Raw genomic sequence first — 57,671 nt, forward strand, 5'->3', positions numbered from 1 at the left:
GGGTCCGCGATTGCCAGCGGGACTCTGTCGTTCTGGTACGTGTTGCCCGCGGCCGTGCTCGGCGCATTGATCGGCGACGGCATCTGGTTCACGGCGGGACGCCTGTACGGCCAGCGCCTGATCAACGCGCTCTCGCGGCTGTCGATGTCGGCCGGCGCACACGTGCGGACCGCCCGCTCGTTGTTCGAGCGTTTCGGGGCGCCGATCGTATCGGTGTCCAAATTCATTCCAGGGCTTGGTATCGCCACCCCACCGCTGATGGGTACGACCCGGGTCGACCCGAGAATCTTTCTAGCATGGGACCTGCTGGGCGCTTCGGTATGGGCGACGTTCTGGCTGCTAGGCGGCGCTGTGTTCGAAAAGCAGCTCGGCCAGTTTGTACTTGCAGTCCGGGCGCATGGCGCAACGGTGATCGACCTGGTGCTGGCCGCGTCGCTTCTTTATTTCGTGTACCGCTGCATCCAGCGTTGGCGCTTTAGACGTTGGCTAAAGCAGGTTCGGATTACGCAGGAACAGCTCGAGGCGACCCTGCGCACCGAATCCCCTCCCATCATTCTGGATGCACGGCCCGAGTCGGCGCTGCCGGACGATACGCATCGGATCCCCGGCGCGCGGCGGCTCGACGCCACCTCGCCGGCGGACATCGAAGAGGCTTTGCCGGAGAAGACTCGCGTGGTGTATTGCGTATGTCAGGACGAGGCGACGGCGATGCGGATCACGCAGCACATGCGCCGCAAAGGGTTTACGCGTATTCGCGCGCTAAAGGGCGGACTCGATGCCTGGGCGCGCCGCGGCTATGCCTTCGATCCGTTTCCCTCACAGGCGAGTGCAGCCGCCCTGGCGGCACGCGTGAAAAGCCTGCGCACACAGACCGAGGCCGTTACGCTACGCGGGGTAGCGCCAAAGCGGAGGGTGTTTACCGACAGCCGGTAACGACCCTGGTTGTGGATTGTCATTTTCCTGTGGTACAAAGAAGCGTCGCGTGTTGCCGAATTCGGCAAACCGGCACCAACACAACGTCTTTTTTGGAAAAATCAGGAAAATGGCAACAGGTACAGTGAAGTGGTTTAACGATGCAAAGGGCTTTGGTTTCATTACGCCGGACGGCGGCGGTGAAGACCTGTTCGCGCATTTTTCTGAAGTCCAGGGAAGTGGCTTCAAATCGCTGCAAGAAAACCAGAAGGTCAGCTTCGAAGTGAAGCAAGGCCCGAAGGGTAAGCAAGCGGCCAATATTACGCCGCTGTAACAGCGCCGGAACTCGCGTTCCCGCACATACATTGGCCCGCCTTGGCGGGCCAATGTCATTTCTGGCGACAATCGAAAGATGCCGTTAGGCTGCAGCGCCCGGTGCTGCGTTTTTGGCAGCTGTCTTTCGCACATAGGCGCGCTTAGCCGTTGGAGCCTTCTTCGCGACCGTCTTCTTTGCCGCTGCTTTCTTCGTCACGAGCTTTTTGGCTGCAACCTTCTTCTTTGCCGCTTTCCTGGCAACGACCTTCTTCGCTGCGGCCTTCTTCGCAGGCGCTTTCTTAGCAGCCGCTTTCTTCGCCGACACCTTCTTAGCCGCAGTCGTCGCTTTGCTAGCGCCGTTGTCGTTCAGCGCAATCGCCGCAGTCCCATCAATCAGGAAGCGGGTGCGGTCTTTCGCGTCCTTGATCCATGCAGGCGGACGGGCATGACCGCTCCACGTAGCGCCGGTCCTAGGGTCCCTATACTTGGGCGGCATCTTGCCTTTGGCGCTGGCGGCCTTGGGGACTCCGTTTGAAAGACGGTGTCCAGCAGCCTTTGCCTGGCGTCTCGCCTTAGCGCGTGCCTCTATATCGGCAGTGGTCAGTCCGTGCTTGATCATCAGTTCACGGATCTGGTCGACCGCCGCTTGCGCCCGCTTGGCAAGCAACGCTTCGGCTTGCGCCTGGAGTTTCTTCATACGCGCCTGAATTTGCTCGAGTGTGGCCATAACGCCTCCTTAGGTGTGGGCAATGGTCGCACTATGCCATGAGCGCATGGCAAAACGCTATGGTTTCGCGCGTAACGAGGTAAGCCATACGGTTTGTCAATGCGCTTTAGCTACAAATATCTGATCGCTAAGGCGTGAATGACGCCTTCATCTTTCTCCTTACGACTCGCGTTTCCGAAGCTCGCGATTGTTTCATTAATAGAACTGAGTATGCTTCGACTTGCCGCTTCTTTAAGAGCAGTGCCGCCCGACCGCGTGATTTTCTCGTGGCACGAATAATGCTGCTGCGTGAAGGATAACCACGGTATAAACGCACAATAACCGCGACCCAACGTCCTCTGTGGTACGGGGGCGAGGGCGCAAACCAGCAAGGACCAACCGTGCCGACCGAACCGTTCGAGCCTGAACTCGTAGTTGAAGACGAGGCGGAACGCTCATGGGCGAGGCGCCTGGGTCCTGGCCTCGTGAAGGGCGCGGCCGACGACGATCCAAGCGGCATCGCGACCTACTCGCAAGCGGGTGCGCAATTCGGCTTCGGCCTCCTATGGACGGTGCTGCTCACCTACCCGTTGATGGTGGCGATTCAATCGATCAGCGCACGCATGGGGCGAGTCACCGGCAGCGGACTCGCGGCCAACCTGCGGCGCCACTATCCTTCGCAGATCCTGTACGCCGCCGTCATGGTCCTGTTGATTGCCAACACGATCAACATTGCCGCGGACCTGGCGGCAATGGGTGCAGCCGTCAAACTCGTTCTGGGTGGACCCGTGCAGCTTTACATCGTGTTAATAGGCACCGTTTCCCTTTTGCTACAGGTATTCGTACCCTACGATCGCTACGCCCGATTCCTTATGTGGCTCCCGCTAGCATTACTCGCTTACGTGGCGATTCCGTTCGTCGTGCGACTCGACTGGAAAGCGGTAGGCCTGAGTCTCGTCAAACCGCCGTTACCGTTTTCCGGCCATTACCTGATCACCGTGGTTGCGGTGCTCGGCACAACGATTAGCCCTTACCTGTTTTTCTGGCATGCGTCGCAGGAAGTTGAAGAAATTCGCTCGGAACCGGCACAAGAGGCGCTATTGCACGCGCCGAAGCAGGCTGGCGGACAACTGCGCCGAATCAACGTCGATACATGGGTCAGCATGGCGATGTCGAACGGCGTGGCGTTCTTCATCATCCTCTCGACCGCTGCGACGTTGCATGTGCATCGCACGGGTCTCGCCACGTTTGCCGATGCCGCGAGCGCGCTCAAGCCCGTTGCCGGTCCGTTCGCATTCCTTCTGTTCAGTCTGGCCATGATCGGCACCGGCTTGCTTGCCCTGCCCGTCCTCGCCGGATCCGCCGCTTACGCAGCCGCCGGTGCGATGAATTGGCGCAATAGCGTTGCGTTGCAGGTGAACCTCGCCAAACAGTTTTACGTGGTGATGGCTGTTGCGATTTTTGGCGGCGTCACGCTCACCTTTGCACATTTCGGTCCCATCGACGCGTTGTACTGGGCCGCCGTCGTGAATGGTCTCGCGGCTGTGCCGATCATGGTGCTGGTGATGCTCATGTCGGCACGACGCGAAATCATGGGTGACTTTGTGGTGACCGGTTTATTGCGCTGGGTCGGATGGTTCGCAACGGCGTTCATGGCACTCGCGGCCGTGGGCATGTTCTGGCCGGCATAACGTGTCTGGTACGTCAGACGCGCGAACCGGGACCCGCATCGCCCTCTTCGGCCACGAAGGTTTGATTGCGGCCGCGCCGTTTGGCTTCATAGAGCGCGCGGTCTGCCGCCGCCACCAGACCGGCCGGGTCACCACCTTGGCGCGGTTGCTGCGCAGCGACGCCAAGGCTTACCGTGACAATCCCGATGTGGCTTGCGAGGTGTGGTACCTGCAACTCCTCAACCGCCCGGCGAATGCGCTCCGCCACCACGCGCGCGCCTTGCAGGTCGGTATCCTTGAGGATCAACGCGAACTCCTCGCCGCCGTAGCGGGCCACGATATCAGTCGGACGCTTCGCCGATAGCGCAATGGTCTGTGCAATCGTGCGCAAACAGTCGTCACCTCGCTGATGACCGTACTGGTCGTTATAGCTTTTGTACGCATCAATATCGATCATCACGACTGCCGTAAAACCGGAGCCTTCGTCCTCTGCGAGGTGCTGCCATTGATTTTCCAGTTCGAGGTCGAAATGGCGCCGGTTGAAGAGACTCGTCAGTCCGTCACGATACGCCAGCCCCTGCAGTTCGAGACGCTCGTCGGCGAGACGCTGCTCGGCCGTTTTGCGTGCGGTGATGTCGCGTGTCGTCGCCGTGAGCGCTTCCGGCTGTCCGGAAAACGGATCGATCACCGGACGAAGGTACGTTTCCAGCCAGAGGATCTGGCCATCGGATCGCCTGAAGCGGCTGACCTGCGAGATCTCGCTCGCGCCGATCGCCAGGTTTTCGATGGCCGTGGCTAGTGCATCGCGATCATCGGCAATAACCAGATCGGGAAAATATGCGCCGATCAGTTCGTCGGGGTTGCGGCGCATGACGGTTTGAGCGCGCGGGGACACATAGGTAAGCCGCCCCTCGAGCGTCACACTCATGACGATGTCAGTCGCGTTCTCCGCAAGTATCCGATAGCGCCGTTCGCCTTCGCGTAGGAGTCCAACAAGACGGCCGCGCGACACCTGGGTCGCGCTAATTGGCAGCGCAATGCCTAACGCGGCGAGCAAAAACAGTTGCAACGAAAAGATGCGGGCTTCCATGTTCGGATACGGGAATATCCACAGCGGTCCGATGCCGCGCATGGTGAACGACACCGTAATGGCAAGACACAGCAATAACCCAACCATGACACCTGCAGCGTCCGCATGAAATGCCAGCAGAACGATTGGCAGCAGCGCCCAGTAGAGCAGCGGGAAGCGGTTTTGTACAAAGACCCCGGTGGTGACCGCGCATACGAGCAGGAGGAGACCCACGGTTTTCAGGCGCCGGTCCGCGCGCAGGAGGTCGGCGGCTTCGCCGTTCCAGAACACCACCGCCGCCGGCGTAAAAAGCACTAGGCTCAGCGCATGCGCGACAAACCAGTTGGCAAGACTGGGAAGCAGATGGCCGCTCAATTGGCTGCGCAGCAGAGTCGTAGCAAGCAGTCCGGACAAAAGAGGCGCGAGGACGACACCGCCAGCCATGAATTTTAGGAGTGCCTTGGGACGCAGCAGTTCGGCGACTGAGCCGATACGCGGCGCAAAGCTGAACGCAATCAACACCTCAAGCGTATCTGCCAGCGTGTAAGAGAGCGCCACCATCAGGCTTTCGCCAAACAGATTGGCCAGCATATTCCCAGCTATGCCGCCGGCAAGCACCCAATAGCGTTGTCTCGGCGCAGCCACCATCATCTGGCCCAGCAACACCGCATTCGCCAGCCAGATGGCCGTGACTTCATCCGCCATGCTCTTGAGCGTGCCGCTCAACATGCAGGTGAGCATCGTCACCGCGAACGCCAGCATCACGCTCCACTCTGTCGACGTCACCCGCTGCGGATGTACCGTTTCCGGAAATGCTTGCGGTTCTTCAGTTGGTTTTTCGCTCGGCTTCCCCATACGCTTGCTCTCAGTTTTTCTTTTTTTGGCGTCGGCTCGCGCGGCACGATAAAACCACTCCCCGTTACGCAGCCCACACCTTGTTATTCGAGACGACCTTAAGGTTCGTCTTCGTAGGCTCAGTCTAGCGATGTTCGGACGAATCCGGTAAGCGGAGCCATCCGCAAAACGTGCAGAAGACCGCATAAAACGAAGTTTTTGGCGTGGACCTCTAACTTACGGCGTCTTAACTGATGCGTTAGCGCTGTTTAAGTGCTTGCGAGACGCCGTGCTACCTGGCTCGCTTACGCGCTACACCGCTTAGCCGACCTTTCAGGTGCCCTTATGGAATCTGAATGGCCGCTTGCCGGCAAACGGGCTGCAGGTTCGGGTTTGCCGTTTGCCGTTTGCCGTTTGCCGTTTGCCGTTTGCCGTTTGCCGTTTGCCGTTTGCCGTTTGCCGTTTGCCGTTTGACGCTCAATGTCCGCTGATCAGCCGCTCCGGCGACGACGCCGAGCGCTCCAGGTTGCGTTCGGTCGACCACACTTCATGCTGCAGCCAGTCGCGAAACAAGGCGAGTTGTGGCAAATCGCCCTGCTCCGGGCGCGTCACCAGCCAGTAGGACTGGTGCCCATCGACGTGCACATTCAGCACCTGCACGAGCTCACCGGTTGCCAGCTCGCGGGCGATCATATGGCGGTCGGCAATCGTGATGCCCAGACCGTCGACGGCCGCGCGAATCGCCAGATCGAGCAGATCGAATTCGTAACCGCCGCTGGTATCGACGCCGACAATGCCCGCCGCCTTCAGCCAATGTTGCCAGGTCAGGTAACGCTGGTCGTCGCTCGCCAACACGTGCAGCAGCGTGAACTGATTCAGATCGATCTCCTGCTGCCCAGAGTGACGTGCGAGCAGCGCCGGCGAGCAGACGGCCACGTGTCGTTCGCTCATCAGCAGGCGGTTGTCGAAGCCTTCCCATTCGCCATCGCCAAAGCGAATCGCGCAATCCAGCACCCCCGATTCGGCGAGCTTGTCCTCGACGCGCGTCGACAGGCTCAGTTCGAGTTCGGGATGCTCGTCGCGCAGGCGCGCGAGGCGCGGCATCAGCCAGCGGCTGGTAAACGTGGGAGGCGCATTGATGCGCAGACGGTTCAGATGGGTCTTTTCCTGAATGCTGCGCACGGTCAGTTCGATCTTGTCGAACGACTGCTGCAAGGCCTGCAGGAGCAACCGGCCGGCCGCCGACAGTTCGAGATGATGATGGCGGCGTTGCAGCAAGGCTTCGCCGAGTTGTTCTTCCAACTGGCGCACCTGCCGGCTGACCGCACTCTGCGTGACGTTGAGCAGCTCGGCGGCACGGGTGAAGCTGCCAGTACGGCCAGCCACTTCAAAGGCTTTGAGCGCGTTGAGCGCAGGCATTTTTCGTTTCAAGGGCGTCTCTGATCGGATACGGCGAACCGGGGGGACATTTTACGCGCTAGCCGTGATGGGCCTTTTAGGCGACGGCGTTTGCGGCGCGAGCGGAAACCTCCATCCAATGGTTGCGTGCGCATCTATCTCGACTCTGCACGCTCGTCGAGCAGCCAATTTTCGCCAAAAGCGTTAGATTTAATCATATGAATGTCAACCGCAGTTCAGTGATCAGACTTCACCCACGGCGTTTACAAAATCGAAATAGTAGTCGGAAGCCGTATGCGTTCCTCATATGACGCAGCCCCGCCAGTCAAGGCGCAAACCTACAATGCACATACAAAGGGCCCGAATGACATATATCCGTCATTATTTCGACATATTGATGAACCAGCATGAAAAGTTGACGCGACTACCCTTGGGGCCCACGCCATGCCGGAACTTTCGTACCCGCAGACGACTACCACCAGCGCTCGCAGCCGCGGCATTGGTCTGATCATTTTCCTGGTCGTGATTGCAATCGGCGCGGTGTACTGCGCCGTGCATCTGGTTAGCGATCTGCAGTCCGTACAATCGCTCAGCTTTTTGCCTTACCTGTTGCTTGGCGTCGCATTGCTGATCGCGCTCGGCTTCGAGTTTGTCAACGGCTTTCACGACACCGCGAACGCTGTCGCAACGGTGATCTACACGCATTCGCTCACGCCGAATATCGCAGTGATGTGGTCCGGCACGTGGAACTTCCTCGGCGTGCTGACCTCGAGCGGTGCGGTCGCATTTGGCGTGCTGCAGCTTCTGCCGGTCGAACTGATTCTGCAGGTCGGCAACAGCGCCGGCTTCGCGATGGTGTTCGCCCTGCTGATCGCGGCGATCATCTGGAACCTCGGCACGTGGTACTTCGGTTTGCCGTCATCGAGCTCGCACACGCTGGTGGGTTCGATTATCGGCGTGGGCCTGATGAACCAACTGATGCACGGTGCCAACGGCACCAGCGGCGTGGACTGGAATCAGGCGCTGGGCGTCGGCAAGTCGCTTGTGTTCTCGCCGATCGTCGGGTTTCTGCTTTCGGGGCTGCTGCTCATCATCCTCAAAGCAGTCGTACGTGTGCCGGCGCTGTATTCGGAACCGAAGGGTAACGAACCGCCGCCGTTCTGGATCCGCTGCCTGCTGATTTTGACGTGCACGGGCGTTTCGTTCGCGCACGGTTCGAATGACGGCCAAAAGGGCATGGGCCTCATCATGCTGATCCTGATCGGCACGGTGCCAACCGCGTATGCATTGAATAAGGCTGTCACGCCGGCGCAAACGCAAACTTTCGTCGCGGTGTCGCAACAGGCAGCTGCGACGTTCGGCAAATATACGAATGGCGCCCCGCCCTCTGCTCATCCGCGCACCGACGTCGAAGCGTATGTGCGTACCCGTCAAATGACGCCTGAGACACTGCCTGCGTTGCAGCAACTGACCGGCCAGATCGGCCAACAGGTCGGCGCGTCGGGTTCGTTGGCGGGCGTGCCGCAGGATATCGTCGATAACGTGCGGAACAACATGTATGTCACCTCCGAAGCGATCCGCCTGATGGAGAAGGCCAAACAGCCCGCCTTTACCCCGGACGATGTCAAGTCGATCGACAACTTCAAGGCGCAGATTGATCACGCGACCAAGTTCATCCCGACGTGGGTCAAGGTCGCTGTAGCGATCGCACTGGGGCTAGGGACGATGGTGGGCTGGAAGCGCATTGTCGTGACGGTCGGCGAGAAAATCGGCAAACAGCATCTGACCTACGGGCAGGGCGCTTCGGCAGAATTGGTGGCCATGCTGACGATCGGCGCGGCCGACGTCTACGGTCTGCCGGTGTCGACGACGCACGTGCTGTCGTCAGGGGTAGCCGGGACGATGGCGGCCAACGGCTCGGGACTGCAATGGAGTACGGTACGCAGTCTGCTATTGGCGTGGGTGCTGACGCTGCCCGCTTCGATTGCGCTGGCCGCGTCGCTGTACTGGGTATTCTTGCACGTGTTTTGAACGGGCTACAAGGCGCGCTGAGGCGGCAAAGAATAGCCGCCTGAAAAGCACCGCCAAGTACTGCCGAAAAAAAAGCGCGGCCCCAGCCGCGCTTTTTCATTGCTCCATCGTGTTCAATACACTTCCGGCACGATCATATTAGCCGGCACCGGCTGCCGAATGTACTCGTTGTTGTACACGCGCTCCGGCAGCGTGATGGCCGGATGCTCGACCTCGTGATACGGCACCTGGCTCAGCAGATGGTGAATGCAGTTCAGACGCGCGCGCTTCTTGTCAACTGCCTGAACAACCCACCACGGCGCCTCGGGAATGTGCGAGCGCTGCAGCATCACTTCCTTCGCGTGGGTGTACGCCTCCCAACGGCGCCGGCTCTCCAGGTCCATCGGGCTCAGCTTCCACTGCTTGAGCGGATCGTGGATACGGGTCTGGAAACGGATTTCCTGCTCTTCGTCGGTAATCGAAAACCAGTACTTGAGAATCTGCACGCCGCTGCGCACCAGCATCTTCTCGAACTCCGGTACCGAGCGGAAAAACTCCTCGTACTCTTCGTCCGTGCAGAAGTTCATCACACGCTCGACACCCGCGCGGTTGTACCAGCTCCGGTCGAACAGCACCATCTCGCCGCCGGCCGGCAGATGCGTCGCATAGCGCTGGAAGTACCACTGCGTGCGTTCGCGGTTGTTAGGCGCCGGCAGTGCCGCAACCCGGCACACGCGCGGATTGAGACGCTGCGTGATGCGCTTGATCGCGCCACCCTTGCCCGCTGCGTCGCGCCCTTCGAAGATCACCACCAACCGGTGGCCAGTCGCAACGATCCAGTCCTGCAGCTTCACCAGTTCGCCCTGCAGACGAAACAGTTCGCGGAAGTACTTTTTGCGCGCCTCGCGATGCTCAGGCGAAAACCCCGCCTCGCCGTCGCTGATGCGGTCGTCCACTTCCATTTCGAGCTCTTCGTCGTACGCGTCGATGAGATCCTCTTCAAAACGGCGCTGCCGCTCGGCCATCGACGCCATATCGGCTCTGGGATCCTGCTCTTTCATCGCGACTCTCCTGGAAACGGGAATAGGTAGGCACACTGCGCCGGGCGCAGCGGCGACCGCTCGATTATCGACGGTCGAGGTGTCACTGTTGTTACTGGGGTAGCATGGCTCGCAACGACCCATGATAGCGAGTTTTCAGCGCAATCAGATTGCTTGGCGCAGCGGCTTCGCGAAGCTCAACTCGTGGCCGTCCGGGTCGGTGATGTGAAAATAGCGCTCGCCCCACGGCGCATCCGCGGGCGCGAATTCGGGCCGCAGACCGGCCGCCAGCGCCTTCTGATAAATGCCGTCTACGTCCGACACGTGGATGATCACTCGCCCCCACCAGTTGACTGGACCGCGGCTGTCCGCGATCAGGTTCAGGAACGACGTCCCAAAGGCAAAGGATGCAAACGTTTCCTGCGGACCGCCGAACTTCAGCGGAAAACCTAACGCTTCATAAAACGGTACGGCCCGCGCCATATCGTGGGTTGCCAGCGTAATCGCGCTCAGCGACTCGATGCGCGGTTCCTCTGAGTGGGCAGTCTGGTTCGTCATGGTGTCTCCTCTTGCATCTGGCGCATGGCGCGTCGGCGTGGCCAGTTTCTCACACCCGTTACCGCATCTTGAAAACGGATGGACAGCCCTGCAGTTAGGCTCCCGCCCTGTCCGGAGCTTCGCCATGGGAAGCCGTCCCCGTTTTATTGATGACCTGTCGCGCGCCTCGTCCGAGCCTGGCGCGCCCGCTGGCGCCGCTGCGGCCGCCACGCCGTCCGCGCTGAACGACGACGCCTTGCTCGACGCCTACTCGCGCACCGTGATCGGCGCGCTGGAGCGGGTCCAGCAGGCGGTCGTGTTCATTTCCGTCGAACACCGCACGCCCGCCAATCCGGGCGGCCGAGGCACGCGCGGCGGCACCGGTTCGGGCTTTCTGTTCACGCCGGACGGCTACCTGCTGACCAATAGTCACGTCGTTCACGGCGCCACGCAGATCCGCGTCACGCTCGCCGACGGCAGCACCTTCGCCGCTGATCTGGTCGGCGACGACCCCGGCAGCGACCTCGCCGTGCTGCGCATCGGCTCGGCCGAGCCCTTGCCGCACGTCGAACTTGGCGAATCCGGGCGACTGCGGGTCGGTCAGATCGCGATTGCGGTTGGCAACCCGCTCGGCCTGCAGCAGACCGTCACCACCGGTGTCGTCTCCGCGCTCGGCCGTTCGCTGCGCTCGAATTCGGGGCGCATGATCTACGACGTGATCCAGACCGACGCGGCCTTGAATCCAGGCAACTCGGGCGGGCCGCTGATCAATTCGGCGGGCCAGGTGATCGGCGTAAACACCGCGATCATCCCCGGCGCCCAGGCCATCTGCTTTGCCACTGCCATCGACACCGCGAAGTGGGTCATCATGCAGATCTTCGCGCACGGCCGGGTGCGGCGCGCGTATATCGGCGTAGCCGGCACCACCACGCCGCTGTCACGCCGCGTGCAGCGCTACTTTGGCCTCGACTCGGAAACCGGAGTGCGGGTGATGGAAATCGTCAAGGGTAGTCCGGCCGCTCTCGGCGGATTGCGCACGGACGATACGATCGTCGGGATCGATGCCCTGCCGGTCGATGGCGTCGACAGCCTGCAGCGGGTGCTGGATGCGTCGCGGATTGACCGCCCGGTCAACGTGACCGTGTTGCGCGGCGCGCAGCGGCTCGAATTGACGCTCACGCCGGTCGAACAGGCAAGCTGAGGCCGAAGCGCAGAGAAAGGCCAGAGAAACCCAGCAGTGTCACGGCGATTTTCTATACTGAGGGAACCGACCCTCGGACAGCAACCATCTTGCATGGGATCGGAGTAACGAGCTAAAGCACTAAGCGCAAACTCCGATCCACAGGAGATCGATGTGACAGGCGACTATCAGGTACGAGTCACGTGGGACACCGCCGGCCTCGACGGCGCTGGCGTGCCGCGTGTAACAAGAACGCCGGCGCGTGTGGAAATTGCCGCATCGCAACGCAAGTTGCTGTTTGCCGATCGCGACACCTTGCAGCAGTTTATCGATGCTTGCGTCAGAGCCCGTGATGAGGCGTTCGGTGTGACGTCGAACCCAACCCTCTCCGAGGCTGACAAGGAGGCATGGGTGCGGTTCTTTGGCAAGTTTACCGATCTGTAAGAATCACTCCGGCAAGGGTGCGGTGCAGCGCATGGCGCGCTCACACCGCTGTGTCTTCAAACCCTCACTGAATCACTCGCGTCACACCGCGGCCGCGCGGATCGGCAGCGGGCTCCGGCGTATCGCCATTGACCTTGATCACCTGAATATCGCCGCTAAAGTCCTGGCCTTGCAACTTGTAGCCCTTCGCTTCGATCTGCTGCGCGAGTTCGCCGGTGATCGGCTTGTACGGCTCCCAGAAGATCGTGTTTGGCGGCAGCAACTGGTGATGAAAGCGCATCGCAGCCACCGCGTCTTGCAACGGCATGTTGAAGTCGTAGACGTTGTTGATGACCTGGAAGATCGACGTGAAGATGCGCGAGCCGCCCGGCGTACCGATCACCAGCGACACCTTGCCGTCCTTCGTCAGGATAGTCGGCGTCATTGACGACAGCGGACGCTTCTTCGGTGCGATCGCATTCGCGTCGCTGCCCACGACGCCAAACTGGTTCGCCTCGCCCGGCTTGGCCGAGAAGTCGTCCATTTCATCATTAAGCACGATGCCCGTGCCGTCCACCACGACGCCCGAGCCGAAGTAACCGTTGATCGTGTAAGTGTTCGAAACTGCGTTACCCCACTTGTCGATCACCGAGAAATGCGTGGTTTCAGCCTTCTCCGGCATCGAGGTGCCGAGCCCTGGCTGGATGCTCTTCGTATCCGACGGCGTGGTCGGGTTGACCTCCGCAGCACGCTTGGCGAGATACGAATCGTCGATCAACTGTGCGACCGGCACCTTGTAGAAGTCAGGGTCTCCCAGGTATTGCGCGCGGTCTGCAAACACACGCTTTTCGATTTCCGCGATCAGGTGCACGTACTGCGCCGAATTGAGCGGCACGTCCTTGAAGTCAGGCGCAATGTCCTCTTTCATCTTCAGCAACTGCACGAGGCCGACGCCACCCGAACTCGGCGGCGGTGCGGTGATCACACGGTAGCCGTTCCAGTTCGCCTCCACCGGTTGACGCCACACGGCCTTGTATTCGTGCAGATCCTGCTTCGTGATCAAACCATGGCCGCGCATCGAAGCGGCGATCAGGTCGGCAGTCTTGCCATCGTAGAAGTCCTTGGCGCCCTGGTTGGCAATACGCGTCAAGACCGCGGCGAGATCCGGCTGCTTGAAGTTGACGCCCTGCTTGAGGTTGCCGAAGTAAGTATCGAAGTTGGTTTTGCCCGCGAAGTCTTTAGCCGAGTCGTCACGCCGCTGCTGCAACTGCTCGCTCACTTCGAAGCCGTCCGTGGCGTACTTGATGGCCGGCGCCAGCACCTGCTTCCACTTCAGCTTGCCGAAACGACGCTGCGCTTCCCACATGCCTTCGACCGTGCCCGGCACGCCCACCGCGCGATAACCGAAGAGGCTCATGTCCTTGATGACGTTGCCCTTGTCGTCGAGATACATGTTCCGTGTCGCTGACAGCGGCGCCTTCTCGCGATAGTCGAGAAAGTACGGCTTGCCGTTCACATACAACGTCATAAAACCGCCGCCGCCAATATTGCCCGCTTCCGGATACGTCACGGCAAGCGTGAAGGCAATCGCCACGGCGGCATCGACGGCGTTGCCGCCTTCCTTGAAGATCTGCTCGGCGGCGTCAGCGCTGAACTTGTCAGCAACGGCAATGGCCGAGGCGTTGAGGACAGCCTGTTGCTGATCGGAAGTCTTCGCATACGCGGGTGCCGTTTCGAGCAAGCCACTCGATACGGTAACGATTGCGGCTACAGCAAATATGCTTGCGGAAAACTTTACTTTGCCCAATGACATTGACTCTCCTCCATGACCATTTCTTAGCAGTGAAGAAAACGACTGCTTTCGCTTATAGCACGCAAACCGGTGTTTTGCGAAGCCATAAACGGCAGTCCTAACTTGCTATGGAACAGCGGACCCAAGCGGCCTTACCACTGCCATGGCGCCCATCGCATGTTCTTCTTATGCGCGGCCTCTGCTGCCCTTGGCGATTTCATCGCCGCTTCCTTGCGGCAGACGCGCGGTCACCGGAATCGAGCCCAATGAGAACAGCCCCACCACTAGAAACGCGGGCCAGAAGTCGGACCACACAATGGCCGGATGACCCTGCAGATGATGCGAAATCTGCAAGACGAGCCCGCCTATCGTTACGCCGAGCCCAAGCGAAATCTGCTGGATCACGCTTGCCACGCTGGTAGCGCGTCCGATGTCGCGGCTCGGGATATCCGCATAGGCGAGCGTATTCAACGAAGTGAACTGCAGCGACGGAAAAAAGCCGCCGAATAACACGATGCACCAGATCGCCCAATGGGGCATGCCGGGGAAAAACAATCCGTAGACAGCGATCGCCAGTCCGGCGAAGCACGCATTGACCATCAGCACCTTGCGGAACCCAAAACGCTCAAGCACCCGCGAGGCAACCGTCTTCATGAACATCGAGCCGAAGGCCGACGCACACGTAATCGAGCCTGAGATGAAGGCCGTCATGCCGAGTCCTTCCTGCAACGCCAACGGCAACAAAAAAGGCACGGCGCCGAGACCAATGCGAAACAGCGAACCGCCCACCACGCTCGCGTGAAAGCTAGGAATGCGCAGCAGGCGCAGATCGAGCACCGGCAATTCGACCCGGCTCGCATACAGCCAGTAGACGACCAGCAGCGCGGCACCCAGCACGGTCATACCGAGAGAGACCGTATTCGACACGAGCTCCCCGCCGATCAGCGAAACGCCCAGCATAAACAGCGAAGCCCCGCCTGCCGACAAGACGAAACCGGTCCAGTCGAGACGTCCGGGATGCTCCTCGTGCACATTGGCGATGTGCTTGTTCGCGAGCCAGATACCGAGCACACCAATCGGGATGTTGATAAAGAAGATCAGGCGCCAGTGCAGATACGTGGTGATGAACCCGCCGAGCGGCGGCCCGAGCACCGGCCCGAGCAACGCAGGTATCGTGAGATAGTTGACTGCACGAATGAATTGCGACTTCGGCAGCGAGCGGAAAATGATGATACGCCCGACCGGCACCATCAGCGCACCGCCCAGACCCTGCACGAAACGCGCAAACACGAATGTGCCGAGCGAAGTGGAGGCCGCGCACATCAGCGAGCCGGCCATGAAGATGCCGATTGCCGTACGAAACACCGTGCGGGAGCCGAAGCGATCGGCCACCCAGCCGCAGATGGGAATGAAGACGCCGAGGCCGATCACATAACTCGTGATGGCAAGCTTGAGGGTGATGGGACTGTGACCGAGGTCGCGCGCCAGAACGGGAAGCGACGTCACGATGACCGTACCGTCCACGTTTTCCATGAACATCGCACACGCGACGATCAATGGAACGATGAATGCACCCAAGGCAAGAGGCATTGGCAGGACGACGGGTGGCAAAGCCGTCGGCATAAAGGCTCGATTATGGCATCGAGTCGGCAACAGATGTTGTCAGATTGGTTTAAAACGGCAGCATAAAATACGGCCTGTCCGCAGACAGGCCGTGTGGCACTTAACGCTTGGCGCTCAACGCGCAAGGACAGCCGGCGTTAGCGAGGCGCCCGCATCACAGCGTTCAGGCGGCGAGGTCCGGCGGCAACTTTCCGCCGTTTGCGGCCAACGCGACCATGACCTGCTTGTGCAGCCAGATGTTCATGCTGGCCGAGTCGTTCATGTCCCCGCTGTACTTGAGTTCCGTGGCGAGCTGCTTGCGATGGTCGAGACTGCTGTCGACGCCAAGCGCCTTCATCGTATCGACAATCGATACGCGCCAATTCAACGTCTGTCCGCTCTCGCTCACGAGCTGGTCCATCACGGCAGCGACATCGACATCCGCCAGCGGCGCGGGTGCCGGCGCTGCGTCGGGCGCAGCGGCCTGCGCTGCAGCTTGCGCCACGGCAGGATCCGGCGTGGGTTCCACCGCCGGGGGCGGTTGATCGGGCTTCGCCTTGCCGAACAGCTTGTTCACAATCGTGCCGAAAATACTCATGTTTAAACCTCCAATGGGGGTGGATGGCGAGCGGCAACACCAGACCGCTCCAGAACGCATGCTCTCAGTATGCTAGGCGCAATTTACCCGGGGCACGCCGCTAATTGGTCAAGAATGGTCAAGGCTTCGATGAATGTCCGATAAAGGCGGGTGATGGCGGTTGACGTTCTGTGTCATGCGTTTTGCGTATGTGCGTGCCTGTGCACATCTGTCGTTCATCGTTTCGTCCACTCTTCGATTGATCCGCATTGTTTCATCTACAAGGCCGCGGTATTTCCGGTCTGGCGAGCCGTTATCCAGAATGTTTTGCGGCATGCAATGGACGCAACTCTTTTCCTTCGTTAGCTAGTCCATCCTGCGGGTATTGAACTAGACTCCCGTTGCCGTTCCGGGACACGTGTCCGTGTATGCCGAAACCTGAATGCGTTCAATCACACAATTTATTTAGTTTTCCAAAATAATTTGGACTTCAATGCCTCTCCATCCTGTCTTCAATGGAGCCACTCGTGAAAACAAATGTCGTTATTTCGCTGATATTGACACTTGCGGCAGGCGCCGCCCATGCCGGGCAGTTCAACACGCAGTGCGCTTACTCGCATACGCTCCCGGACGACGCCATCGTCTACCCCGGAAAGCCAGGAGAAGCGATGGTGCACGACTTCTTTGGCAATGCGAACACCAACGCCTTTAGCACGCCCGATTCATTGATGAAAGACATCTCCACCACCTGTGATTCGGCGGCAGATCCTTCGGCGTATTGGGCACGACAGATGAAGCGAGGCTCCGGCATCATCCCACCGATGTACGAGAAGACTTACTATAAAAACGACCAACCGGTGATGCCTGTCAGCGTGATTCCGCCCGGTCTGGAGATGTTGGCCGGCAATCACATGGGTACCACGCAGAATCCGCACATCGACTTCCTGTGCGCCGGCCAGGGGTACGTAAAAGTGCCGCCTAAAACGTGTCCCCCGCAAACACCCGGTGGAAATTCGCAATTCAATATCTCCGTGCACTTTCCCGACTGCTGGGACGGACATACGTTGGTGCCGGTCCTGGGAACCGGCCGGGCAAACCGGATGAAAGCGCCGATCAAAGCCGGAACGGGCCAGCTCAACGTCGCGTATCGGAACAGCGACGGCACCTGCCCCAGCGCCTATCCGGTGAAGATCCCGGAGTTGCAGATGAACATTGCATACGACCTCGGGACCAATCCCGACATGTCGGATGCGCAACTCTCGATGGACCCGGTATTCCAGAACGGTCAATGGGTCCCGCAATGGGGAAGCATGTACACCGCTCATGGCGATTTCATGAACGCATGGCGCCCGGAGACGATGCAATACATGATTGATATGTGCGTGAACAAGCCCAGCACGCCAGGCAGCACCTGCGGCAAAAACATCCCCACCTACTATTCGGCGGCGACCGCGAACGTTGAACTCGACAACAACAACGTTGCGCAACCTGCAGGCGCAACGTTCGTCCTGGCGCCGGGCAACCTCACCTTCATCAAGTTTCCAATGCCGGCCAATCTCAACGCCTATCCGTACGCCAGGTCGTACCTGCAGTCGTTAGGCGGGAACGTCACGGATACCGCCGCTGTCATGATCGAACTCTTCGCGGCAAGCACAGACTGGGATGAGACGAGCAAGCTGCCTACCGCTTCGTCGTGCGACCTGACTCAGCATATTGGCTCGATCTACATGGACAACGTGCAACAGGTACGGATCAACGACATCAGTAGCTATATTGCGTCGCAAAGGGCTGCGGGCGCTTCGCAGATAGGCATCTGCATCAGAAACACAGTCAGCGAGACCGTGAGCTTTTCTTCGCGTACGGGGGCGTGGACGCCGGGGCTTTATTTGAAGTGATGACGCTGCGGCGTTGGCGTGGCCAGGTGCATGTGCCTTCACAAAAAGGCACATGCGCGTCACAGCAGAAGCAGAGGTCAGCGTGGCACAGTCACCAGCGGCTGCAATTGCGGCAGGATCTCGGCGCGAGCGCGCACGACATCGTTCGGGAAATCGATCTCGATCCACGGCGAGCCGGTCACGTCGGCGGTATTGAACATCTGGCTGCGTTCCAGCAGCAGATCGCGCACGGCTTCTTCGTGCGGCAGGTTCGAGCGGCCGCTGTCGATGTAGCCCGCCACGATCTGCGCAAAGCGTTGTGCGGTTTCCTCGCGGAAGCGGAAGAAGCCGACCGACTCGCCAATCGTGTCGTATTCGAGATTCACGGCCAGCTGCTTGCGCAGTTCCACCGGTACACCGTCTTTCAGGCACAGCTTGACGGGCTCGTCGCCCGCTTCGAAATCGCGGTCGATCAGCAGCCGGTTGACCGTTTCGCCCGCCACCAGCGCGTTCAGGATGCGCTCGTCATACAGCACGTCGGCGTCCATCAGCAGGACGTCGCCGCCGCGCGTCAGCGGCTCGGCCACGGTATGCACCGTCAGCACGCTGCCGAGGTCGAAACGCGGATTGATCACGATCTCGACCGGGTGCGGCCAGTTGATGCGCTTCAGCTCGGCCTCGACCAGCCCCGGCTGGAAACCGAGCGCCAGCACGACGTCCGTGACGCCGGCGGTTTCGAGCATCTGCAGATGCCGTTCGAGCAGGCTCACGCCGTCGAACTGCAGCAGGCACTTCGGAAACTGTTCGCCCGGCGGGAGCTGGAGGCGCAGGCCAAGGCCCGCAGCGAGAATAATGGCACGCATGCGTGGTCCCTTTCTAAAAGTAGGGTTAGTCGACAGCCGGCACACGCGTCGCGCGCCGACGCTGCCAGTTTCTTTCACTGAAATGCAGGTACAACAGGCCAGGCAAACCAAGCACGAGCTCGCGGGCGCGCTTGGCAAGCGACAGCGCAAGCGCCGCATCCGGCGGCAAGCCGACGAGCGGCGCGAGCAGCAGGTAGCCGCCCTCCTGCACGCCGAGCGAGCCCGGAATCGCGAACGCGGCACCGCGAATCGCCTGCCCCAGGCTTTCGAGCAGCAGCGCGTCGACCCAGCTTACCGGGTGGCCAAGGAAGCGCAGCGCGAGCCACACTTCCGCGGTGCCGACGATCCAGCCGACCAGACTGAGCGTAAAGCTCGCCAGCACCCGGCCGCGCTCCCGATAGAGGGCCTGTACGGCACCATCGACGGCGTCGGCGCGCATGGTCAACGCCGACCAGTCGCGCTTGCCGAATACCTTCGAGACGACCCGCAGAAGCCGCCCAAACAGGCCGCGGCGCTGGGCGAAGAAGAACAACGCGATCAGCCCGGCGAGTATAGCGGTCGCAATAAAAGTTGCGGTGCGCAGATCGTGCAGCGCGCCTTGCGCCGCGTAAGCGCCGAACAGCAGCAGGCCCAGCACGGCAAACACGATCTGCGCGAGTGCCTGCAGCGTGGTACTGACCGTGATCGTGGCCGCCGCGTCGCGCATGCGCATGCCGTGATGCGTGAGTTGTCGCACGACCACCACCGGGCCGCCGATCTGACCGGCCGGTAACAGGCTATTCACCGACTCGCCGGTCCAACGCGCGAGCAACGCATGACGCGCAGCGACGGCGTCGCGGCGCCGGTCGATCAGCACCGCGATCGCCGCCGAATCCAGGACCAGCGGCACCAGATGGAATGCGGCCACCAGCGCGAGACCCCAGCCGGCGACCATCAGCGTCGAGGTGACCGAGCCCAGGCCCTGCCAGGCGAGTAGCGCGACGAACAGCGCGACGCCGATCGTCAGCAGGATTACGGCCGCGCGAGTCATTGCCCGGCCCCTTTGCGCCGGGTCATCTGACGAAACACCTGGCGGAAGCCGAAATAGGCGATCGCGTCTTTCATGTTCGAAATGAAACGCCGCCACGGGCGCATGTTCGGATCCGTGACGTATTCGAACGTCAGCGAGACGCGGAACTCATTGGCGCCCGCCGGCGTGATGCGGTGACGCAATTTGTCGCCGTCGAAAAACACCAAGCCGCCGGGCGGGATCTGCACGGAGCCGGGCACATCGGGCACGTCCGGGTTCGTGGTATGCAACTCGTAGTCGAGACGGCATGACGACTCGTCGATCACGCCCAGCAGCAGCGTATAGCGGCGGCCGTCGTAGTACGAGGTGTCGTAATGCCAGCCGATATGGTCGCCCGGCCGGGTGTAGTAATACAGCGCGTAGGCGTGTGGATCGTCCGGCGGGGACACCATCAGTTTGTCGCCGCTCAACCGCTCCAGCCAGCCGATCAGCTCCTTCGAGCGATACAGCTCGGCAATGAACGGCGCCAGGCGGTCGATCGTATGACGGCTCACGCTGCCGCCCTGCTTGTGGCCCGGCAGGTAGTTGCGATTCACCTCGTCGAGCAGCGCACGGGCGCTGTACACCAGTTGCGCGGTGACCTCGGGCGCGAGGAAATCTTCCATGTAGAGGAAGGCGCCCTGCTCGGCGAAGTCCTTGGAGAGGGCCGCCGTGTCGAACTGGCGCGTGCGGCCGGCAACTGCCTGGTCGGCCTCGGGGGCGGCCTCGCGGGCCTCTACAGACGCTAGCGTGGCGGGTACGCGGTCGAAAGAGGCTGAGGCGATCACATCATCTTCGGCCTGCGTACTCATGGACTAACCTGCATTGGACTGGTTTCGGCGGCGGGGCGCGCCGTGCGGCGCAGCGCCCGGCGAAAGTCCACGATCACCCAAAGGGCAAAAAGCGGCGCGCCCATCGAGGCGGCCACAACAAACGGCGTGACGATGCCGGTCAGGGTCACGAGCGGCAGCAGATACAACACGTCTTCGGTCTCGAAGCCGGCTACCGACGCCTGCCTGGTGCCCGCCTTGCCTTCCATGTCCTCGATCCGCATCCGCAGGAAGAAAATCACTGCGACCGCCACGCCGGCGAGGCTGCCGAGGACTACGCCCGGCACGATCCGCTCCGCTTGATGAACCACGCCGATGCCGAGTCCCATGCCCACGAACAACAGGACCGTCACCACCGAATCGCACGCGAGGTCGTAAAAATGACCGATCCGACTCGACTTGCCGCTGATGCGCGCGAGTTCACCGTCCGTGTGGTCCACGAAATTCGACAGGACGATAAGCAACGCGCCTGCGTTGGTCCAGGCAAACCCGCCCCGGGCAAGGCACAGCGCGCCCGCGAGGCCGATCAGCAGGCGCAGCGTGGTGAGCTGATTGGGCGTGACAAACGTGTCCACAAGCGGCGTCACGAGCCGGCGAGCGAGCCTCGCGTCCCACGTTTTAGGGACCGGAACGTTTTTTAAAGATGGTGGTCGAGAATTCATAACCCGGAAATATATACGGTTACGGGAAACCTTGCTGTTTTCCGAGACAATTTCCCCGTCAACCCTTGACAGACGCCGTCCGCAGCAAAAATGCTCGAACGTTGGTAAAGTGCGAGTCCAATTACGCCTGTAACGCCGTGTAATCGGACACGCAGCCCGGCGTGGCGTGTCTCTCGTGTCGGCCAGAGTGAGGGCTTCGCGCTGTTACTCCGGTCCGATCCAACACGGTTGCCGTCCGCCTCCTTGTCTGCCCCGTTGCGAACTTGCCACTGAGCACACGTGACCTGAAGCTTATGAAGCACGTTTTTTCTTCCGTTGTCCTCGCCCTGTCCACAGCGGCCTTGCCGCTCGCCGGCCACGCGACCGCGCTCGACGCACCGCTCGCCTGTAACGAGTCCGGCCATCAGTTCATTGCGGACCTGGCCCAGCAGCAATTGATCGATCCCACGCCGATGCGGGTTGAGAGCAATTCGATCAACGCCTTCCGGCCAGCCAAAGGCGCCGACATGACCGCCTTCGGCTTCCACGTGTTCGCGGTGGTCGGCTTCGAAAAGGACGATCCGATGTTCCGGACCGGCGACGGCGAACCGCTGGCCAACTCGGCCTACGGCGCCGTCGTGTTCGGCGGCGACGTAAAAGTGCAGGAAGCCGTGACCCAGGCGGGCAGTACGGCGATCGTGCACCACGTCGGGCCGCATATCACCGCAATTTTCTGCAAGCGGAACTGAGGCCGGCCGGCGCGACGCGCAGGGGCCTCGGTTCGCCGCAGTCGGTCTCGCTTCCCCTCAGCCAGGCCGGCGAAAGTCGTTTTCGACCCAGGAGGCGGCGCTCGCCTTACCTAACTTGAAGTTAGGCGCCACTTTCACCTGCGCGAGCTGCTCGCCGAAGGCGTCGAACGCGGTCAGCAGCGCGTAAGGGTCGTCCTCGCTGGGTACGATCTCGAGCGTGATCGCCAGTTCACCGTCGCCAGACGGCGATTCCACCGTCACTCGCTTATGCAGCATGGCGTGCAACTGCTGCTCGTGCCGGCGCAGCACCTCCGAAGCGGTCTTCACTAATGTATTGAAAGCGCCCGTATCGAGCGGCTTCGGATTTTTTTTGTCCCGGCCCATGGTCCACGGTCCGACCAGAGCGGGCTCCGGTTCGCCGTCCTTGATCATCTCCACCGCCCAGCCGTCGTCGTCTTCGTTCTTGATGACGCGCGCAGTCCAGCCGTCGTCGCGCCACAAACGCGCTTCGTGCTGGGTTTCGGGCACTTCGGGGAGATCTTCCGTCGCAGGATCGGCAGCGGTGTTGGGCGATGGAAGGGAGGTATCGGTCATTGCGGGTCGCTCAGGTTCGGAACAGATTCGTCAACACAAGGACCGGATTCTACCCGCCCCGGCTACGCCGGGGTGCAGCCTATGCCGAACGGCCAGGGCGCGGATTATTGCGGTTTCCAAAAAAATATTTTTCGCGATCTCTTGGAACTTATAGTCCGATTTAATACACAATAAAAAAACGCGGCCCTGAGGCCGCGTATAAACAGATGAAAAAAAGACGCCCTTGGTCAAGGGGCAGACGAATTGTAAAGCCAGAAACGCCAGGTAATCACCGCATCGCACGGAATAGTCTTTTTTGAAAATATGAAGAATATAAATCTATCGTTACATTTGTAATTCGTAAGCCGCTCAGCCGCCACGGACGGGCGTCGCGCAGGTGCAACATAAAAAAGGTTGACACACCATCCGCAGATTTTCATTCAAAAGCAAAAACGCTTTGTTTACCTGCACTTAGAAAAACAAATCCCGGCATTCCTGATTCAGGAAAGCATTGTTGTGTCAGATGAGGTTAATCAATTCATCAGGGGGAATACACTTCGCTGCGAATCCTCAGGCGGCCGGCGGCATCGGCGCTAAGTCCTGTCAGGCGATTCTCTACGGACTGTCTCGGAGTTTATAAAGCATGAAAAAAACCCTCATCATCGCGGGCATCATGGGCGCGTTTGCCATCAACGCTCACGCACAAAGCAGCGTCACGTTGTACGGCACGCTGGACGCCGGCCTGGTCTACTCGAACAATCAGGGTGGCCACAACAACTGGCAACAAGGTAGCGGCTCGGTGTCGGATACGTACTTCGGCCTGCGCGGCAGCGAAGACCTCGGCGGCGGTCTGCATGCCATCTTCACGTTGGAAAGCGGCTTTAACATCAACAGCGGCAAGTTCACCGAAAGCAGCACGTTGTTCAACCGTCAGGCTTTCGTCGGTCTGCAAAGCGACCAGTTCGGTACGCTGACGCTTGGCCGTCAATATGACTCCGTGGTCGACTACCTCGGCCCGCTGTCCGAAGCAGGCTCGGGCTACGGCAACAACCTCGCTGCCCACCCGTTTGACAACGACAACCTGGACAACTCGTTCTCGATCAAGAACGCAGTCAAGTACCAGAGCGCGAACTACTCCGGTTTCCGCTTTGGCGGCTTGTATGGTTTCAGCAACGACGCTGGCCAGTTCGCGAACAACCGTGCCTATAGCGCGGGCGCTTCGTACACCAACGGTGGGTTGAACGTTGCTGCTGCGTACTTGCAAATGAACAATTCGCTGGGCGGCTCGAACCTGAGCAACGGTGCAGTGTCGGCAGGCGACGGCAACAACGCCAACCTGACGGCTGCCCTGCAGCGCACGTATGGCGTGGGCGCGAACTACGCGTACGGTCCGGCTACGGTTGGCTTCGTGTGGACGCACACGCAAGACAACAACCTGATCGCTGGCAGCCAGGGCGGCGAGAGCTTCACGATCCCGACCGGTACGAACCTGCACCTCGACAACTATGAAATCAACGGCAAGTACGCTCTGACGCCGGCTCTGAGCCTGAACGGCGCGTACACGTTCACGGACGGCAAGGCGACGGGTGGCACGACTTCGGGTGATCCGAAGTGGCACACCGTTTCGCTGCAAGCTGACTACTCGCTCAGCAAGCGCACCGACGTCTACGTTGAAGGCGTGTACCAGCACGCTTCGGGTCAACTCGGTGACGGTAGCGCGAACGTCGCTATGATCAACACGCTGTCGCCGTCGTCGACTGGCAACCAGGTCGCAGCGACCGTGGGTCTGCGTCACCGCTTCTAATGAAGCTGCGGGCCGGATCTACCGATCCGGTCTGTTGAGAAACGCGCACGTGACACAATCACGTGCGCGTTTTTTTATGCGCAAATCGGCTTGGCATAGTTCAAACAGCGACGTGCACGCAGGTATACTTGGACCAGCTGCCTTCCGCGCTGCGATCTCACCGAGAGCTCGCCACGGCTGAACGGCAGCTTCGTCGCGGAGCACCCTGTTCCGCCCGTGCCCCTGTTCCCATAGCTGATCGGGAACGCCGACGATCCGATCATGAAAAAACTTCTTTTGCTCGCTCCCGCCGCTCTCGCGCTTGCCGCCTGTGGCTCGTCCGGCCCCGCTCGAGATGCGTCACAGCCGATGGTGTTCGTGACATCGCAGCGTACGCCGTCTTACATCACCGAATGCCTTGAAAGCCGTCTGTCACGCGTGCACGCATCGTCCGTGGGCGGCGCGACCGAACTGGCCGTTGGCTCAGATTCGGACACCGCTTACTTCGTTACGCTGACGCCGGTCAGTGCAGGCTCAGTGGTCAAGGTCATGCGACCCGCCAACGCACCGGACGATCCGCCGGAACCTGAGATGCGCTTTGATATCGCGCGGTGTGCGACTTAAGGGGTGGGTGTTTTGCCTCGGTGTTTGTCCTTCGTCCTTCGTCGCTCTTCGCGCAAGATGAATCACTAAGCACTAAGCGTTGAGTAATCGGCGCCACGCTTGCATAGCACGCGTGGCGCTGTCTTTTTGTGCGGGCATCTGCGAACATGACCGCCCTTTGCATTCAGACGGCGCGCGTGGCGCCGCGCACTATCGATGGCCTCAAACAAAGCACATCACGCCACCGGCTTCGCGGCCGGCGTCATCGCCGCAGCTATCGTCGCACGCAGCAGCGCGAGCGGACCCTTTCATGTGTGGGTGTTGCTGAGCTTCATTGCGGCCGTGGCGGGCGGCACGGCGCCGGATTGGCTGGAAGTAGCCTGGTGGTCGCGCAAGCGGCGCCTGTGGATCACTCATCGCACGGTCACGCATTGGGGTATTGGCTGGATCGCGCTGCTGGTGTTTTCTTATCGCGAGCTCGGACATCATCAGCCGCTCGCTGCACTCGCGTTCGGCTTCGCTTGCGGCGGGCTGATGCATTTACTCGCGGACTGGCCCAACCCGCTCGGTGTGCCGTGGATCGCGGGACGTCACTCGCTCAACTGGTGGAACAGCGGACACTGCGATCTGCTGGTGGTGGGCGCTTCGTGGGTTGCTGCGTGGTTCGTGGCCGGCCATGTCTGGCTGCATGGCGTACATGGGTTTGCGTTGTTGCAGCACTTGCGGCTTGGATAGCTGGGTTATCAACAAAAATTGTTCGCAAGCTTGTGGATATCCTGCGGACTCGTTACTCAAGTGGTTGATCGCGCTGGGATTGTTGGTCGTGCTTCAGATACTTCGCTTCAACCTGCCCGCGTCATCCACCGGATGGTCCGCACGGTTTATCAACAGATATTGTTCGCAAGCCTGTGGATATCCTGCGGACTCGTTGCTCAAGTGGTTGATCGCGCTGACATTACGGGCTGTGCTCGCGACGCGGCAAACCTGCTTCAACGACGCGGTTTTAGCCGGTGTAACGTCCGGCTCACCCGGTTAGTGCGTGGATTCTCAGCGCCTTGACGCGCACGGCGCGCCTTTCCTGGCGTCTCGTCAGGTTTGCTAAACGCGCTGCCCCGCGTTGGCACGCGCAACCGCACGTTATCAACAGATAATGTTCGTAAGGCTGTGGATATCCTGCGCACTCGTCACGCAAGTGTTTGAGCCCATTGGAATTCGCAGCCCTGCTTGCGGTGCATCACAACGTCTCAAGCGCACCCTTCATCCGTAGCACGCCTTGTTCGATATCGCTGACGCCAGGCGCCGCGAACGACAGCCGCAGCGAGGCAACATCCGCGCTGTCCTTATAGAACGCGACACCCGGCACGAACATTACGTTCTGCTCGATACACGCCTTCAGACAAGCCGATGCATCACCACCACCGGCAAGCCGCCCCCAAACGAACATCCCACCGGCTGGGCGATGAAACGCAATGTCGTCCTTCAGATGCGCTTGCAACGCATCGCACAGCGTCGCGCATTTCAACGCGTAGGCCTCAATGATCTTCGGAAGATGTAATTCGAGCGCGCCGCTTGCGAGATATTCCGCCGCAATCGCCTGAGTCCACGGCGAGCTGCACAGATCCACAGTCTGTTTGGCGACGACACAGCGCCTCAGAATCTCCGCATGCGCGATGGTCCAGCCCACCCGCAAACCGGGCGCCACAATCTTCGACAGGCTCGAAAAATGCACGACCCAATCGCGTGAAGCCGGCACCTCGGCGCTCAAGGCGAGCAAAGAAGGCAACGCCTCGCCTGCAAAGCGCAGATCACCGTACGGATCGTCTTCGACCACCAGAAACCGGTAGCGCGCCGCCAGCTTCAGCAATGCAATACGCCGCTCATACGAGAGTGTCGCGCCCGTTGGATTCGCGAAAGTCGGCACCGTGTAGAGCAACTTCGGCAAACGCTCGAGCGTGCCCGCTTCGAGCAGCGCGGCGAGCGCGGCCACGTCGAGACCGTCCTGATCGACCGGCACCGTCACCACGTCAGCCTGCTGCAGCTTGAGCGCCTGTAGCGCAGCCGGGTAAGCCGGCTGTTCGACCAGCACCACATCCCCTGCGCCCACCAGTACGCGTAGCAGCAAATCGAAGCCCTGCTGCGAACCGGTCGTCACCAGCAATTCCTGCGGCGTGCATGGCGTGCCGCGACGCATCATCAGCCGGGCAAGTTCTTCTTTTAGAACCGGCAAACCGTCTGTCGGACCGTATTGCAGGCAGAGCGTCGTCTGCTGCGACGCGCGCGCGGCCGCCGCATCGAGGCCGGCACGATCGAACAGATCGCTGGCTGGATAACCGCCCGCGAACGAAATCATGCCTGGCTGACCCAGGTACTTGAACAGCTCACGGATCGGCGAGCCAGTCGGTGCTTCGAACGGAGGTGTGAACGTGAACATGGTGTCTTTGGCGTTTGGCCGGTGGCTGCTGGCGCGTCCAGTGGATTGGCTTATCGGGCGTGGCCTGAACGGCACGCAGCGGTTCACGGCCCACGATCTGAACTGGCATCGATTGTGGTCAGCAACGGCAACCGCCGCAAACGATATCTAATCACTACCTGTTGAGTTTTCGGAATCATCGGGAGACGCGGCGCCACGGACGGCGACCCGACGCAGGCGGGCTTTACCAGTCCGCGGCTCCGCTCCCCGGCTCGCGGACAGGAAACCCCCAAGATTCATCGCCCCAGAACGAAAAAAACCCGGCACGGGACCGGGCTCAACCTACTGCATCCACCTAAGGGGACTTAGCGGATATGGGCGATGCAGGCGCGATAACGGCGCCTAAACCACATTCTTTTCGACGATCGGCCGGTTCTCAAGGACGCGTTCGAAACTGAGCGACGACAGATCCAGCGTCGTATAGCGGCCATGCAGGATCAGTTCGCTGACGCCCCGTCCCGTTGCCGGACCCTGTTGCAGGCCGTGCCCGCTGAAACCATTTGCGAAGATGCAGTTATCGACATCCGGGTGATGGCCGATAATCGCGTTCTGATCCAGCACGTTGTACTCGTAATAGCCCGACCAGCAGTTCTGCACGCGCAGCGCTTCGAATTGCGGCACGCGATGCGCCAGCGTCGGCCAGATTACCTCGTCGAACAGCGCGTGATCGACTTCGTCGAGCGGCAAATCGTCCGGATCGTTGTCGGCGCCCGGCGACGTGCCGCAAATAAACGATTTGCCTTCCGGGCGGAAATAGACCCCGGTTGGATCGATCAGCAGCGGGCAGTGTTCGAGCTGCGCGGGAGAGCTGACGTTGAAAATGCTGCGGCGGCGCGCGAACACCGGAATGTCGATGCCGACCATCTCCGCGACCTTGCGCGACCACGCTCCGGCTGCGTTGACCACCACATCGCAGGCATAAGTCTCGCCGCCCGCCGTCAACACCTGAGTAACGCGCTTGCCGTCGCGCTGCAGCGCCACCACGTCATCGGCCACGTAGCGTGCCCCGAGTGCCTGCGCCTTCTTGCGCAAGGCCTGCACGAGACCGTAGCCGTCGAACCAGCCCTCGCCGCTCTCGCCATAGGCGCCGGCCACCAGGTCCTCGGTATTGAGCCAAGGGAAGCGTGCCTGCAACGCCACCTTGTCGAGCAGACTGATGTCCGCGCCGAGGCTCTTCTGCAGCGCGTGATTTTCGCGCAGCGTCGACTCGCCGGCCGGCGTGGCGAGGAACAGGTAACCTCCCTCGTGCAGATCGATGGACGGCTTTGCGCCGTCGATCTCGAGTCGCTCGCCAATCGAACGCAAAAACTCGATGCCGAACAGCGACATCTGGATCGACAGCGGCGTCGAGAATTGCTGACGGATCGACGCCGCCGACAATGCCGACGACGACCGCGCATAGGTCGGATCGCGCTCGATCACGGTGACACTGACCGTCGGGTCGGAGGCACGCAAAAAATACGCAATCGAGCTGCCGATCACGCCACCACCGACGATTACGACTTTCGAATTCACGACTCTCTCCACCCAAAGCAGGCGCCGGCCGCGTCAGCCATACGGCCAGTCGAACGCAAGTTGATAGGTATTGGCAGTTTCATTGCAAGGCGACGCAGCGGGCGCGAAAGGACGCACAGTACTGCACGTCCCCGTCGCGCGCGGCCGCGGGCGCTCAACTCATACATAGACCGCTGAGCGCGCCACGTGCCGCGCTTTAGCCGATGTTGAAGTCGATGCCTTGCGCCAGCGGCAATGCCGACGAGTAATTGACCGTGTTGGTCGCACGGCGCATATACGCCTTCCATGCATCCGAACCCGACTCGCGGCCGCCGCCCGTTTCCTTTTCGCCGCCGAATGCGCCGCCGATTTCCGCACCGCTCGGTCCGATGTTCACGTTGGCAATGCCGCAGTCGCTGCCGGCCGCCGACAGGAAGCGCTCGGCTTCACGCAGATCAGTGGTGAACACGCACGACGACAGGCCATGTACCGCAGCATTATTCGCCTCGACCGCGTCGGCAAAATCCGTATAGCGCAGTACGTAGAGAATCGGCGCGAAGGTTTCCTTCAGCACCACGGACGTTTGCGACGGCATTTCGACCAGCGCCGGGCGCACGTAGTGGCCGCCTTCGTAGCCCTTCACTTCGACACGCTCGCCACCGAACACCTTGCCACCTTCCGCGACAGCCTGCTGCAGCGCTTCCTGCATGCGGGCGAACGATTGCTTGTCGATCAGCGGGCCCATCAGCGTGCCCTTTTCGAGCGGGTTGCCAATCGGCACCTTGTTGTAGAGCTGCTTCAGGCGCTCGACGGTCTGGTCATACACGCTGTCGTGCACGAACAGGCGGCGCAGCGACGTGCAGCGCTGACCGGCCGTGCCCACGGCCGAGAACAGAATGCCGCGCAGCGCGAGTTCTTGATCCGCGCTCTGCGTGACGATGCCGGCATTGTTGCCACCCAGTTCGAGCAGCGAACGGCCGAAGCGCTTCGCCACTTCGACGCCCACGGTACGGCCCATTTCAGTGCTGCCGGTTGCGCTGACGACCGAAGCACGCGGATCGGCGACGAGCTTCGCGCCCACATCGCGGCCACCGGTGATCAGCGCCGTCAGCCCTGCGGGCGCGTCGCCGAATTCCTTCAGCGCATCGCTCAGGATCTGATTGACGGCCAGCGCGGTGAGCGGCGTCTTTTCGGACGGCTTCCAGATCACGGCGTTACCGCACACCAGCGCGAGCGCGGCATTCCATGACCATACGGCGGCCGGGAAGTTGAACGCGGAAATCACAACGCAGGTGCCCATGGGATGCCACGACTCGGCCATGCGGTGGCCGGGGCGCTCGGAGGCGATGGTCAGGCCGTACAGCTGACGCGACAGGCCGACCGCGAAGTCGCAAATGTCGATCATTTCCTGCACTTCGCCCAAACCTTCCTGAAGGATCTTGCCGGTTTCGAGCGTGATGATGCTGCCGAGCGCCTGCTTTTTCTCGCGCAGACGGTTGCCGAGGAGGCGCACCAGTTCGCCGCGGCGCGGAGCCGGGACGTTGCGCCACGCGTTGAATGCCTGCTTCGCATTGGCGAGCGCCGCATCGACGTCGGCCACCGTGTTGCTGGCCACGCGGCCGATGAGCTCGCCGGTGATCGGCGAATGAACCGCGATATGGCCGGCTTGCGCCGCTTGCGCGATGCCGAGATCGGCGAGGATGGTCGAAGCGTTCATATGAAGAATCCCTTTAATTTCCAATGCGAAACAAGAGTAAGTTCGGAAACTATACACGTCGGGTTTTGTGGCGGCAAGCGTAATAGCGGCGGGCTGCGCGGGCCGATCGGGTGGTTGCCGGTTATTTTAGGCTCTGTTTGGGGCTTGAACCGTCTGGTGAGGGGCGTCGAGCCCACTGGAGGCGGCGACGGGCCGCCCCTCGATCACAGACGGCTTTGTTTCTTATTGGAAAACACCCCCTCAAACATCCATCATCAAGCGATCGACGAGCGCCCGCGCGATCGGCGGCAGGTCCTTGACGCTGCGCACGCAGATTTTCAGCTTGCGCTCGGCCCACCCGTCGTTCAGGTGCACGAGGGCGATCTGCATGGTCTTCGCGTGACGCAGCGCGACAGACTCGGGCACGATGCCGATGCCCACGCCTGCTTCGATCATCCGGCAGGCGGCCTCAAAGTTGCCGACCTGGATGCGCAGTTTGAGCCGCACGCCCAGGGTGTCCGCAGCGCTCATCACGAACGCATGAATCGCGCTCGAGGTGGGCAAGCCGATGAAGTTGTCGTCGAGCGTCTGCGCGAAATCGACCGAAGGCTCGCGCGCGAGCGCATGGTCCTTCGACGTGACGAGGATCAGCCGATCGTCGCGATAAGGCAGCATCTCCAGATGCTCGGCATGCACGTTACCCGCGACGATGCCGATATCGGTGGCGCTGTCGGCCACGCCCTTGACGATCTCGCCGCTCAGCACTTCGCGCAGGTCGATGTTGACGTCAGGATGGTCGCGCAGGAAGTGGCTGAGTACCGTAGGCAGGAACTCGCTGATCGCGGTGGTATTGGCCCAGATCCGTACGTGGCCCTTGATCCCTTCGCCATACTCCTGCATGTCGCCGGCCAGATGCTCGACCCGTTCGAGCACAAGCCGCGCGTGATGCACAAATGCGTCGCCGGCGGGGGTGGGCGTCACACCCTGGCTGGTTCGATAGAGCAGCTTGAAGCCGAGTTGCTCCTCAAGATTCTTGATCCGGTTGCTTGCTGCAGGCGCAGAGAGATGAGAGCGTTCCGCGGCGCGCGCGAGGTTCTTCGTATCGGCAATGTTGACGATGAGCCGCAGGTCTACGAAATCAAAATGCATGATAAAGGCCGAAAAAGTGAGCGAGGGTGTGGAGTCAAAGTGAGGTGAAGTACCGTCGCTTTTCTCACGCGAACGCCAACAACTTCTCAGCCAGCGCGTCCGGCGCGCTAATCATCGCATCGTGCCCGCTTGCGATTTCATCCCACGTCCAATCCTTTTGCGTCTTGACGAAGTCGCGACTGCTTTGCAGCGGTCCGTATACCGGATCGACGCACTGGATATAGACCTTAGGCAGCGCGCCGCCAGGTGGTCCCTTTAGCACCATTGGGTCATCGAAGGTCTTCAACGGATGGGGGGTGCAGTGACGCTCGAGCAGAGCGACCTGGTCGGCTTCGAACACACCGAACGCACTCGCGGGCGGCACGGGGATCGTTAGCCCGTTGCTGGTTTCCATCGCCAGCTTCGTGCGCGCGGCGACGATCTCAGGAGCGAGCCGCGAAAATGCCGTCTCTCCAGCAGACAGCACGACGGCGTCGAGAAACACCAGTTGACGAATCCGCTGCGGCACACGGTCGGCGGCGCCGATCAAGGTCGTGCCGCCAAAACTGTGCCCAACGAGAATCACCTCAGATAGGTCGTGCCGTTCGAATACGTCGACGACGTCCTGGACGAACACCTGAAGGTCGATCTCCGGCGAAAGCAGATGGGCCCGCTCGCCGAGCCCACTGAGCGTCGGCGTAAATACCCGATGCCCGTGCGAGCGCAAGATCCGCGCGACCGCGTCCCAGCACCATCCACCGTGCCAGGCGCCGTGCACGAGCACGTAGGTGCTCGGCTTTGCACCGCGCGTCGTGCCGGTTACTGCGTTAGTGTTAGTCACTGCCGCGCGCGTTTTCTCAGACATAGCCAGGTTCCCCTCCTTCACGACACGTCAAACGTGTCCGGAAACCCAAGCTTATCTCCGCGGCAGCGACCTGGAAAGTCGGCCGAACGGCCTATCTCCCTTACCCCTTGGCAGCCACTACACTGCGCCACTCCCCAACGCTTCGCTCTCGCCCGCCTCTGACACGCTGATATCCGGCGAAATCTCTTCGAGTGTCTGCTGACTCGTCTCTATACGCAGCGCGAGAATCGCCACACTCAGCAACAGCAGCACGCCGCCCACCATTGCCACCACGCCCGTCACGCCGAAATGCGTGTACAAAAGGAGCGCCACATAAGGCGTCGTCATCGAAGCGGCCCGCCCGCAGGTCCCGGCGATACCCGTGCCGCGCAAGCGGTGCGTAGTCGGAAACAGCTCGGGGATATAGCCGAACAAACCCAGCGTGCACACCGTGTAGATCGTCGTGACCAGCGCAAAACCCATAATCGAAATCGCCGCCGGTGCGCGCATTTGCACATAGATCAAGCCGAGCACGATGGTCAGTAGCGAGAACAGCACGATGCCGTTGCGGCGTCCGATGCGATCCGTCACGAAGTAGCCAACCACTGCACCCATCGGCGCGCCGAACGACATCAGCAGCACGAAACCCAGCGATTGCACTATCGTCAACCCTTCCTTGACAAAGAAGGTGGGCAGCCACGCAACAAAGCCGTACAGCGACATATTGATGGCCATGCAGGTGAGCGCGGCCACCAGCGTGCGGCCAATCATCCCGCGCGCGAAGAGCGCCGACAGCGGCGCGGCAGGCACTTCGTGGCTCACCACGCGCGCCACTGGCGGCAACTTGCCGACGCGTGCCTCGACCTGCCGCTCGATTGCCGCGACAGTCGCCTCGGCTTCGTCCAGACGTCCAACCGTTTCAAGCCAGCGCGGCGATTCCGGCATCCGATGCCGCAGGAACCAGACGATCAGCGCGCCGATACCAGCAATCGCAAACATATAGCGCCAGCCCAGGTGCGGAATCACCCAGTAGCCGACTGCGGTTGCCCCAAGCAAACCCGAGTTGATGATCAGCGCCAGCAGCGAAGTCCAGCGCCCGCGCGTGGCCGGCGGCACGAACTCGCACAACGTGCCGGCCGCCACCACCAGTTCCGCACCGAGCCCGATACCCATCAAAAAGCGCAATAGGATCAGCCAGTAGATGTTCGGCGCAAAGCACGCAGCCAGTGAGGCGAGCCCGAAGATCGCCAGATTCGCCTGATAGGAATAACGCCGCCCGAAGCGGTCGCCCAGATAGCCCGACAGGCCTGCGCCGATCATCATGCCCATGAAGGTCGCGGAGATAAAGAACGAGCCGAGCCGCAAGTCGGTGAAGCCGCTTTTGACCATCGCCGCGAGCGAGCCGTTGGCCAGATAGATGTCGAAGGCGTCGAGGAACGCGCCGGCGCCGATCAGGCCGAGGATTTGCCAGTGAAAACGACTGATAGGCAGGCGGTCGAGCCGCGCGCCGGAATTGACGGTTGCCAAGCTGTGTCTCCTGATAACGCACACGCGGATGGGTCCGCGATCAACAGATCTTGCATGGCCGTCTTTGGAGGTGTGACGGCTCTGACGCGAGCTCTTGGGAGGCGCGGCTTCGATGGGCCATCGCCTGAATAGGCTAAGAGTGCAGTACCGGGCGCAGCGTGGGAATTGGCATTATTGGAAGCCGGTGTTTCGCTGGAGTTAATGAGGTGGGCGAAATGGGAGCGCCTGCCGTGAAGCTTCGGCTTGTGGTGCGGGTGCGGGCGCCGCCCGGCGCCTTATGAAGCGCCCCAGACACGTTCCGCTCAGTTCCGGCCCAAAATCCGCCGCGCCTTCAGGATTACCGGCAGATCGACCATCTTGCCGTCGACGGCCACCGCGGCGCCTTGACTCCCCTCCACCGCCTCCAGCACACGCGCTGCCCAAGCCTGATCCGCGTCACTCCACGCATACGCACGATGCACCGCATCAATCTGCTTAGGATGAATGCACAGCTTGCCGCCGAAGCCAAAACGGCGGCCGCGCCGCGCATCGGCTTCGATCGCGTCTGCATCGGTAATGGTGGTCGACACGCCGTCGACCGGCGCGCCGATACCCGCCAGCCGTGAGGCCAGCACGATCTGCGAGCGAAACAGGTGCAACTCCTCGCCGTCGCCATCGATGCCGAGATCGATCTGGAAATCGAGCGTCCCGAACACAATGCGGCTCACACGTGACGCAGAGCACAACGCCGCCAGATTCGCAAAGCCGCGTGCCGTTTCGACAATCGGCAGCACGGTGAGCGTCGCATGCGCGTGCGCCAGCACGGCGGCGATGTGTTCCTGCGTTTCGGCCTTCGGCAGCACAATGCCTGCAACGCCCGGATGGCCCGCGAGCGCGGCAACGTCATCGGCGAACCAGCGGGTATCGGAGCTGTTGATCCGCACCCATGCCGGCCGTGCCGCATCCGCCGCAGCTAAAACGGCTGCGCGCGCGGCCGGCTTTTCGTCGGGCTGAACGGCGTCCTCGAGGTCGAGGATCACCGCATCCGCGCCCGCCGCACGCGCCTTCTCGAAACGCTCCGGCCGGTTACCCGGCACAAACAGATACGAACGAGGCAGCGCGACACTCATGCGGTGACCTCCGCGTCGAACACGGCTTCGATGCGCGGCTGCGACGCGATTTGCCACGCAGTCTCCAGCAGCCGCGAAGCCTCCTCGTCCGACGCCGCGCCGGAAAACGTCGCCAGTCGCCGCAACTTGCTCTCGATTTCATCGCGCGACAGCGTATTGCCCGGGTCGCCTTTCGGCTCGTCGACGCGGCCTTGCAGCGTGCGGCCGTCTCCAGTCAGAACCGTCACCTTGCCGATCCAGCGGGCCGGGTACGCGCTGTCCACTTCGGCGTCGAAAGCCATCTCCACCTTGTCGCGGAAGGCGGCGATCGCGTCGGCGTCGAAGCCTTGCTCGAACTCAGTCACGCCGGCGTAGCCGTGATACGCGACCAGTCCCAGCACGGTGCCCATGTTGAATTTCGCCTGATGCACGGTGCGCGGCGTCACGACGGCGCCGAGCACGTCGATAGCGCCTTGATGCACGTGAGCCGTCACTTTCGCGATGTCCCGCGGCGCCAGACGGTGTTGCTGGATGACCGCGAGCAAAGCGTCCGCCGCCGGGTGGGTATGGCGGCAGGCCGCGTGGTACTTGAATGAAGTCTCGGCGATGGCCCAGCGGTTGCCGAGACGGTCGACCAGACGCGCGGGATCGGCGTCGCTCGACATGCCCGCCGCCATGCCCTGGGCGCCCTCAAGGATGTGGGTCGCGCCCTTAAAACCGTCGGCGGCGAGTTGGGCGGACATCAGGCCGTTCGCGGCGGCCATCGCCGTGTGGAGCTGTTTCGAATCGGCGGCGTCGCGCAGGAATTCCCACAGGCCGCTTGCCTGCGTGCCCGCCGAGCCGAACGCATCCAGCATTTGCGTCGGCGTCAGACCAAGCAGACGCCCAGCGGTCGCCGCAGCGGCCACGGTGCCGGCCGTGCCAGTGGTGTGAAACACCTTGTAGTGCGAACGGCCGAGAAACTCTCCGATGCGAATGCCCACCTCGTAACCCGCCACTGCCGCCGCGATGAACTCACGCCCCGACGCGCGGTTCGCCTGCGCCAGCGCAAGCGCTACCGGGAACACCACCGTCGCCGGATGAAATACCGAGCCGTTGTGCACATCGTCCTGCTCGGCGAAGTGCGATGCGGCGCCGTTCACCATCGCGGCAAAATATGGCGTCGTGCGGGTGCGGTTGATCAGGATCTCGCACGGATCATCCGCCTGGCCGCCACCGGCCTGGCGCGCAAAACGGGCAATCGTCTCAACTGGGCGCGCGCCTTTTCCGGCGAGCGCCGAACCTAGCCAGTCCACGTACAGATTGACGGTGCGCTCCACAACCGCCGCGGGAATAGCGTCAAAGTCCAGTTGCGCGGCGAAGGTCGCCAGCGTGAGGCTTGGATGATCGTTCATGATGGGATCGGATCTGCGTGGGGTTCGTAGGGTTCGCTGGTGACGCCGCTTGCGCCATCTCGCCGTGGCTCCGGATAGCACTTCCGGGTCGGCGCCATCGGCATGGCAGACGTCATAAGCGAGCGGAATCAGATGGTGCCGGACGCACGCAGCGCTTCGATCTGCGCGCTGTCGTAACCGAGTTCGCGCAGGATCGCGTCGGTGTGCTCGCCGAGTGCCGGCACCGGATCCATGCGCGGCTCGAAGCTCGTGGGCAGACCCGGTGGCAACAACGCGGGAATCGTCCCCGCCGGCGTGCCGACGTCTTGCCAGCGCTCGCGTGCCGCCAATTGCGGATGCACCCAGACATCATTGAGCGTATTCATCTGCGCGTTGGCGATGCCCGCTGCCTCGAGTCGCTCGATCACCTGAGCCGCAGTCAGTGGCACAAACGCCTCGACAATCACCGCGCGCAGCGCTTCACGTTCCGACGTGCGCCTGGAATTCGATGCAAAGCGTGGGTCAGTAGCGAGTTCAGGCTGCACGAGCACCCGGTCGCAAAACAGCTTCCATTCGCGCTCGTTCTGCAGGCCGAGCATCACTGTCTTGCCATCGCCGGCGGGGAACGGACCGTAGGGATAGATCGTCGCGTGCGCAGCGCCGGAAAGGGCAGGCGGTGTCTGACCGTCCATGGCGTAGTAAAGCGGATAACCCATCCACTCGACCATGCTCTCGAGCATCGACACATCGATGCGGCAACCCCGTCCCGTGCGCGGTCGCAGCAACAGTGCGCTCAGGATGTTCGAATACGCGTACATGCCCGCCGCGATATCCGCGATCGAGCAACCCGCCTTCGCTGGCTCACCTGGCGAACCCGTAATCGACAGAAAACCGGATTCGCTTTGAATCAGCAGGTCGTAGGCCTTCTTGTCGCGATACGGACCGTCCGCGCCGTAGCCGGAAATATCGCAGACAATCAGTCGCGGATACTTTTCGCTCAACTTCTCATAGCCCAGACCCAGGCGGTCTGCTGCACCTGGAGCGAGATTCTGCACGAGCACATCTGCGTCGGCGACCAGCGCGTCGAGAATCTTCGCGGCCTCCGGCTGCTTGAGATCGAGTGCGAGGCTTTCCTTCGAGCGATTGGTCCAGACGAAATGCGACGACAAGCCATGCACGCGTTCATCGTAGCCGCGCGCGAAATCGCCTACGCCCGGGCGCTCCACCTTGATCACGCGGGCGCCGAGATCGGCGAGCTGACGCGTACAGAACGGCGCCGCGATGGCATGCTCGAGTGTGACGACCTTGATACCGTCGAGAGGTCTCATTGATGCTTCACCTTCACGATCAGAACGAACGCGGCAAGCCGAGAATATGCTCGGCCACGTACGACAGAATCAGGTTTGTCGAAATTGGCGCAACCTGATACAGGCGCGTTTCGCGGAACTTGCGTTCCACGTCGTATTCGCACGCAAAACCGAAGCCGCCGTGGAATTGCAGACAGGCGTTGGCCGCCTCCCACGAGGCGTCGGCGGCCAGCAGCTTCGCCATGTTCGCCTGCGCGCCGCACGGCTCATGCGCGTCGAACCGGCGCGCCGCTTCGAAACGCATCAGGCTCGCGGCTTCGACGTTGATGAACGAGCGCGCAATCGGAAACTGCACGCCCTGGTTCTGCCCGATCGGACGGCCAAACACGACGCGTTCTTTCACATATGCGGACACCTTGTCGACAAACCAGTAACCGTCGCCAATACATTCCGCCGCGATCAGCGTGCGTTCGGCGTTCAGCCCATCAAGGATGTATTTGAAGCCCTGCCCTTCCTCACCGATCAGGTTTTCCGCGGGGATTTCGAGGTTGTCGAAGAACAGTTCGTTGGTCTCGTGATTGACCATGTTCAGGATCGGCTGCACGGTCAGGCCGTGGCCGATCGCCTCGCGCAGATCGAGGATGAAGATCGACATGCCTTCGGACTTTTTCTTCACATCGGCGAGCGGCGTGGTGCGCGCCAGCAGGATCATCAGGTCCGAGTGCTGCACCCGCGAAATCCACACCTTCTGGCCGTTGATCACGTAGCGGTCGCCACGCCGCTCGGCGGTGGTCTTGATCTTCGTCGTATCGGTGCCGGTGGTGGGTTCGGTCACGCCCATCGATTGCAGACGCAAATCGCCACTCGCGATCTTCGGCAGATACTTGCGCTTCTGCTCGGCCGAGCCGTGGCGCAGCAGCGTTCCCATGTTGTACATCTGTCCGTGGCACGCGCCCGAATTGCCGCCTGCGCGATTGATTTCCTCCATGATGACCGAGGCTTCAGTCAGACCCAGTCCCGAGCCGCCGTATTCTTGTGGAATCAGCGCGGCGAGCCAGCCCGCTTTGGTCAGCGCATCGACAAAGGCTTCGGGGTAGCCACGCGCTTCGTCGATCTTGCGAAAGTATTCGCCGGAAAACTGCTGGCACAGATCGCGAACGGCTTCGCGAATATCCTGGAAAGAATCCTGTTGCGTCGTTTGCATGGAAATCGGGTTCAAAGGAAAGCGGTGAAGGTCAACGGTCCGTCAATACAGCAGCCCAGCGTTCCAACGCTCAGGCCAGTGCGGCGGTTGCGCGCATGGTCAGATAGCCCTCATGGTCTTTGGCCCACAGGTCGAGGGTCTTGCCATCGTCAGACGGTTTGCCGCACACCGTAAACGGCCGGTTGGCGAAAGTGGGACGCAGCGCCTTGAAGGCGAAGCTTTGCAGCGTGGCGTCGGGCAATTCGCGGCGCACGAGGTCGACCAGCAGCGTCGCAATCAGCGGACCATGCACGATCAGATCGGGATAACCCTCGACCTCGGTCACATACGGATAGTCGTAATGGATGCGATGGCCGTTGAAGGTCAGCGCTGAATAGCGGAACAGCAACAGGGGATCGGTATGGATGGTGCGCCGCCACGTTTCGCCTTCCGGCGCAGGCGCCGCTTTCGGCGGAGGTGCATCCGGATGCGGCGCGTCGCGATAGACGATGTCGTGCTCTTCCTCGATCTTCAACTCGCCAGCGACCTCAACGGTGTGCTGCACGGTGACGAACACGAGGCGGCCTGAGCGGCCTGTTTTGTCCTCGATATTCGCAATCGTCGAAGTGCGGACAGCACGCTCGCCCACCTTCAGCGGCTCATGGAACGTGAGTCGCCCACCGGCCCACATGCGGCGCGGCAACGGCACCGGCGGCAGGAAAGCGCCGCGCTTCGGATGCCCGTCCGGACCGGCCTCTTCCAGAGGCGAAATGGGCAAGAAATACAGCCAGTGCCACAGCGGCGGCACGACATCGCCCGCTTCGCTCCGGTCAAGCGTCGCCGCCATCGCCTTCAGCGGAAAGGCCGTGATGTCGTCTTTGACGACCTCCTGCTTTTCGAGCCAGGCGTCGAGGTTCTGGGCTGAAGCAGACATGCGCGGTACTCCGGAAAGGCTTAATAGGGTCCTACTATGAACCTTGCGGTGCATTCCGCGAAGTTCGCATTTCTGAAGCGGGCCTTTGGTTTTGCTTAAGACGACGGCCTCAAAGCTCGTGACTGGCCGCCCGGGGCGGAGTTCCGTCGAATTGAAGAGCAAGACCCGGAGTGTCTGGCGTCGCGAGCTTTCTTACACTAAGCCTATTGAAGCAGATTTCGGATCCGAGCATGAATACCGTACTGAAGCCCCTTCCCGGCCGCGGACGCGTCACAGATACAAAGGGCGTTTCGACTGAAGCGTCGAACAAGGACCTGGCGCAGCGCATCAACGCCGTGGATTGGCACGACGTCGAAGAGGATCTAAACCAGCACGGCAGCGCGATGCTGCCCGGTCTCCTGTCCGCGAAGGAATGCGACGCTCTCGCCGCGCTCTATGCACGCGACGAGCTGCATCGCAGCCGTGTCGTGATGGCGCGGCACGGTTTTGGGCGAGGCGAATACAAGTACTTCGACTATCCGCTGCCCGACCTGGTCGATGCGCTGCGGACGTCCGTGTATCCGCGTCTCGCGCCGGTAGCCAACCGGTGGAACGAAATCATGCGCATCGACGTGCGTTACCCGGCCCAGCATGCCGATTTCATCCAGCGCTGCCACGCCGCCGGCCAGCTCAGGCCAACGCCCCTTATCCTGCAGTACTGCAAGGACGACTACAACTGCCTGCATCAGGATCTGTACGGCGAGCATGTGTTTCCGCTGCAACTCGCCATTCTGCTGTCCGAACCGGGGGAGGACTTCACAGGTGGGGAGTTTGTGATGACCGAGCAGCGGCCGCGCATGCAGTCACGCGTGGAGGTCGTGCCGCTGCGTAAAGGCGATGCCGTGGTGTTCGCGGTTCATCACCGGCCTGTGCAGGGCACCCGCGGCAGTTATCGTGTCAATCTGCGTCACGGCGTGAGCCGTCTGCGTTCTGGACACCGGCACACGCTAGGCGTGATCTTTCATGATGCGTTGTGAGCGGGTGCGTGCTCCGGCGAGGCGTCCCACCCCTTGAACTCCTCCACCAGAAAGTCCACACAGGCCCGTACTTTCGCTGAACTCGCGCGGCGTTCCGGATAGACCGCCCACACATTCGCAGGCTGCGACGCCTGCGGCAGCACTTGCACCAAGGTGCCGTTTGCGAGCAACGGCGCGACGTCCCAGATCGAGCGCAGCACGATGCCGTACCCCGCCACCGCCCATTGCACCGCGATTTCACCGTGATTGCTCGACAGCGGCCCGGTGACCTTCAACTGCGACTCGTCGCCGTTGACCGTCAGCCGCCATACGCCGAACGGGTGATCGCGCTCTTTGATGACGAGGCAACGATGTGCCGCGAGGTCGCTTAACTCGCGTGGTTTGCCGTGGCGCTCCAGATACGCCGGCGCGGCGCACAGCACGCGATGATTCGACGCCAGCTTTCGCGCGATCAAATGTGACGCAATCTCGTCGCCGATCCGCACATCCACATCGAAGCCTTCGGCCGCCACATCGACGATCCGATCGAACAGGTCCAGACGCACGTTCAACTGCGGATACGCGGCCGACAATCGCGCTACCGCGGGCGCGACCACATGCCGGCCGAAGCCGAAGCTACTGGAAATGCGCAGCGTGCCGCTCGGAGTACGCCGTGCGGTGGACACGTCCTCCACCAGATGCTCGACGTCATCGAGAATCTTCTCTGCCCACGCGAAGACCTGCGCGCCCGCCTCGGTGATCGTCACCTGGCGGGTGGAGCGATGCAGCAAACGCGTGCCGAGGTCGGCTTCGAGCATCGCGACGCGCTTGCTGACGAATGCGGGCGACACGCCCAGCAATTCGGCCGTGGCGCTGAAACTGGCGTGCCGGGCCACCGCGCAAAACACGCGCAGGTCGGCGAGATTGGGAGATTTATTCACGATTCGTGGAAAGTGGATTAACCGGTAGAAGGCTGTTGCGCCTCGTCTGGATGAATAAGAATGGGTCAGTCGCGCGGCCTCCCCGCGCATTGTCCTCTTTCAACGGCCCAACGCCATTTCTCTGGACGTTCGACATGACCAGCAAACAACATCGCATCGCCGTGATCCCCGGCGACGGCATCGGCAAGGAAGTCATGCCTGAGGCTCTGCTCGTCCTCGACGTAGTCAGCCGCCGCTTCGGCATCGAACTCTCGTACAAGCAGATCGATTGGGCCAGTTGCGACTACTACGCGCAGCACGGTCAGATGATGCCCGATGACTGGAAAGCCCAGCTCGCCGATTGCGATGCCATCCTGTTTGGCGCCGTAGGTTGGCCCGACACCGTGCCCGATCATATTTCGCTGTGGGGCTCGCTGCTCAAGTTCCGCCGCGAATTCGACCAGTACGTGAATCTGCGTCCGGCACGCACCTTCGAAGGCGTGCGCTCGCCGCTCGCCGCCCATAACGCGCAGGGTATCGACTTCTTCATCGTGCGCGAGAATACCGAGGGCGAATATTCATCGGTGGGCGGTACGATGTTCGAGGGCACCGAGCGCGAAGTGGTGATGCAGCAGTCCATCTTCACGCGCCACGGCACCAATCGCGTCCTGAAGTTCGCCTTCGATCTCGCGCAGCGCCGCGCCCGCCGTCACGTGACAGTCGCCACCAAGAGCAACGGCATCGCGATCAGCATGCCGTGGTGGGACGAACGCGCTGCCGAAGTGGCCGCCACCTACCCGGATATCACGTGGGACAAGCAGCATATCGATATCCTGTGCGCGCGTTTCGTGCTGCAGCCGCAGCGCTTCGATGTTGTGGTGGCCTCCAACCTGTTCGGCGACATCCTCTCGGATCTCGGTCCGGCATGCACGGGCACGATTGGGATCGCGCCGTCCGCGAACCTGAATCCCGAGCGGCGTTTCCCGTCGTTGTTCGAACCGGTGCACGGCTCGGCGCCGGACATCGCCGGCCAGCATATCGCCAATCCCGTGGCCATGATCTGGTCGGCGGCCATGATGCTCGATTTCCTCGGCGAAGGGGCGGGCGCTGAACACGACGCGCATGAAGCGATTGTCGCGGCGATTTCCGAAGTGCTGAAGCAGGGGCCGCATACCCGCGATATGGGCGGCAACGCGTCGACGAACGAGATTGGTGCTGCAATTGCAGAGCGGGTTGGAAACTACGCTTGACCTCAGCTACTCGCCGCGAGATACGCGCTAGGCGTGGTTCCCACCGCACGCTTGAAATGCCGCCCCAAATGGCTCTGATCGAAGAAACCCACCTCAGCCGCCACGATTGACGGCGGCAAGCCCCTGCGCAACAGACGCTGCGCGTGCCGGATTCTGACCATGCACACATAACGATGCGGCGAGATTCCCACCTCCGCGCGGAACAACGCAGCAAAGCGCGACACGCTCAGCTCTGCTTTCGCGGCTAACGTCGCAAGCGTCACCGGCTGAGAAAACGACGCTTCGATGAATTCGATCGCCCGCTCGATCGACCGTGTCGCGCGACGCGGCTTGCCGAGTGTGGTGGATAGCGTGAGCAATGCGGCCGGCGCTTCGCCGGTCGTATCGTCTGCAAACATGCCTACGGGGTCGGTCAGCATGATCTCGATTCCTATGCGGCCTGCTGCGCCTGGGTAGCGACCGCAGCGAAGCGACGAATATCGAAGGGTTCCAGCGGCGTGCTCGTCGCGCCGGTATCGATCAGTTCAGCCATCGTGTCGCCGACGCCCGGTCCAAGTTGAAAACCGTGTCCGCAGAAACCAAACGCGTAATACAGGCCGCTGACATTGCCGCTCGCCCCCATGATGGGCCGGTCGTCCGGCATATAGCCTTCAATGCCGCTCCACACGCGGATGATATTGAGCTTCGACAGCGCCGGCGCCAGCCGATGCATCTGGCGAAACTGCAACAAGGTGTTCTGCGGCAACACATACGCACGCCGCACGTCCAGGTAAGCGGGCCCGCGAGCACAGCCACCCATCACGATGTTGCCGCGTTTAACCTGTCGGAAATACAGCACTTCCTCAATATGCGGCGACGACACGCCCACGACCGGCTGGATCCCATACGTGGTCGGTTCGGTCACGGCCATTTGCGGACCATGCACGGCGATCGGCACCGGCTCGCCAAACTGTTCGCTCAGAAGACTGCCCCATGCCCCCGCCGTCACTAACAACTGGGGTGCATGGAATGTACGTCCATCGGTACTGGTGGCGCGAAATTCCACGCCTTCTTTTTCGACGGTCGTAATCTCAGTGTTCTCGACGATATGCGCACCGAGACGCGCAGCGGCACGGCCGAATGCGGGCGCCGCAAGTCGCGGATTCGCATGGCCATCCTTCTCCGAATACGATGCAGACAGCACTTCGGGGCCAAGGAATGGAAAACGTGCTTTCATTTCAGCGCCGCGAAAGAGGTCGAGCTTCAGCCCGTACTGGGCGGCCTCTTTCGCGTAGACCTCGAACTGATCAGCCTGCTCTTCCCGGTAGCACACGCGAATATGGCCCGACATCAGAAACTCTGCGTCGTGTTGGATCAGTTCAGGCAGCTTGCCCCAGATCTCGCGCGAGCGATTCGCAAGCGGTAGTTGCGGCAGAAAACGCCCTTGGCGCCGCACATTACCGAAGTTAGCGCCGCTCGCCTGCTGCCCCACGAGCCCGCGCTCGAGCAGAATCACCGAGCGGCCACGCTGGCGCAGGAAAAATGCGGTGGCCGCGCCCATGATGCCGCCACCGACAATGATCACATCTGCTTGCGAGCGGCTCATTCGACCTCCTCAACGGTAGCGATCGAAAGCGGCTTAACGGGCGCCTGTCCGCGCAGCCGGCCGACCATTTCAACTGGCACTCCTGCCGCATCCGCGATGATTTCCGCAGCCGCGTGGCCGCAATAACGTCCCTGGCAGCGCCCCATGCCAACACGGCTAAAAGCCTTCGCGCGATTCGCCTCGCAAGCGCCTTCGTCGAGGGTCACGCGACGCAATTCGCCGACTGTGATGCCTTCGCAACGGCACACCACCGTGTCGTCCGACAGTCGCGCCGCCTGGGCGGCGGGCCACGGAAAAGCTTCCACTAGACCAAGCCGGAAGCGGTCCATTCTCTGTTGCTGACGTTTCAACTCGTCCACTATCGAAGCGGCAATCGTATGGCCAAAGTCCGATAGTGCTGCGTAGGCGGCAAGACTACCGGCCAGTTCGGCGCCATCGGCACCGAGCACACGCACACCGTCTCCCGCGAGATACACGCCCGCTTCCGAGCTACGGCCCAGTTCGTCGATCTGCGGCAACCATTGGCGGGTCGGCTCATCGAAGCGGAACGCACAGCGCGCGAGATCGGCGAGTTGGGTTTCCGGGCGCAGGTGATAGCCGAGCGCCACCGCGTCGCAGGTAATCTGTTGCTCGCGGCCGCTAGCGTCGCGATACTTCACGCCTTGCACGCCGGCGGCGTCGGTACCGACGATCTCCATCGGTTCGATGCCATTCACGACTGCTACCCCAGCCTTTTTCAACGAAGATACCAGCGCTGCGCCCTTCTTCAGCACATCGGGGCGTGCAAGCAGCTTCGGCAACGCACGCAGGCGCTGAGCGAACTTCGACGTATCGAGTACGGCCGCCACTTGCACGCCCGCCTGCACGTATTGACTCGCCACCAGATACAGCAGTGGCCCCGAGCCCATGAACACCACCTTGCGGCCGATCGAAACCGCTTGCGACTTCAGCGCGATCTGCGACGCCCCTAGACTGTAGGTGCCGGCAAATTGCCAGCCCTTTACCGGCATCAAACGGTCGGTGGCGCCGGGGCACAGGATCAGCGCGTCATAAGGCAGCGCACTGGCATGCCCTTCGTGCACGATATGCAGCTTGCGCTCAGCCACATTCCACGCGAGCGTGTTGGGCCGGTAGTCGGTCTGTGCGCGCAGCCGCTCGAACGTCGTATGCAAGTCCTCGGCACGGGCCGCTTCGGTGCCGTACAGTTTCGTATAGGGACGCCCGAAGTTCTCCGGCTGCCGGCGATAGATCTGGCCGCCATCGCGACGGCTTTCGTCGATGACGATCGGGCTGATGCCCGCGGCCAGCAACGTCTGCGCACAGCGCACCCCAGCCGGCCCGGCGCCGACGATGATTACACGAGGTTGGCCCATTGCGCCTCCGCTTGAGTCGTGACAATCTGCAGTCCTTCGCTGACCACAGTCGTACAAGCGCGCAACCGCTCGCCCTCTGCGGTCCAAACCCAGCAGTCCTGACAAGCACCCATCAGACAAAATCCCGCGCGCACTTCGTTGCCGAATTCGGACTGACGTACATGGTCCACCGAGCAGAGCATCGCCACCAACAGCGTATCGCCAGCGAGTGCCTCGACATCCTTGCCGTCCACGCGAATCCTGACAGTCTTGCGTCCAGTCTCGCCCAGGCGGATGAATCGTCCGTTCATGCTGTTGCTCCCTTGGTCGACCTCAGCGTGGGTGGGAAACACTGCTACGGCGCTCCGTGGCGCCGCAGCAAACAACGTGCACTGCCCATGCATCGATTCAATGCAGAATGTCCTGCAAGCGGTAATACGCACCGACGAGCGGCAGGAACCATGCGTGGCCGAAATGGCCGGGAATTGCAGGCCATTCGAGCTTGTGCCACGGATTACGCGTAGCGGCGCCGAACATCACATCGGCCATTACGCGTCCCATATGGACCGACATCTGCACACCGTGCCCGCTATAGCCCATCGAGTAAAACAATCCTTCATGTTGGCCCGCGCGCGGCAGCCGGTCGGCCGTCATGTCGACGAGGCCACCCCAGCAGTAATCCAGCCGCACGTCGTCGAGCTTCGGAAAATAGCCGGCAAGTCCGGCGCGTAAAATCCGGCCGCTCTTTTCATCCGATTGCGGGTTCGACATCGCAAAGCGTGCCCGGCCGCCGAACAGCAGGCGGTTGTCCGCGGTCGCCCGAAAGTAATTGCCGATGTTACGCGTGGTCACATAGGCACGCCGCTTCGGCACAAGCTCGTCTAGTTGGGCGGTCGTCAACGGTTCGGTGACGACGATGAAGCTCCCGACCGGCGCAACACGCCGTCGAAACCACTGCAGCGGCCCAATCTGCGAAGCCCCCGTCGCGACCAGCACACGTCCAGCCCGGATCGTGCCGAACTCGGTCGTCACTTCGTAGCGTTCGTCGTCGAGACGCTTCAAACCCGTCACCGGTGTGTGCTCGAAAATGCGCGCACCGTGTTTTGCCGCGGCGGTGGCGAGGCCCACACCGAACTTGCCCATATGCATCTGCGCACCGTTACGCTGCACGAGGCCGCCATAGAAACCGTCCGAGCCGACCTCTTCGCGAATCCGTTCAGGTGGAATCAGTTCGACGTCCGAATCGACATTGCGCACCAGCGATTCGTAGGTTTTCTCGAGCTTTTCGTAATGCTGGGGCTTAGCAGCGAGCTTGATCTTGCCGCCGCGAAAGAAGTCGCAATCGATCTTCTCTTCGCTGACGATCGAGGCCACGGTCGCCACTGCGCTCTCATACGCACGATAGAAATCGCGAGCGTTGTCGGCACCGATGCGCGCGGCCAGCGACGCGTAGTCGTGGGCAAGACCGGTGTTGCACTGGCCGCCGTTGCGGCCCGACGCCTCGCCGGCGATGCGCCCGGCCTCCAGCACAGTCACCGGAATGCCGCGCTTCGCGAGTTCGAGCGCGGCGGACAGGCCAGTGAAGCCGCCGCCGATCACGACCACATCAGAGCCGCCCTCAACCGGGCCTTGCTGCCCGTGAAGAAACGGCGGAGCGGTATCGAGCCAGTACGAATCGAGCTTCATCAGGGTCCTTCGCGCTTCAGGGCTTAAAGACCGACGACGCCGGCCAGGCCGCCGATGTCCTTGATCTCAGTGTAGTTGTAGTACGGCGTGGACGGTTCGTGACCGCGCGCGACGAACACCTTGTTCTTTATACCCAGATCATTGGCCGACATCAGGTCGTAGCGCAGGCTAGACGACACATGCAGGATGTCTTCCGGGCCGCAGCCGAGGTTATCCAGCATGTATTCGAAGGCTTGCAGACGCGGCTTATAGGCCTGCGCCATTTGCGCGGTGTACACGGCGTGGAACGGCGCGCCGAGCTTGTCGACATTGCTCTGGATCTGGTCGTTCGAGGCATTCGAGAGAATCACCAGCGGGATTTTCTTCGCCACCTTGGCGAGGCCTTCCGGCACGTCCGGATGCGGCCCCCAGGTCGGCACGGCGTCGTAGAAGCGCTGCGCTTCTGCGTCGTCGTAAGCGAGGTTCCAGCGCTTTAGCGTGCGGCGCACGGCATTCTTCACGACTTCCTGATACGGCTTCCATGCGCCGAGCACTTCATCGATGCGGAACGCAGCGAAGTCGCGAACGAACTGTTCCATCTGCTCGGCGTTGACGCGGTCGGCGAAGATTTCGCGGGCCATGTCGCCCATGCGGAAACGGGTCAAAGTGCCGTAGCAATCGAAGGTGATGTATTTGGGCCTGAAGCGGGTCATGTCAATGTCCTGTGGTCGGCAAGTGTCAGCGTTGGGCAGCGCTAAGAAGCGGCCGTTACATGCGCGGCGATGGCTGCTGAAATGAATTACACCACCCCAAAAAATCCGGGTTGTCGTGTTGTGGGCGCCGCTGAACACACAATCCGCCGTTTTTTGCCGCCCTCGCAGCACACTATGCGGCAGCACTTAGGGGTGCCTGCGATGCGTTCTCGTGGTGTGAGTATGTCCTGATGCAGACGTTCAGAACGAGGACCATTCAAGGCTCTGCGGGGAGGCTGGCAAATCGGCGCAAACACCGGCAGAAATGACGACGGCCGCGTCGGAAATCGTCGCGGCCGTATTGGCAAGCTGGAAATGCGGATTTCAGCAGCAGATCGTGCTGCACGCCGGGGGGCTTAGGTATGAGGTTTGGCCGGCGTGGGCGCTCTCAGGTTCGGCACGGCAAGTTCAGGCGCCTTGGTTCAGATCGATCAGCACGCTCTTGAAACGCAGATTCGCTTCGAACGCCTGACGTCCCAGATCCTTGCCGAGTCCGGATTGCTTGTAGCCGCCGGTGGGAATGACGAAATCGGCAGTCCGTCCATAGCGGTTGATCCACACCGTGCCCGCTTCGATACTGCGCATCGCCCGTAGCGCGCGGCTCAGATTCACCGTATGCACGCCCGAGGCAAGTCCGTACTTTTCGTGGCTGGCGAGCGCGAGCGCTTCGTCTTCGCTGTCGAAGGTCTGCACCGTCAACACCGGGCCGAACACTTCTTCACGCACGGCCTCAGAGGCCGCGGTCACATGGGTCAGGATGGTGGGCGCATAGAAGGCGCCTTCGCCCGCAACCGGCAACCGCCTGCCGCCCGCCGCGATCTGCGCACCCTGCTCGACGCTGCGCGCGACGATGCCTTCGATACGTTGTGCCTGTTTCGCCGAAATGATCGGCGGCAGCGTGGTGCCGGTGGCCCACGTGTGGCCGGGCTTCAATGCGGCGAATGCGGACGCGATGCCGTCGATCAGGCGCGGCGCAGCCGAACGCTCGACGATCAGCCGCGAGCCGGCGACGCACACCTGACCGGCATTACCGGCAATCGCACCGGCGACGCGGCGCGCCACCAGATCGAGATCGGGGGCGTCCGCAAACACGATTTGCGGACTCTTGCCGCCGAGTTCGAGCGTGACGGGCTTGGTGCCGGTCTGCGCACACGCCATCATGATTGCCGCGCCGGTCTGGCTCGAGCCGGTGAAGGTCACCTTGGCAATCTTCGGATGACGCACCAGTGCGTCGCCCGTGATGCGTCCATCGCCTTGCACGACGTTGAAGATGCCTGGCGGAATGCCTGCGGCGATGGCCAGTTCGGCAAGGCGCAGCACCGAGAACGGCGTCATCTCTGAAGGCTTCAGCACCACCGCATTGCCGGCCGCCAGCGCCGGGGCAATCTTCCACGACGCCATCACCAGTGGGAAATTCCACGGAGCGATGGCGCCGATCACGCCATACGGCTCGGCGACGATCATGCCGAGATGGTCCGGGCGGGTTGCTGCGACTTCGCCGCCGATCTTGTCGGCGAATTCCGAGTAGAAGCGGATCCCTTCGGCGGTGAACGGCACGTCCCACTGCGCGGCGTCGCGAATCGGCCGGGTCGAGCCGACTGACTCCAGACGCGCCAGCGTCTCGACATCCGCTTCGATCAGGTCGGCCCAGCGGCGCAGCGTGCGGGCGCGTTCACGCGGCGCGCGGCGAGCCCAGTCGCTGGTTTTGAAGGCGTGCCACGCATCTTCGACAGCACGATCCACCAGCTCGGCATCGGCCACCGGCAAATCGGCGTACACCGCGCCGTCCGACGGGCGCATCACATCGAGCGCAGCGGCGCCGTCCACGTAGCGGCCGCCAATAAAGTGCGCGCTGCGCACGGCAATCAGAGCGGGATCGAAGCTGTCCATTGTGTCCATTCCAGTTCGCAGACGAGATGCGAATCATGGTACGGGCGATGCGGCAGCATTTGCTGCCATGATGGCCGGGCTCGACCGTGTGAAGTACGCGTTATGAGGGGTGAGCGCAGCGTGGCGTGCGGTATTGCCCTGGCAATAAGATCGTCCTAGCCGCGCCGCCCAACCGGTGCGACATTACGCAGGCATATTGAAGAGGAGTGGAAAGTGACTCAACCGCTTGCTGGAGTCCCCGTCCGGTTTCGTCCGCTGACGGCGGGCGACCTGGCCGCCGCGCACGAACTGTCGGTGGCGGTCAAATGGCCGCATCGCCGCGAAGACTGGGAATTCGCGCTAAATCTGGGCGCGGGCCTCGGTGCCGAGAACGACGGCGGCCTCCTCGGCACGGCCTTGCACTGGAAATTCGGCGCGGATCACGCCTCGCTCGGCATGGTAATCGTCGCGCCCGAGCAGCAGGGCCGCGGTATCGGTCGCGATCTGATGAGCCGCACCATGGACGCGATCGGCGCGCGCACCACCTTCCTGAACGCCACGCGCTCTGGCCAGCCGCTCTACGAAAAGTTCGGTTTCAAGGCGGTCGGCAGCATCCATCAACACCAGGGGACTGGTGGTGCGCATCCGCCCGCTGTACAACTCGCACCCGGTGAGCGCATCCGTCCGCTCGGCGCACGCGACCCGGATCGTCTTGCTGTGCTATTGAACCGCGCGGCAGGCTACGACCGCACTCAGGTGCTCGCCGCGTTGCTGAGCGTGGCGGAAGGCGTGGTACTCGATCGCGATGGTGAACCGGTCGGCTTCGCGCTGATGCGCCGCTTCGGGCGCGGGTATGTGATTGGGCCGCTGGTGGCACCGCATATCGAAGGCGCCCAGGCGTTGATCAGTCACCTGGTCGGGTCGAACGAAGGCAAGTTCGTGCGCATCGACGTCACAGGCGATTCCAGCCTGTCCGACTGGCTCGACGACCTCGGGCTGCAACAGGTGGACGCAGTCGTCACCATGGTGCGCGGCGAAGCGCCCGAGCCTGAGGGCGCAGCGCGGGTCTTCGCCATCACCAACCAGGCGCTCGGTTAAGCGTCGCCGGACTCCATCGGACCCCGCGAATGACCTTCCTCTACAAGGCCGACCCGGTGCGCGGCGCGCAGTGGGCCCGTCTGTTTGCCCAAAAAGCGCCGGAGATTCCGTTTCGCATCTGGCCGGACGGCAGTTCCTCCGACGATGCCGAAGCGGTGCGTTACCTCGCCGTATGGGAAGCGCCGCGTGACCTCGCCACGCTCTTCCCCAATCTGGAAGTGGTGTTTTCGGTCGGGGCGGGAATCGACCAGTTCGATCTGACGGCGATTCCAGCGCATTTGCCGGTGGTGCGGATGATCGAACCGGGCATCGTGGCAGGGATGATCGAATACGTGACGCTCGCCACGCTGGCGCTGCACCGCGACTGGCTAACCTATGCCGCGCAGCAGCGCGAAGGCCGCTGGCAGGTGCTCCGCACGCGCGTCGCGAGCGAACGGCGAGTCGGCGTGCTGGGTCTTGGCGTCCTCGGACAGGCCGTGCTGACGCGTCTGGCCAGCTTCGGCTTTCAATGTGCCGGCTGGAGCCGTTCGCCGCGCACGCTCGACGGCATCGAATGCTTTGCCGGCGCCGAGGCGCTGCCGGCATTTCTCGCCCGCACCGATATTCTGGTGTGCCTGCTGCCGCTCACCGACGCCACGCGCCGTATCCTGAACCGCGATCTGTTTGCGCAGTTGCCGCGTGGGGCCGCGCTGATCAACACGGGCCGTGGCGGTCATCTGCAGCAGGATCATCTGCTGGAAGCGCTCGAAAGCGGCCAACTCAGCGCAGCCGTACTGGATGTGGCGGACCCGGAACCGCTCGCGGCGGACCATCCGCTGTGGCATCACCCCCGCGTGATGCTGACGCCGCACGTCGCCAGCATGACCCAGCCGTACAGCGCGGTTGAAGTCGTGCTCGACAACCTGCGCCGTCACCGTGAGGGCGAGCCGCTGATCGGTCTGGTGGACCGCGCACGTGGCTATTGATGTTCCTAGCGCAGCACAAAATGCTGCGCCACCCGCAAAAACACAATTCCCGCCTTCCAGCAGCAACGAATCCCAGCGTCTTCGTTGTTTCTGTCCCGCTACCATGGTTTGCATGCGGTTCGCGCTCGCGGCACGCGTTGCGCGCACCTTCCCGGCACTTCGTGCATTGCTGCGCGCACAACTCACGCACTCCATACCATGCCCACGTCTTCACTGATCGAATCCGACCGCAAACATCTTATCCATCCGGTAGCCAGCCTGCGCGCGCATGAAGAGCGCGGCGTCACGATTCTCGAATCGGGCCGCGGCGCCTGGCTGCGCGATATCGACGGCAACGAATTGCTCGACGCCTTCTCGGGCCTGTGGTGCGTGAATACCGGTTACGGTCACGAAAGCATCGTGCGGGTGGCGACCGAGCAGATGACTCGCCTGCCTTACGCAACCGGCTATTTCCACTTCGGCTGCGAGCCGGCGATCCTGCTCGCCGAACAACTGGTCCAGCTGGCGCCGAACTCGCTGCGCCATGTGTATTTCACGCTCGGCGGCTCGGATGCGATAGACGCCGCGATCCGCTACATCACGAACTACTACAACGCGACGGGCCGCTCGCAGAAGAAGCAGTTCATTGCGCTGGAACGTGGGTATCACGGATCGTCGTCGGTGGGCGCGGGTTTGACTGCGCTGAGCTCGTTTCATCAGAACTTCGATGTGCCACTGTCGAACCAGCATCACATCCCGTCGCCGTATCTGTATCGCAGCGAAGTGGGTGACGATCCGCAGGCGGTGATCGATGCGTCCGTCGCCGCGTTGCGTGCGAAGGTCGAAGCACTTGGCGCCGAGCGTGTGGCCGCGTTCTTCTGCGAGCCGGTGCAAGGCTCGGGCGGCGTGATCGTGCCGCCGAAGGGCTGGCTCAAGGCGATGCGCGATGCTTGCAGCGAACTCGACATCCTGTTCGTCGCTGATGAAGTCATTACCGGCTTTGGCCGCACCGGTCCGCTATTCGCCTGTTCCGCCGAAGACGTCGAGCCGGACCTGATGACGGTGGCCAAAGGACTCACCGCAGGCTATGCGCCGATGGGCGCCGTGCTGATGTCCGATGCTGTGTACAACGGCATCGCCGATGGCGCCGGCACCCGTTCAGCCGTAGGACATGGCCAGACTTACTCGGCGCATCCGGTGAGCGCGGCCATCGGCCTCGAGGTGCTGCGGCTCTATCACGAAGGCGGCCTGCTCGCGAACGGCGTGGCTCAGGCTCCGCGCTTCGAGGCAGGCCTGCGCGACCTGCTCGATCATCCTCTGGTGGGCGATGCGCGCAGCCGCGGCCTGCTTGGCGCGCTCGAACTCGTGGCTGATAAAGCCACCAAGCGCCGCTTTGATCCAGCGCTAAACCTGAGCGAGCGGATCGCCAAAACCGCCTATCGCAATGGCTTGATCTTCCGCGCCTTCAATGACAACATCCTCGGCTTCGCGCCCGCGCTGTGCTACCAGCGCGAGGAATTCGACGTGATGTTCGAGCGTCTGCGCAAAACGCTCGATACGGTGCTGGAAGCGCCCGAAGTGCGCGCCAGCGTTGCCTGAGATCTTGCCCGGGTTTTATCCGGGCATCGCCCAGCGCCCCTCCGGCGAACCGTGTAATCCGCTGAAAGGCTTGCTGCATAAGGGTTTGCCGTGAAATTTTTCCGTGACGGGGCGTGCTACGATAGTCTCGTCACTGCGCTTCCATAGGTCATCGCCTCCGTGTCAACTAATGCTAGTTCAATGAAGCTGGACCGCATCGATCTGCGCATCCTGTCCCAGCTCCAAAAGAAGGGCCGCATTACCAATGTCGACCTCGCGGACGCGGTCGGCCTGTCGCCGAGCCCATGCCTGATTCGCGTGAAGCGTCTCGAGAAAGCGGGCTATATCGCAGGTTACGGCGCACATCTGCAGTTGAGCAAACTCGGCGACGTCCAGCTCGTGTTTACCGAAGTGACCTTGCAGGATCATCGCCGCGAGGATTTTGCCAAGTTCGAGGCCAGTATCCGTACCGTCGACGAAATTGCCGAGTGCCATCTGGTGAGCGGCGGCTACGACTATCTGCTCAAGTTCGTTACGCGCAGCGTCGTGCATTACCAGACCGTGATGGAAGATCTGCTGGAACGCAATATCGGCATTGAGAAGTACTTCAGCTATGTTGTGATCAAGTCGCCGTTCGTGAAAAATCATTACCCGATTGAGAGCCTGTTTCCGCTGACAGACTGAGCGGTTGAGCGTTGCGCGCGACCTGTTTCATGGCATCAATTCATCCATTCGTTATCCTTATCTATTATTCTGGTCAACCGCCATGCCACTCACTCTGAATCGGCCCGAACTCTCCCGTTCACATAACTTCATCGCAGGCGAGTGGCGCGACGCTGTGGCCGGCGCCCGCTATCCCGTCAGTGATCCGGCCTCCGGCGCCGACTTTACGAGCGTGCCGGATAGCGGCGACACCGACGCCCAGGCCGCCACCGATGCCGCGCACGCCGCCTTCGACACCTGGCGCGAGCGCACAGCCCGTGAACGCGCGCAATTCCTCAAACGTTGGCATGCGGCAATCGTCGCCAATAGTGAAGACCTTGCGCGCATCATTTCGCGCGAACAGGGCAAACCGCTGGCCGAAGCGCGAGGCGAAGTGGCGTATGGCGCATCGTATGTGGAATGGTTTGCCGAAGAAGCCGTGCGTACTTATGGCGACATGATCCCCGCCTTGATGCCCGGCAAGCGGATGATGGCGGTGAAGGAGCCGGTCGGCGTGGTCGCCGCCATTACGCCGTGGAATTTCCCGCTGGCGATGATCGCTCGCAAGATTGCCCCGGCGTTGGCAGCGGGGTGCACCGTGGTCGCCAAACCTGCGGAAGACACTCCCCTCACGGCGCTGGCCCTTGCGCGTCTCGCCGAGGAAGCGGGCTTGCCGGCGGGTGTGCTGAACGTCGTGACCGCCTCGCGCGAACACACGCCCGGCACCGTCTCAAACTGGCTGGCCGATCCACGCGTACGCAAGATCACCTTTACCGGTTCGACGCCAGTCGGCAAGCATCTGGCGCGCGAATCCGCCGATACGCTCAAGAAGCTCTCGCTGGAATTGGGGGGCAACGCGCCGTTTATCGTCTTCGACGATGCGGATCTGGACGCTGCGGTCGACGGCCTGATGGCATCGAAGTTTCGTAACGGCGGACAGACCTGCGTGTGCCCGAACCGGATCTACGTGCAGAACGGCGTCTACGATGCCTTCGCTCGCAAGCTGGTTGAGCGGGTCGCGGCACTGCGTGTAGGGCCTGCCACGCGTGATGACTCGCAGATCGGGCCCATGATCAACGCCCGGGCCGTCGACAAAATCGAGCGCCACGTACAGGACGCCCTCGCGCACGGCGCGGTGGTGCTGACTGGCGGCCGCCGCCTGCAAGGCGACGGTCTTGACGGTCCGCATTACTACGCGCCCACCGTGCTGGGCGATGCCAACCGCGACATGGCCCTGTTTCGCGAGGAAACCTTCGGCCCGGTTGCACCGTTGCTCCGATTCGAAAGCGATGCCGACGTGCTGCGCGAAGCCAATGACACGCCGTTCGGACTCGCGGCATACTTCTACTCGAACGATGTGCGCCGCATCTGGCGCGTCGCCGGCCGGCTCGAAAGTGGCGTGATCGGCATCAACGAGGGCGCTGTCGCCAGTGAGGCCGCGCCGTTCGGCGGCGTGAAAGAATCGGGCTATGGCCGCGAAGGCTCGCGTTATGGGCTCGACGATTACCAGCACATCAAATATCTTTGCCAGGGCGGCCTTGCTTGAGCCTCGGCAAAGGCCCCTTTTATTGACTGCGAATGGACACGCTCATGACAACCCACTCCCCGCAGCAGGACCAGGCCTACCCGGTCGACGTCGAATTCCCCGACCTCAGCGGCTATGCGGCAGGTAATACCGGCATTCCGTATGTCTACACGTTCGACAGCGGCGTGGCCGGCCCCCATGTCATGATCAACGCGCTCACACACGGCAACGAAGTGTGCGGCGCGATTACGGTCAAGGCGTTGCTCGATCTGGGTGTGCGGCCGCGCCGTGGCAAGCTCACGCTCGCTTTCTCGAACATTGATGCGTATCTGAGCTTCGATGCATCGAAGCCGGATGCGTCGCGTTTCGTCGATCAGGATTTCAACCGGGTGTGGACCGCGGCAAAGCTAGATGACACGAGCACGGATTCCAGCGAGTTAAGGCGTGCTCGCGCTCTGCGCCCGGTGATCGATACGGTGGATGCCTTGCTCGACCTGCATTCGATGCACGAGCGTAGCGCGCCGCTGATCGTTTCAGGTCCGTTGGGCAAAGGTATTGAACTCGCTCGTGCGTTGGGTGCGCCTGCCACGGTGATCAGTGATGAAGGGCATCCGGAAGGGCGTCGCATGCGGGACTATGAGGGTTTCGGCGATCCGCAAAGCCCGCGCAATGCGTTGTTGGTGGAGTGTGGGCAGCATTGGGAGCCTTCGGCGGTTGTGGTGGCGAAGGACTGTGCTGCGCGGTTTTTGGTGCTATCGGGTGCGCTAAATGATGCCGATTTGCCTTCCGGCTGGTTTGCTCCGAAGCCGGATGCGATGCGGGTGATTCGTGTCACGGAGCCGGTGGTCGCCAAGAGCATGGATTTTCGCTTCGCGGGTGCTTATACCGGGTTGGAGATGTTCGCTAAAGCGGGGACAGTTATTGGGTGGAATGAAGGTGAACCTGTCGTCACGCCTTATGACAATTGCGTGCTGGTGATGCCGTCGTTAAGGCAACTCAGGCCGGGGGTGACGGTAGTTCGGTTGGGGCAGTTGCTGTAGGGATGCCTTTTTGGTTTTTGCCTTCGCGGCGCTTTGGTGGTCGTTCTGGCCGGTGTTGGCCTTTCCTTGCTTTGTTTTCGGTCTATTAGGGTCGCCCCTGTGCGGGGCAGCACTTACTTTCGTTGCCGCCGCAAAGAAAGTAAGCAAAGAAAGCGGGCTCACACCGCCAGCCCGTAGGTGTCCACCCCTTGAGCTAACCCAGAGTGGTCCGGGACGAGATCGTACCTCGCAGCTTCCCCGCTCGTGACAAAGCGCTCATCCACCCCACTCCGCACTGCGTGCGTCGTGGATGGGTCCACCTGGGAAGGCTTGTCTACTCAACG

General features: G+C 61.8%; 51 protein-coding genes (1 of these 51 cut by a window edge). 19 read left to right on the forward strand and 32 right to left on the reverse strand.

The genetic code is table 11. The annotated features are described in order from the left end of the window. On the forward strand, positions 1-933 hold the 3' portion of the coding sequence (locus P3T40_RS08505) for a VTT domain-containing protein (RefSeq protein ID WP_429267237.1). Its footprint begins 117 nt before the window's first position; the window shows 933 of its 1,050 coding nt (coding positions 118-1,050); its start codon lies off the left edge, out of view; it ends in the stop codon at positions 931-933. Between the two features lie 109 nt (positions 934-1,042). Next, positions 1,043-1,246 carry a cold-shock protein gene (locus P3T40_RS08510; protein ID WP_074266324.1) on the forward strand — a complete coding sequence of 68 codons (204 nt, stop codon included), beginning with the start codon at positions 1,043-1,045 and terminating at the stop codon, positions 1,244-1,246. Between the two features lie 84 nt (positions 1,247-1,330). Here the strand turns inward: P3T40_RS08510 and P3T40_RS08515 are convergent, their stop codons facing one another. After that, positions 1,331-1,954 carry an H-NS histone family protein gene (locus tag P3T40_RS08515; RefSeq protein ID WP_429267238.1) on the reverse strand — a complete coding sequence of 208 codons (624 nt, stop codon included), beginning with the start codon at positions 1,952-1,954 and terminating at the stop codon, positions 1,331-1,333. 380 nt (positions 1,955-2,334) lie between these two features. On the opposite strand from P3T40_RS08515, the gene P3T40_RS08520 reads away from it, so the two are divergent. After that, on the forward strand, positions 2,335-3,624 hold the full coding sequence (locus tag P3T40_RS08520) for an Nramp family divalent metal transporter (RefSeq protein ID WP_429267239.1): 1,290 nt from the start codon (positions 2,335-2,337) through the stop codon (positions 3,622-3,624). A 13-nt stretch (positions 3,625-3,637) separates the two neighbouring features. Here the strand turns inward: P3T40_RS08520 and P3T40_RS08525 are convergent, their stop codons facing one another. After that, positions 3,638-5,527 (reverse strand): diguanylate cyclase domain-containing protein, encoded by a 1,890-nt coding sequence (locus P3T40_RS08525; RefSeq protein ID WP_429267240.1) that lies wholly within the window; start codon positions 5,525-5,527, stop codon positions 3,638-3,640. A gap of 456 nt (positions 5,528-5,983) precedes the next feature. Next, positions 5,984-6,925 (reverse strand): LysR substrate-binding domain-containing protein, encoded by a 942-nt coding sequence (locus P3T40_RS08530; protein WP_429267329.1) that lies wholly within the window; start codon positions 6,923-6,925, stop codon positions 5,984-5,986. 423 nt (positions 6,926-7,348) lie between these two features. On the opposite strand from P3T40_RS08530, the gene P3T40_RS08535 reads away from it, so the two are divergent. Then, positions 7,349-8,935, forward strand: a complete 1,587-nt coding sequence (locus P3T40_RS08535; RefSeq protein ID WP_429267241.1) for an inorganic phosphate transporter — start codon at positions 7,349-7,351, stop codon at positions 8,933-8,935. A gap of 113 nt (positions 8,936-9,048) precedes the next feature. On the opposite strand, the gene ppk2 is transcribed toward P3T40_RS08535, so the two are convergent. Further along, positions 9,049-9,975, reverse strand: a complete 927-nt coding sequence (ppk2, locus tag P3T40_RS08540) for a polyphosphate kinase 2 (protein WP_429267242.1) — start codon at positions 9,973-9,975, stop codon at positions 9,049-9,051. 144 nt (positions 9,976-10,119) lie between these two features. Beyond that, a complete protein-coding gene (locus P3T40_RS08545) occupies positions 10,120-10,512 on the reverse strand; it encodes a VOC family protein (protein WP_429267243.1) in 393 nt (130 codons plus the stop codon). A gap of 124 nt (positions 10,513-10,636) precedes the next feature. Between P3T40_RS08545 and P3T40_RS08550 the strand changes: the two genes are divergently transcribed. Continuing rightward, positions 10,637-11,692 carry a S1C family serine protease gene (locus P3T40_RS08550; protein WP_429267244.1) on the forward strand — a complete coding sequence of 352 codons (1,056 nt, stop codon included), beginning with the start codon at positions 10,637-10,639 and terminating at the stop codon, positions 11,690-11,692. Between the two features lie 153 nt (positions 11,693-11,845). Next, complete coding sequence (locus P3T40_RS08555) at positions 11,846-12,115, forward strand: hypothetical protein (RefSeq protein ID WP_429267245.1); 270 nt, start codon at positions 11,846-11,848, stop codon at positions 12,113-12,115. 64 nt (positions 12,116-12,179) lie between these two features. Here the strand turns inward: P3T40_RS08555 and ggt are convergent, their stop codons facing one another. From ggt to P3T40_RS08570, 3 genes are all read right to left on the reverse strand, one after another. Further along, on the reverse strand, positions 12,180-13,907 hold the full coding sequence (gene ggt / locus P3T40_RS08560; RefSeq protein WP_429267246.1) for a gamma-glutamyltransferase: 1,728 nt from the start codon (positions 13,905-13,907) through the stop codon (positions 12,180-12,182). A gap of 165 nt (positions 13,908-14,072) precedes the next feature. Then, complete coding sequence (locus tag P3T40_RS08565) at positions 14,073-15,476, reverse strand: MFS transporter (protein WP_429267330.1); 1,404 nt, start codon at positions 15,474-15,476, stop codon at positions 14,073-14,075. 196 nt (positions 15,477-15,672) lie between these two features. Continuing rightward, complete coding sequence (locus P3T40_RS08570; protein ID WP_429267247.1) at positions 15,673-16,086, reverse strand: DUF3597 domain-containing protein; 414 nt, start codon at positions 16,084-16,086, stop codon at positions 15,673-15,675. 506 nt (positions 16,087-16,592) lie between these two features. Here P3T40_RS08570 and P3T40_RS08575 point away from each other — a divergent pair. Continuing rightward, on the forward strand, positions 16,593-17,960 hold the full coding sequence (locus P3T40_RS08575; protein WP_429267248.1) for a DUF1996 domain-containing protein: 1,368 nt from the start codon (positions 16,593-16,595) through the stop codon (positions 17,958-17,960). Between the two features lie 77 nt (positions 17,961-18,037). Here P3T40_RS08575 and P3T40_RS08580 read toward each other — a convergent pair whose 3' ends face one another. The 4 genes from P3T40_RS08580 to P3T40_RS08595 are packed head-to-tail and all read right to left on the reverse strand — an operon-like array spanning position 18,038 to position 21,342. After that, complete coding sequence (locus P3T40_RS08580; RefSeq protein ID WP_429267249.1) at positions 18,038-18,802, reverse strand: NTP transferase domain-containing protein; 765 nt, start codon at positions 18,800-18,802, stop codon at positions 18,038-18,040. A 25-nt stretch (positions 18,803-18,827) separates the two neighbouring features. Further along, complete coding sequence (locus tag P3T40_RS08585) at positions 18,828-19,832, reverse strand: flippase-like domain-containing protein (RefSeq protein WP_429267250.1); 1,005 nt, start codon at positions 19,830-19,832, stop codon at positions 18,828-18,830. Beyond that, positions 19,829-20,662 (reverse strand): 2OG-Fe(II) oxygenase family protein, encoded by an 834-nt coding sequence (locus tag P3T40_RS08590; RefSeq protein ID WP_429267251.1) that lies wholly within the window; start codon positions 20,660-20,662, stop codon positions 19,829-19,831. The genes P3T40_RS08585 and P3T40_RS08590 overlap by 4 nt, the downstream gene beginning before the upstream one ends. Further along, positions 20,659-21,342, reverse strand: coding sequence for a CDP-alcohol phosphatidyltransferase family protein (locus P3T40_RS08595; RefSeq protein WP_429267252.1), 684 nt, complete (start codon positions 21,340-21,342; stop codon positions 20,659-20,661). The genes P3T40_RS08590 and P3T40_RS08595 overlap by 4 nt, the downstream gene beginning before the upstream one ends. 293 nt (positions 21,343-21,635) lie before the next feature. Between P3T40_RS08595 and P3T40_RS08600 the strand changes: the two genes are divergently transcribed. Beyond that, complete coding sequence (locus P3T40_RS08600) at positions 21,636-22,070, forward strand: hypothetical protein (protein ID WP_429267253.1); 435 nt, start codon at positions 21,636-21,638, stop codon at positions 22,068-22,070. A 57-nt stretch (positions 22,071-22,127) separates the two neighbouring features. On the opposite strand, the gene P3T40_RS08605 is transcribed toward P3T40_RS08600, so the two are convergent. Beyond that, complete coding sequence (locus tag P3T40_RS08605; RefSeq protein WP_429267254.1) at positions 22,128-22,664, reverse strand: hypothetical protein; 537 nt, start codon at positions 22,662-22,664, stop codon at positions 22,128-22,130. A 622-nt stretch (positions 22,665-23,286) separates the two neighbouring features. On the opposite strand from P3T40_RS08605, the gene P3T40_RS08610 reads away from it, so the two are divergent. The 3 genes from P3T40_RS08610 to P3T40_RS08620 all read left to right on the forward strand — a co-directional run bounded on the left by P3T40_RS08610 (position 23,287) and on the right by P3T40_RS08620 (position 25,764). Beyond that, complete coding sequence (locus P3T40_RS08610; RefSeq protein WP_429267255.1) at positions 23,287-24,447, forward strand: porin; 1,161 nt, start codon at positions 23,287-23,289, stop codon at positions 24,445-24,447. Between the two features lie 261 nt (positions 24,448-24,708). After that, the gene (locus P3T40_RS08615) at positions 24,709-25,050 is read left to right on the forward strand and encodes a sugar ABC transporter ATPase (protein WP_429267256.1); all 342 of its coding nucleotides are present in this window, start codon (positions 24,709-24,711) and stop codon (positions 25,048-25,050) included. A gap of 195 nt (positions 25,051-25,245) precedes the next feature. Beyond that, positions 25,246-25,764: a metal-dependent hydrolase gene (locus tag P3T40_RS08620; RefSeq protein ID WP_429267257.1), complete on the forward strand. Its 519-nt coding sequence runs from the start codon at positions 25,246-25,248 to the stop codon at positions 25,762-25,764. 499 nt (positions 25,765-26,263) lie between these two features. Here the strand turns inward: P3T40_RS08620 and P3T40_RS08625 are convergent, their stop codons facing one another. The 11 genes from P3T40_RS08625 to P3T40_RS08675 form a co-directional block, all read right to left on the reverse strand. Then, positions 26,264-27,460, reverse strand: coding sequence for a PLP-dependent aminotransferase family protein (locus P3T40_RS08625; protein ID WP_429267258.1), 1,197 nt, complete (start codon positions 27,458-27,460; stop codon positions 26,264-26,266). Positions 27,461-27,841: 381 nt separating this feature from the next. Further along, positions 27,842-29,014 carry an NAD(P)/FAD-dependent oxidoreductase gene (locus tag P3T40_RS08630; protein WP_429267259.1) on the reverse strand — a complete coding sequence of 391 codons (1,173 nt, stop codon included), beginning with the start codon at positions 29,012-29,014 and terminating at the stop codon, positions 27,842-27,844. Between the two features lie 196 nt (positions 29,015-29,210). Then, positions 29,211-30,710, reverse strand: a complete 1,500-nt coding sequence (amaB, locus tag P3T40_RS08635; protein ID WP_429267260.1) for an L-piperidine-6-carboxylate dehydrogenase — start codon at positions 30,708-30,710, stop codon at positions 29,211-29,213. Positions 30,711-30,950: 240 nt separating this feature from the next. Then, a complete protein-coding gene (locus P3T40_RS08640; protein ID WP_429267261.1) occupies positions 30,951-31,838 on the reverse strand; it encodes a LysR family transcriptional regulator in 888 nt (295 codons plus the stop codon). 64 nt (positions 31,839-31,902) lie between these two features. Continuing rightward, on the reverse strand, positions 31,903-32,682 hold the full coding sequence (locus P3T40_RS08645; protein WP_429267262.1) for an alpha/beta fold hydrolase: 780 nt from the start codon (positions 32,680-32,682) through the stop codon (positions 31,903-31,905). A 117-nt stretch (positions 32,683-32,799) separates the two neighbouring features. Continuing rightward, positions 32,800-34,188, reverse strand: a complete 1,389-nt coding sequence (locus P3T40_RS08650; RefSeq protein WP_429267263.1) for an MFS transporter — start codon at positions 34,186-34,188, stop codon at positions 32,800-32,802. 302 nt (positions 34,189-34,490) lie between these two features. Then, the gene (locus tag P3T40_RS08655; protein ID WP_429267264.1) at positions 34,491-35,297 is read right to left on the reverse strand and encodes an HpcH/HpaI aldolase/citrate lyase family protein; all 807 of its coding nucleotides are present in this window, start codon (positions 35,295-35,297) and stop codon (positions 34,491-34,493) included. Beyond that, positions 35,294-36,670, reverse strand: coding sequence for an MmgE/PrpD family protein (locus P3T40_RS08660; protein ID WP_429267265.1), 1,377 nt, complete (start codon positions 36,668-36,670; stop codon positions 35,294-35,296). The genes P3T40_RS08655 and P3T40_RS08660 overlap by 4 nt, the downstream gene beginning before the upstream one ends. A gap of 128 nt (positions 36,671-36,798) precedes the next feature. Beyond that, a complete protein-coding gene (locus P3T40_RS08665; protein ID WP_429267266.1) occupies positions 36,799-37,977 on the reverse strand; it encodes a CaiB/BaiF CoA transferase family protein in 1,179 nt (392 codons plus the stop codon). 19 nt (positions 37,978-37,996) lie between these two features. Beyond that, the gene (locus P3T40_RS08670; RefSeq protein ID WP_429267267.1) at positions 37,997-39,160 is read right to left on the reverse strand and encodes an acyl-CoA dehydrogenase family protein; all 1,164 of its coding nucleotides are present in this window, start codon (positions 39,158-39,160) and stop codon (positions 37,997-37,999) included. A gap of 70 nt (positions 39,161-39,230) precedes the next feature. After that, entirely contained in the window at positions 39,231-40,073 is an 843-nt protein-coding gene (locus P3T40_RS08675; protein WP_429267268.1) for an FAS1-like dehydratase domain-containing protein, read from the reverse strand. A 230-nt stretch (positions 40,074-40,303) separates the two neighbouring features. On the opposite strand from P3T40_RS08675, the gene P3T40_RS08680 reads away from it, so the two are divergent. Beyond that, on the forward strand, positions 40,304-41,089 hold the full coding sequence (locus tag P3T40_RS08680) for a 2OG-Fe(II) oxygenase (protein WP_429267269.1): 786 nt from the start codon (positions 40,304-40,306) through the stop codon (positions 41,087-41,089). Here P3T40_RS08680 and P3T40_RS08685 read toward each other — a convergent pair. Then, the gene (locus P3T40_RS08685; RefSeq protein WP_429267270.1) at positions 41,074-42,009 is read right to left on the reverse strand and encodes a LysR substrate-binding domain-containing protein; all 936 of its coding nucleotides are present in this window, start codon (positions 42,007-42,009) and stop codon (positions 41,074-41,076) included. The two genes, P3T40_RS08680 and P3T40_RS08685, sit on opposite strands and share 16 nt — an antisense overlap. Positions 42,010-42,143: 134 nt before the next feature. On the opposite strand from P3T40_RS08685, the gene P3T40_RS08690 reads away from it, so the two are divergent. After that, positions 42,144-43,238, forward strand: a complete 1,095-nt coding sequence (locus P3T40_RS08690) for a tartrate dehydrogenase (RefSeq protein ID WP_429267271.1) — start codon at positions 42,144-42,146, stop codon at positions 43,236-43,238. A 2-nt stretch (positions 43,239-43,240) separates the two neighbouring features. Here the strand turns inward: P3T40_RS08690 and P3T40_RS08695 are convergent, their stop codons facing one another. The 7 genes from P3T40_RS08695 to P3T40_RS08725 all read right to left on the reverse strand — a co-directional run bounded on the left by P3T40_RS08695 (position 43,241) and on the right by P3T40_RS08725 (position 50,482). Next, positions 43,241-43,657 carry a helix-turn-helix domain-containing protein gene (locus tag P3T40_RS08695; protein WP_429267272.1) on the reverse strand — a complete coding sequence of 139 codons (417 nt, stop codon included), beginning with the start codon at positions 43,655-43,657 and terminating at the stop codon, positions 43,241-43,243. A gap of 11 nt (positions 43,658-43,668) precedes the next feature. Then, the gene (locus P3T40_RS08700; protein WP_429267273.1) at positions 43,669-44,823 is read right to left on the reverse strand and encodes an NAD(P)/FAD-dependent oxidoreductase; all 1,155 of its coding nucleotides are present in this window, start codon (positions 44,821-44,823) and stop codon (positions 43,669-43,671) included. Then, positions 44,820-46,196: an FAD-dependent oxidoreductase gene (locus tag P3T40_RS08705; RefSeq protein ID WP_429267274.1), complete on the reverse strand. Its 1,377-nt coding sequence runs from the start codon at positions 46,194-46,196 to the stop codon at positions 44,820-44,822. Before P3T40_RS08705 ends, P3T40_RS08700 begins: the two co-directional genes overlap by 4 nt. Then, positions 46,178-46,486 (reverse strand): (2Fe-2S)-binding protein, encoded by a 309-nt coding sequence (locus tag P3T40_RS08710; protein WP_429267275.1) that lies wholly within the window; start codon positions 46,484-46,486, stop codon positions 46,178-46,180. Before P3T40_RS08710 ends, P3T40_RS08705 begins: the two co-directional genes overlap by 19 nt. Positions 46,487-46,583: 97 nt before the next feature. Next, complete coding sequence (locus tag P3T40_RS08715; protein WP_429267276.1) at positions 46,584-47,861, reverse strand: NAD(P)/FAD-dependent oxidoreductase; 1,278 nt, start codon at positions 47,859-47,861, stop codon at positions 46,584-46,586. Positions 47,862-47,884: 23 nt separating this feature from the next. Then, positions 47,885-48,553 carry a haloacid dehalogenase type II gene (locus tag P3T40_RS08720; RefSeq protein ID WP_429267277.1) on the reverse strand — a complete coding sequence of 223 codons (669 nt, stop codon included), beginning with the start codon at positions 48,551-48,553 and terminating at the stop codon, positions 47,885-47,887. Between the two features lie 447 nt (positions 48,554-49,000). Next, positions 49,001-50,482, reverse strand: coding sequence for an aldehyde dehydrogenase family protein (locus P3T40_RS08725; RefSeq protein ID WP_429267278.1), 1,482 nt, complete (start codon positions 50,480-50,482; stop codon positions 49,001-49,003). 213 nt (positions 50,483-50,695) lie between these two features. Between P3T40_RS08725 and P3T40_RS08730 the strand changes: the two genes are divergently transcribed. From P3T40_RS08730 to P3T40_RS08755, 6 genes are all read left to right on the forward strand, one after another. Continuing rightward, positions 50,696-51,559, forward strand: a complete 864-nt coding sequence (locus P3T40_RS08730; RefSeq protein WP_429267279.1) for a GNAT family N-acetyltransferase — start codon at positions 50,696-50,698, stop codon at positions 51,557-51,559. 29 nt (positions 51,560-51,588) lie between these two features. After that, positions 51,589-52,524 carry a 2-hydroxyacid dehydrogenase gene (locus tag P3T40_RS08735; protein WP_429267280.1) on the forward strand — a complete coding sequence of 312 codons (936 nt, stop codon included), beginning with the start codon at positions 51,589-51,591 and terminating at the stop codon, positions 52,522-52,524. A 198-nt stretch (positions 52,525-52,722) separates the two neighbouring features. After that, complete coding sequence (locus P3T40_RS08740; RefSeq protein WP_429267281.1) at positions 52,723-54,102, forward strand: aspartate aminotransferase family protein; 1,380 nt, start codon at positions 52,723-52,725, stop codon at positions 54,100-54,102. A 180-nt stretch (positions 54,103-54,282) separates the two neighbouring features. After that, a complete protein-coding gene (locus P3T40_RS08745; protein ID WP_429267282.1) occupies positions 54,283-54,765 on the forward strand; it encodes an Lrp/AsnC family transcriptional regulator in 483 nt (160 codons plus the stop codon). Positions 54,766-54,847: 82 nt separating this feature from the next. Then, on the forward strand, positions 54,848-56,329 hold the full coding sequence (locus P3T40_RS08750) for an NAD-dependent succinate-semialdehyde dehydrogenase (protein WP_429267283.1): 1,482 nt from the start codon (positions 54,848-54,850) through the stop codon (positions 56,327-56,329). 44 nt (positions 56,330-56,373) lie between these two features. Next, positions 56,374-57,348: a M14 family metallopeptidase gene (locus tag P3T40_RS08755; RefSeq protein ID WP_429267284.1), complete on the forward strand. Its 975-nt coding sequence runs from the start codon at positions 56,374-56,376 to the stop codon at positions 57,346-57,348. Positions 57,349-57,671: the final 323 nt, after the last annotated feature.

Origin of the sequence: Paraburkholderia sp. EB58 (assembly GCF_050436665.1) — a bacterium.
Taxonomy (GTDB): domain Bacteria; phylum Pseudomonadota; class Gammaproteobacteria; order Burkholderiales; family Burkholderiaceae; genus Paraburkholderia.

Coding starts and splice junctions, on each gene's coding strand:
- P3T40_RS08695 (WP_429267272.1), bottom strand. CDS start 43,657: ATGCTGACCGACCCCGTAGGCATGTTTGCAGACGATACGACCGGCGAA.
- P3T40_RS08535 (WP_429267241.1), top strand. CDS start 7,349: ATGCCGGAACTTTCGTACCCGCAGACGACTACCACCAGCGCTCGCAGC.
- P3T40_RS08715 (WP_429267276.1), bottom strand. CDS start 47,861: ATGAAGCTCGATTCGTACTGGCTCGATACCGCTCCGCCGTTTCTTCAC.
- P3T40_RS08700 (WP_429267273.1), bottom strand. CDS start 44,823: ATGAGCCGCTCGCAAGCAGATGTGATCATTGTCGGTGGCGGCATCATG.
- P3T40_RS08640 (WP_429267261.1), bottom strand. CDS start 31,838: ATGCATTTTGATTTCGTAGACCTGCGGCTCATCGTCAACATTGCCGAT.
- P3T40_RS08550 (WP_429267244.1), top strand. CDS start 10,637: ATGGGAAGCCGTCCCCGTTTTATTGATGACCTGTCGCGCGCCTCGTCC.
- P3T40_RS08755 (WP_429267284.1), top strand. CDS start 56,374: ATGACAACCCACTCCCCGCAGCAGGACCAGGCCTACCCGGTCGACGTC.
- P3T40_RS08610 (WP_429267255.1), top strand. CDS start 23,287: ATGAAAAAAACCCTCATCATCGCGGGCATCATGGGCGCGTTTGCCATC.
- P3T40_RS08735 (WP_429267280.1), top strand. CDS start 51,589: ATGACCTTCCTCTACAAGGCCGACCCGGTGCGCGGCGCGCAGTGGGCC.
- P3T40_RS08600 (WP_429267253.1), top strand. CDS start 21,636: ATGAAGCACGTTTTTTCTTCCGTTGTCCTCGCCCTGTCCACAGCGGCC.
- P3T40_RS08710 (WP_429267275.1), bottom strand. CDS start 46,486: ATGAACGGACGATTCATCCGCCTGGGCGAGACTGGACGCAAGACTGTC.
- ppk2 (WP_429267242.1), bottom strand. CDS start 9,975: ATGAAAGAGCAGGATCCCAGAGCCGATATGGCGTCGATGGCCGAGCGG.
- P3T40_RS08585 (WP_429267250.1), bottom strand. CDS start 19,832: ATGACTCGCGCGGCCGTAATCCTGCTGACGATCGGCGTCGCGCTGTTC.
- P3T40_RS08620 (WP_429267257.1), top strand. CDS start 25,246: ATGGCCTCAAACAAAGCACATCACGCCACCGGCTTCGCGGCCGGCGTC.
- P3T40_RS08745 (WP_429267282.1), top strand. CDS start 54,283: ATGAAGCTGGACCGCATCGATCTGCGCATCCTGTCCCAGCTCCAAAAG.
- P3T40_RS08625 (WP_429267258.1), bottom strand. CDS start 27,460: ATGTTCACGTTCACACCTCCGTTCGAAGCACCGACTGGCTCGCCGATC.
- P3T40_RS08660 (WP_429267265.1), bottom strand. CDS start 36,670: ATGAACGATCATCCAAGCCTCACGCTGGCGACCTTCGCCGCGCAACTG.
- P3T40_RS08530 (WP_429267329.1), bottom strand. CDS start 6,925: ATGCCTGCGCTCAACGCGCTCAAAGCCTTTGAAGTGGCTGGCCGTACT.
- P3T40_RS08690 (WP_429267271.1), top strand. CDS start 42,144: ATGACCAGCAAACAACATCGCATCGCCGTGATCCCCGGCGACGGCATC.
- P3T40_RS08510 (WP_074266324.1), top strand. CDS start 1,043: ATGGCAACAGGTACAGTGAAGTGGTTTAACGATGCAAAGGGCTTTGGT.
- P3T40_RS08515 (WP_429267238.1), bottom strand. CDS start 1,954: ATGGCCACACTCGAGCAAATTCAGGCGCGTATGAAGAAACTCCAGGCG.
- P3T40_RS08545 (WP_429267243.1), bottom strand. CDS start 10,512: ATGACGAACCAGACTGCCCACTCAGAGGAACCGCGCATCGAGTCGCTG.
- P3T40_RS08565 (WP_429267330.1), bottom strand. CDS start 15,476: ATGCCTCTTGCCTTGGGTGCATTCATCGTTCCATTGATCGTCGCGTGT.
- amaB (WP_429267260.1), bottom strand. CDS start 30,710: ATGAACGCTTCGACCATCCTCGCCGATCTCGGCATCGCGCAAGCGGCG.
- P3T40_RS08720 (WP_429267277.1), bottom strand. CDS start 48,553: ATGACCCGCTTCAGGCCCAAATACATCACCTTCGATTGCTACGGCACT.
- P3T40_RS08595 (WP_429267252.1), bottom strand. CDS start 21,342: ATGAATTCTCGACCACCATCTTTAAAAAACGTTCCGGTCCCTAAAACG.
- P3T40_RS08645 (WP_429267262.1), bottom strand. CDS start 32,682: ATGTCTGAGAAAACGCGCGCGGCAGTGACTAACACTAACGCAGTAACC.
- P3T40_RS08740 (WP_429267281.1), top strand. CDS start 52,723: ATGCCCACGTCTTCACTGATCGAATCCGACCGCAAACATCTTATCCAT.
- P3T40_RS08570 (WP_429267247.1), bottom strand. CDS start 16,086: ATGAGTATTTTCGGCACGATTGTGAACAAGCTGTTCGGCAAGGCGAAG.
- P3T40_RS08665 (WP_429267266.1), bottom strand. CDS start 37,977: ATGAGACCTCTCGACGGTATCAAGGTCGTCACACTCGAGCATGCCATC.
- P3T40_RS08680 (WP_429267269.1), top strand. CDS start 40,304: ATGAATACCGTACTGAAGCCCCTTCCCGGCCGCGGACGCGTCACAGAT.
- P3T40_RS08725 (WP_429267278.1), bottom strand. CDS start 50,482: ATGGACAGCTTCGATCCCGCTCTGATTGCCGTGCGCAGCGCGCACTTT.
- P3T40_RS08615 (WP_429267256.1), top strand. CDS start 24,709: ATGAAAAAACTTCTTTTGCTCGCTCCCGCCGCTCTCGCGCTTGCCGCC.
- P3T40_RS08750 (WP_429267283.1), top strand. CDS start 54,848: ATGCCACTCACTCTGAATCGGCCCGAACTCTCCCGTTCACATAACTTC.
- P3T40_RS08525 (WP_429267240.1), bottom strand. CDS start 5,527: ATGGGGAAGCCGAGCGAAAAACCAACTGAAGAACCGCAAGCATTTCCG.
- P3T40_RS08705 (WP_429267274.1), bottom strand. CDS start 46,196: ATGGGCCAACCTCGTGTAATCATCGTCGGCGCCGGGCCGGCTGGGGTG.
- P3T40_RS08670 (WP_429267267.1), bottom strand. CDS start 39,160: ATGCAAACGACGCAACAGGATTCTTTCCAGGATATTCGCGAAGCCGTT.
- ggt (WP_429267246.1), bottom strand. CDS start 13,907: ATGTCATTGGGCAAAGTAAAGTTTTCCGCAAGCATATTTGCTGTAGCC.
- P3T40_RS08605 (WP_429267254.1), bottom strand. CDS start 22,664: ATGACCGATACCTCCCTTCCATCGCCCAACACCGCTGCCGATCCTGCG.
- P3T40_RS08655 (WP_429267264.1), bottom strand. CDS start 35,297: ATGAGTGTCGCGCTGCCTCGTTCGTATCTGTTTGTGCCGGGTAACCGG.
- P3T40_RS08590 (WP_429267251.1), bottom strand. CDS start 20,662: ATGAGTACGCAGGCCGAAGATGATGTGATCGCCTCAGCCTCTTTCGAC.
- P3T40_RS08580 (WP_429267249.1), bottom strand. CDS start 18,802: ATGCGTGCCATTATTCTCGCTGCGGGCCTTGGCCTGCGCCTCCAGCTC.
- P3T40_RS08675 (WP_429267268.1), bottom strand. CDS start 40,073: ATGTCTGCTTCAGCCCAGAACCTCGACGCCTGGCTCGAAAAGCAGGAG.